The 55191-nt window shown below is 73.6% G+C and carries 55 protein-coding genes (2 of these 55 only partly in view); 34 read left to right on the top strand and 21 right to left on the bottom strand.

Going from position 1 to position 55191, the window contains the following annotated elements:
- A protein-coding gene (locus V6U89_RS12990; protein WP_334571202.1) for an NAD-dependent epimerase/dehydratase family protein crosses the window boundary here: on the top strand, window positions 1-128 show its 3' end. Its footprint begins 955 nt before the window's first position; only the last 128 of its 1083 coding nucleotides appear in the window; its start codon lies beyond the left edge, outside the window; its stop codon occupies window positions 126-128.
- Between the two features lie 90 nt (window positions 129-218).
- On the opposite strand, the gene V6U89_RS12985 is transcribed toward V6U89_RS12990, so the two are convergent.
- The 4 genes from V6U89_RS12985 to V6U89_RS12970 form a co-directional block, all read right to left on the bottom strand.
- A complete protein-coding gene (locus V6U89_RS12985) occupies window positions 219-1415 on the bottom strand; it encodes a hypothetical protein (RefSeq protein ID WP_334571201.1) in 1197 nt (398 codons plus the stop codon).
- Between the two features lie 283 nt (window positions 1416-1698).
- Complete coding sequence (locus V6U89_RS12980; RefSeq protein ID WP_334571200.1) at window positions 1699-2448, bottom strand: ZIP family metal transporter; 750 nt, start codon at window positions 2446-2448, stop codon at window positions 1699-1701.
- A gap of 226 nt (window positions 2449-2674) precedes the next feature.
- Window positions 2675-3859, bottom strand: a complete 1185-nt coding sequence (locus V6U89_RS12975; protein ID WP_334571199.1) for a GNAT family N-acetyltransferase — start codon at window positions 3857-3859, stop codon at window positions 2675-2677.
- A 50-nt stretch (window positions 3860-3909) separates the two neighbouring features.
- On the bottom strand, window positions 3910-4629 hold the full coding sequence (locus V6U89_RS12970; protein ID WP_334571198.1) for a PP2C family protein-serine/threonine phosphatase: 720 nt from the start codon (window positions 4627-4629) through the stop codon (window positions 3910-3912).
- Between the two features lie 63 nt (window positions 4630-4692).
- On the opposite strand from V6U89_RS12970, the gene V6U89_RS12965 reads away from it, so the two are divergent.
- Together V6U89_RS12965 and V6U89_RS12960 are read left to right on the top strand one after the other, a co-directional pair.
- A complete protein-coding gene (locus tag V6U89_RS12965) occupies window positions 4693-5721 on the top strand; it encodes a helix-turn-helix domain-containing protein (RefSeq protein ID WP_334571196.1) in 1029 nt (342 codons plus the stop codon).
- Between the two features lie 95 nt (window positions 5722-5816).
- Window positions 5817-7190, top strand: coding sequence for a benzoate/H(+) symporter BenE family transporter (locus tag V6U89_RS12960; RefSeq protein ID WP_334571195.1), 1374 nt, complete (start codon window positions 5817-5819; stop codon window positions 7188-7190).
- 259 nt (window positions 7191-7449) lie between these two features.
- On the opposite strand, the gene V6U89_RS12955 is transcribed toward V6U89_RS12960, so the two are convergent.
- The 4 genes from V6U89_RS12955 to V6U89_RS12940 form a co-directional block, all read right to left on the bottom strand.
- Window positions 7450-7824 carry a hypothetical protein gene (locus V6U89_RS12955; protein ID WP_179802673.1) on the bottom strand — a complete coding sequence of 125 codons (375 nt, stop codon included), beginning with the start codon at window positions 7822-7824 and terminating at the stop codon, window positions 7450-7452.
- A 29-nt stretch (window positions 7825-7853) separates the two neighbouring features.
- On the bottom strand, window positions 7854-8111 hold the full coding sequence (locus V6U89_RS12950) for a hypothetical protein (protein WP_334571193.1): 258 nt from the start codon (window positions 8109-8111) through the stop codon (window positions 7854-7856).
- A gap of 81 nt (window positions 8112-8192) precedes the next feature.
- Complete coding sequence (mscL, locus tag V6U89_RS12945) at window positions 8193-8666, bottom strand: large conductance mechanosensitive channel protein MscL (protein WP_334571192.1); 474 nt, start codon at window positions 8664-8666, stop codon at window positions 8193-8195.
- A 39-nt stretch (window positions 8667-8705) separates the two neighbouring features.
- Window positions 8706-9389, bottom strand: coding sequence for a FadR/GntR family transcriptional regulator (locus tag V6U89_RS12940; RefSeq protein WP_334571191.1), 684 nt, complete (start codon window positions 9387-9389; stop codon window positions 8706-8708).
- A 49-nt stretch (window positions 9390-9438) separates the two neighbouring features.
- On the opposite strand from V6U89_RS12940, the gene V6U89_RS12935 reads away from it, so the two are divergent.
- On the top strand, window positions 9439-10764 hold the full coding sequence (locus V6U89_RS12935; protein ID WP_334571190.1) for an MFS transporter: 1326 nt from the start codon (window positions 9439-9441) through the stop codon (window positions 10762-10764).
- Between the two features lie 10 nt (window positions 10765-10774).
- Here V6U89_RS12935 and V6U89_RS12930 read toward each other — a convergent pair whose 3' ends face one another.
- The gene (locus V6U89_RS12930) at window positions 10775-11131 is read right to left on the bottom strand and encodes an STAS domain-containing protein (protein WP_334571188.1); all 357 of its coding nucleotides are present in this window, start codon (window positions 11129-11131) and stop codon (window positions 10775-10777) included.
- Between the two features lie 159 nt (window positions 11132-11290).
- Here V6U89_RS12930 and V6U89_RS12925 point away from each other — a divergent pair, with 159 nt between their 5' ends.
- From V6U89_RS12925 to V6U89_RS12900, 6 genes are read left to right on the top strand one after another with little or no spacing between them, the layout of a single operon-like run.
- Entirely contained in the window at window positions 11291-12151 is an 861-nt protein-coding gene (locus V6U89_RS12925) for an STAS domain-containing protein (RefSeq protein WP_334571186.1), read from the top strand.
- Entirely contained in the window at window positions 12151-12573 is a 423-nt protein-coding gene (locus tag V6U89_RS12920; RefSeq protein ID WP_334571184.1) for an STAS domain-containing protein, read from the top strand. Before V6U89_RS12925 ends, V6U89_RS12920 begins: the two co-directional genes overlap by 1 nt.
- Complete coding sequence (locus tag V6U89_RS12915) at window positions 12570-12986, top strand: ATP-binding protein (protein WP_154940503.1); 417 nt, start codon at window positions 12570-12572, stop codon at window positions 12984-12986. The genes V6U89_RS12920 and V6U89_RS12915 overlap by 4 nt, the downstream gene beginning before the upstream one ends.
- Window positions 12983-13999, top strand: a complete 1017-nt coding sequence (locus tag V6U89_RS12910) for a SpoIIE family protein phosphatase (RefSeq protein WP_334571225.1) — start codon at window positions 12983-12985, stop codon at window positions 13997-13999. The genes V6U89_RS12915 and V6U89_RS12910 overlap by 4 nt, the downstream gene beginning before the upstream one ends.
- Window positions 13996-15348: a sensor histidine kinase gene (locus V6U89_RS12905; protein ID WP_334571182.1), complete on the top strand. Its 1353-nt coding sequence runs from the start codon at window positions 13996-13998 to the stop codon at window positions 15346-15348. The genes V6U89_RS12910 and V6U89_RS12905 overlap by 4 nt, the downstream gene beginning before the upstream one ends.
- 2 nt (window positions 15349-15350) lie before the next feature.
- A complete protein-coding gene (locus tag V6U89_RS12900) occupies window positions 15351-16892 on the top strand; it encodes a SpoIIE family protein phosphatase (RefSeq protein ID WP_334571181.1) in 1542 nt (513 codons plus the stop codon).
- A gap of 112 nt (window positions 16893-17004) precedes the next feature.
- On the opposite strand, the gene V6U89_RS12895 is transcribed toward V6U89_RS12900, so the two are convergent.
- Window positions 17005-17820, bottom strand: a complete 816-nt coding sequence (locus V6U89_RS12895; RefSeq protein WP_334571180.1) for an AraC family transcriptional regulator — start codon at window positions 17818-17820, stop codon at window positions 17005-17007.
- Between the two features lie 31 nt (window positions 17821-17851).
- On the opposite strand from V6U89_RS12895, the gene V6U89_RS12890 reads away from it, so the two are divergent.
- The 6 genes from V6U89_RS12890 (at window position 17852) to V6U89_RS12865 (ending at window position 23868) form a co-directional block, all read left to right on the top strand.
- Complete coding sequence (locus V6U89_RS12890) at window positions 17852-18418, top strand: TIGR03086 family metal-binding protein (RefSeq protein WP_334571179.1); 567 nt, start codon at window positions 17852-17854, stop codon at window positions 18416-18418.
- 52 nt (window positions 18419-18470) lie between these two features.
- Window positions 18471-19007, top strand: coding sequence for a PadR family transcriptional regulator (locus V6U89_RS12885; protein ID WP_334571178.1), 537 nt, complete (start codon window positions 18471-18473; stop codon window positions 19005-19007).
- Complete coding sequence (locus tag V6U89_RS12880; protein WP_334571177.1) at window positions 19004-19705, top strand: ABC transporter ATP-binding protein; 702 nt, start codon at window positions 19004-19006, stop codon at window positions 19703-19705. Before V6U89_RS12885 ends, V6U89_RS12880 begins: the two co-directional genes overlap by 4 nt.
- On the top strand, window positions 19702-21225 hold the full coding sequence (locus V6U89_RS12875; protein ID WP_334571175.1) for an FtsX-like permease family protein: 1524 nt from the start codon (window positions 19702-19704) through the stop codon (window positions 21223-21225). Before V6U89_RS12880 ends, V6U89_RS12875 begins: the two co-directional genes overlap by 4 nt.
- A 94-nt stretch (window positions 21226-21319) precedes the next feature.
- Window positions 21320-21739, top strand: coding sequence for a hypothetical protein (locus V6U89_RS12870; RefSeq protein WP_334571173.1), 420 nt, complete (start codon window positions 21320-21322; stop codon window positions 21737-21739).
- Window positions 21740-21741: 2 nt separating this feature from the next.
- Window positions 21742-23868: a bifunctional polysaccharide deacetylase/glycosyltransferase family 2 protein gene (locus tag V6U89_RS12865; protein ID WP_334571171.1), complete on the top strand. Its 2127-nt coding sequence runs from the start codon at window positions 21742-21744 to the stop codon at window positions 23866-23868.
- A 13-nt stretch (window positions 23869-23881) separates the two neighbouring features.
- On the opposite strand, the gene V6U89_RS12860 is transcribed toward V6U89_RS12865, so the two are convergent.
- Both V6U89_RS12860 and V6U89_RS12855 read right to left on the bottom strand, forming a co-directional pair.
- The gene (locus tag V6U89_RS12860; protein ID WP_334571170.1) at window positions 23882-24085 is read right to left on the bottom strand and encodes a hypothetical protein; all 204 of its coding nucleotides are present in this window, start codon (window positions 24083-24085) and stop codon (window positions 23882-23884) included.
- Window positions 24086-24095: 10 nt separating this feature from the next.
- Complete coding sequence (locus V6U89_RS12855) at window positions 24096-26192, bottom strand: S9 family peptidase (protein ID WP_334571169.1); 2097 nt, start codon at window positions 26190-26192, stop codon at window positions 24096-24098.
- A 92-nt stretch (window positions 26193-26284) separates the two neighbouring features.
- Between V6U89_RS12855 and V6U89_RS12850 the strand changes: the two genes are divergently transcribed.
- On the top strand, window positions 26285-27661 hold the full coding sequence (locus V6U89_RS12850) for an FAD-binding oxidoreductase (protein ID WP_334571167.1): 1377 nt from the start codon (window positions 26285-26287) through the stop codon (window positions 27659-27661).
- Between the two features lie 9 nt (window positions 27662-27670).
- Here V6U89_RS12850 and V6U89_RS12845 read toward each other — a convergent pair whose 3' ends face one another.
- Together V6U89_RS12845 and V6U89_RS12840 are read right to left on the bottom strand one after the other, a co-directional pair.
- Complete coding sequence (locus V6U89_RS12845; RefSeq protein ID WP_334571165.1) at window positions 27671-28102, bottom strand: hypothetical protein; 432 nt, start codon at window positions 28100-28102, stop codon at window positions 27671-27673.
- Window positions 28103-28175: 73 nt separating this feature from the next.
- A complete protein-coding gene (locus V6U89_RS12840; protein ID WP_334571164.1) occupies window positions 28176-30260 on the bottom strand; it encodes a SpoIIE family protein phosphatase in 2085 nt (694 codons plus the stop codon).
- 156 nt (window positions 30261-30416) lie between these two features.
- On the opposite strand from V6U89_RS12840, the gene V6U89_RS12835 reads away from it, so the two are divergent.
- Together V6U89_RS12835 and V6U89_RS12830 are read left to right on the top strand one after the other, a co-directional pair.
- Window positions 30417-34787, top strand: coding sequence for a HAMP domain-containing protein (locus V6U89_RS12835; RefSeq protein WP_334571163.1), 4371 nt, complete (start codon window positions 30417-30419; stop codon window positions 34785-34787).
- On the top strand, window positions 34784-35341 hold the full coding sequence (locus V6U89_RS12830; RefSeq protein WP_334571162.1) for a response regulator: 558 nt from the start codon (window positions 34784-34786) through the stop codon (window positions 35339-35341). The genes V6U89_RS12835 and V6U89_RS12830 overlap by 4 nt, the downstream gene beginning before the upstream one ends.
- A 77-nt stretch (window positions 35342-35418) precedes the next feature.
- Here V6U89_RS12830 and V6U89_RS12825 read toward each other — a convergent pair whose 3' ends face one another.
- Complete coding sequence (locus V6U89_RS12825; protein WP_334571161.1) at window positions 35419-35925, bottom strand: GbsR/MarR family transcriptional regulator; 507 nt, start codon at window positions 35923-35925, stop codon at window positions 35419-35421.
- 92 nt (window positions 35926-36017) lie between these two features.
- On the opposite strand from V6U89_RS12825, the gene V6U89_RS12820 reads away from it, so the two are divergent.
- Together V6U89_RS12820 and V6U89_RS12815 are read left to right on the top strand one after the other, a co-directional pair.
- Window positions 36018-36929, top strand: a complete 912-nt coding sequence (locus V6U89_RS12820) for an ABC transporter ATP-binding protein (protein WP_334571159.1) — start codon at window positions 36018-36020, stop codon at window positions 36927-36929.
- Window positions 36926-38518, top strand: coding sequence for an ABC transporter permease (locus tag V6U89_RS12815; protein ID WP_334571158.1), 1593 nt, complete (start codon window positions 36926-36928; stop codon window positions 38516-38518). The genes V6U89_RS12820 and V6U89_RS12815 overlap by 4 nt, the downstream gene beginning before the upstream one ends.
- Before the next feature lie 55 nt (window positions 38519-38573).
- On the opposite strand, the gene V6U89_RS12810 is transcribed toward V6U89_RS12815, so the two are convergent.
- Window positions 38574-38906: an STAS domain-containing protein gene (locus tag V6U89_RS12810; RefSeq protein WP_154940461.1), complete on the bottom strand. Its 333-nt coding sequence runs from the start codon at window positions 38904-38906 to the stop codon at window positions 38574-38576.
- A 141-nt stretch (window positions 38907-39047) separates the two neighbouring features.
- Here V6U89_RS12810 and hemL point away from each other — a divergent pair, with 141 nt between their 5' ends.
- Genes hemL through ccsB form a run of 6 tightly spaced genes read left to right on the top strand, consistent with a single transcriptional unit; the run spans window position 39048 to window position 45069 of the window.
- Window positions 39048-40385 (top strand): glutamate-1-semialdehyde 2,1-aminomutase, encoded by a 1338-nt coding sequence (gene hemL / locus V6U89_RS12805; protein WP_334571157.1) that lies wholly within the window; start codon window positions 39048-39050, stop codon window positions 40383-40385.
- A gap of 5 nt (window positions 40386-40390) precedes the next feature.
- Window positions 40391-41038 (top strand): histidine phosphatase family protein, encoded by a 648-nt coding sequence (locus tag V6U89_RS12800; RefSeq protein WP_334571156.1) that lies wholly within the window; start codon window positions 40391-40393, stop codon window positions 41036-41038.
- Window positions 41038-41610: a TlpA family protein disulfide reductase gene (locus tag V6U89_RS12795; protein ID WP_334571154.1), complete on the top strand. Its 573-nt coding sequence runs from the start codon at window positions 41038-41040 to the stop codon at window positions 41608-41610. Before V6U89_RS12800 ends, V6U89_RS12795 begins: the two co-directional genes overlap by 1 nt.
- Window positions 41610-42464, top strand: a complete 855-nt coding sequence (locus V6U89_RS12790; RefSeq protein WP_334571153.1) for a cytochrome c biogenesis CcdA family protein — start codon at window positions 41610-41612, stop codon at window positions 42462-42464. Before V6U89_RS12795 ends, V6U89_RS12790 begins: the two co-directional genes overlap by 1 nt.
- Window positions 42464-44092, top strand: a complete 1629-nt coding sequence (gene resB / locus V6U89_RS12785; RefSeq protein WP_334571151.1) for a cytochrome c biogenesis protein ResB — start codon at window positions 42464-42466, stop codon at window positions 44090-44092. Before V6U89_RS12790 ends, resB begins: the two co-directional genes overlap by 1 nt.
- On the top strand, window positions 44092-45069 hold the full coding sequence (gene ccsB, locus V6U89_RS12780; RefSeq protein WP_334571150.1) for a c-type cytochrome biogenesis protein CcsB: 978 nt from the start codon (window positions 44092-44094) through the stop codon (window positions 45067-45069). The genes resB and ccsB overlap by 1 nt, the downstream gene beginning before the upstream one ends.
- Window positions 45070-45219: 150 nt before the next feature.
- Here ccsB and V6U89_RS12775 read toward each other — a convergent pair whose 3' ends face one another.
- On the bottom strand, window positions 45220-45696 hold the full coding sequence (locus tag V6U89_RS12775) for a MarR family winged helix-turn-helix transcriptional regulator (RefSeq protein WP_334571149.1): 477 nt from the start codon (window positions 45694-45696) through the stop codon (window positions 45220-45222).
- 63 nt (window positions 45697-45759) lie between these two features.
- Between V6U89_RS12775 and V6U89_RS12770 the strand changes: the two genes are divergently transcribed.
- Window positions 45760-46314: a carboxymuconolactone decarboxylase family protein gene (locus tag V6U89_RS12770; RefSeq protein WP_334571147.1), complete on the top strand. Its 555-nt coding sequence runs from the start codon at window positions 45760-45762 to the stop codon at window positions 46312-46314.
- An 8-nt stretch (window positions 46315-46322) separates the two neighbouring features.
- Here the strand turns inward: V6U89_RS12770 and V6U89_RS12765 are convergent, their stop codons facing one another.
- Complete coding sequence (locus tag V6U89_RS12765; RefSeq protein ID WP_334571146.1) at window positions 46323-47195, bottom strand: alpha/beta fold hydrolase; 873 nt, start codon at window positions 47193-47195, stop codon at window positions 46323-46325.
- Window positions 47196-47363: 168 nt separating this feature from the next.
- On the opposite strand from V6U89_RS12765, the gene V6U89_RS12760 reads away from it, so the two are divergent.
- Both V6U89_RS12760 and mqnP read left to right on the top strand, forming a co-directional pair.
- Window positions 47364-48824 carry a menaquinone biosynthesis decarboxylase gene (locus V6U89_RS12760; RefSeq protein WP_334571144.1) on the top strand — a complete coding sequence of 487 codons (1461 nt, stop codon included), beginning with the start codon at window positions 47364-47366 and terminating at the stop codon, window positions 48822-48824.
- Window positions 48824-49735, top strand: a complete 912-nt coding sequence (mqnP, locus tag V6U89_RS12755; RefSeq protein WP_334571143.1) for a menaquinone biosynthesis prenyltransferase MqnP — start codon at window positions 48824-48826, stop codon at window positions 49733-49735. The genes V6U89_RS12760 and mqnP overlap by 1 nt, the downstream gene beginning before the upstream one ends.
- 103 nt (window positions 49736-49838) lie before the next feature.
- On the opposite strand, the gene V6U89_RS12750 is transcribed toward mqnP, so the two are convergent.
- Window positions 49839-50795, bottom strand: a complete 957-nt coding sequence (locus V6U89_RS12750; protein WP_334571141.1) for a terpene synthase family protein — start codon at window positions 50793-50795, stop codon at window positions 49839-49841.
- A 161-nt stretch (window positions 50796-50956) separates the two neighbouring features.
- On the opposite strand from V6U89_RS12750, the gene V6U89_RS12745 reads away from it, so the two are divergent.
- Complete coding sequence (locus V6U89_RS12745) at window positions 50957-51586, top strand: UbiX family flavin prenyltransferase (protein ID WP_334571140.1); 630 nt, start codon at window positions 50957-50959, stop codon at window positions 51584-51586.
- Between the two features lie 71 nt (window positions 51587-51657).
- On the opposite strand, the gene V6U89_RS12740 is transcribed toward V6U89_RS12745, so the two are convergent.
- Entirely contained in the window at window positions 51658-51924 is a 267-nt protein-coding gene (locus V6U89_RS12740) for a BldC family transcriptional regulator (protein ID WP_088959312.1), read from the bottom strand.
- A gap of 268 nt (window positions 51925-52192) precedes the next feature.
- Between V6U89_RS12740 and V6U89_RS12735 the strand changes: the two genes are divergently transcribed.
- From V6U89_RS12735 to V6U89_RS12725, 3 genes are read left to right on the top strand one after another with little or no spacing between them, the layout of a single operon-like run.
- Window positions 52193-52651 (top strand): Lrp/AsnC family transcriptional regulator, encoded by a 459-nt coding sequence (locus V6U89_RS12735; RefSeq protein ID WP_154940430.1) that lies wholly within the window; start codon window positions 52193-52195, stop codon window positions 52649-52651.
- 46 nt (window positions 52652-52697) lie between these two features.
- On the top strand, window positions 52698-53531 hold the full coding sequence (locus tag V6U89_RS12730; protein WP_334571139.1) for an SDR family NAD(P)-dependent oxidoreductase: 834 nt from the start codon (window positions 52698-52700) through the stop codon (window positions 53529-53531).
- Window positions 53532-53553: 22 nt separating this feature from the next.
- Complete coding sequence (locus tag V6U89_RS12725; protein ID WP_334571138.1) at window positions 53554-54645, top strand: PLP-dependent cysteine synthase family protein; 1092 nt, start codon at window positions 53554-53556, stop codon at window positions 54643-54645.
- Between the two features lie 9 nt (window positions 54646-54654).
- Here the strand turns inward: V6U89_RS12725 and V6U89_RS12720 are convergent, their stop codons facing one another.
- Window positions 54655-55191: the 3' portion of a putative glycolipid-binding domain-containing protein gene (locus tag V6U89_RS12720; protein WP_334571137.1), read on the bottom strand. 84 nt of this gene lie beyond the right edge of the window; the window shows 537 of its 621 coding nt (coding positions 85-621); the start codon falls outside the window, past its right edge; the stop codon is at window positions 54655-54657.

Here is a 55191-nt window from a genome sequence, read left to right as displayed (position 1 = left end):
ACCTCTTCGCCGGCATGGCCGCCCGCGCGGGCACCACCGCCCCACCCATGTCCACCGCCCCCGACCTGCCCGGCCGCCCCGCCGCCCTCCTCAAGGCCCGCACCCCCGGCCACGGCAACCCCTACTGACCGGTCCTCCCACCCCGCCGCCGTCGATCATGAAGTTGTTGTCACGGCACGCCGGTGCGGCGGGCAACAACTTCATGATCGACGGGTGGGTCAGCTCAGGCGGGAGGAGGTGATGGTGGGTGGGTGGGCGCCGAGGAAGAAGATGCCGGGCAGGCCCTGGGTCTCGAAGCCGTCGCTGGGGTTGCGGCGCAGGGTCGAGCGCTCGATCTTCAGGGTGCCGGTGCGGTCGTTGCTGACGAAGAAGATCGCGCCGCCGCCCTCGTTGGCGTGGTTGTTCTCGACGAGGGCACCGGCGATCCGCACAGTGAAGTCGTTGCCGTCGCAGTAGATCGCGCCACCGCTGCCGCCGCCGGAGGTGCCCGCCCGGGCCGGGTTGGCGCCGCTGCCGACCGCCTTGTTACCGGTGAAGACGCTGTTCAGCACCGTCCAGGAGACGCCGATGCTGCTCAGCGCCGCCCCGTTGGCGCAGACCCCGCCGGTGAAGGTGCTGCTCACCACGTACACCGGCTTGTTGTCGTACTGGCTGAGCACCCGCAGCGCCGCGCCGCCCAGGTCGGGGCCGGTCCGGTCGCAGCGGTTGCCGATAAAGCGTGAGTTGACCACCTTGACCCGGCCGCCGCGTACGAAGATCGCGCCGCCCCCACCGCCCTCGGTCCGCTCGCCGGTGGAGTTGCCGTCGGCGAAGGTCAGGTTCTGCACGGTGAGCTGCGGGTGGTCCTGGTTCTGACAGTGCGAGGTGGTGAAGCCCTGCGCAGCGTCGCAGGTGTTCAGGTAGAGGATGCGCCGCTCGCCCCCGCCGGAGAGGGTGACCTTGCCGCCGCCGTCGAGCACGATCCGCGCCCCGACCTTGTTACGGACCTTCGCGGTGGCCTTCATCCGGATCGTCACCGGGTCGGGGCCGCAGTCGAAGGTGATGATCCCGCCCGCCGCGACCGCCCGCACCACCGCGTCTGAGGTGCAGCTCGCCGGGGTACCCGTGCCGACCGTCCTGGTCGGACGACTGGTGTCGACCGCCCGCGCCTCGGCCGGGACCGTGGCGCCGCCGTTCGGGTTCCCCGCCCGCAGTGGCGAGCCGGCGGTCGTCGACGGCTTCGGGGACGCGCTCCTCCCCGGCCCGCCCAGGCCGCTGCGGCCCGCCGGTCCGCTCGACGGGCTCACCGTGGGGGCGGTCGACTCCACGGTGGACCTCGCAGTCGGAGCCGCGCCGTCCCCGCTTACGGCGCAGGCGGGCAGGGCGGCGGTGACGACACCGAGGGCGAGCAGGCAGACAAGGGATCTCACGCGCACCCGCCGATGCTAGAGGCGCGCGCAGTCTGCGGCGATTCCTCCGCCGAGGCTTAACCCACCGCTAAACCGAGCTGCGTCGGTCGATCCACGCGCCTCCCTGGCGGCGAGGCGGCCGGGCCGTCCCCGCTGCCCTCGCCACCATCGCCGCCGGGCACCGCAGTGGCGTGCCGCGTTGCCCGCGGGTTGATCCTCGCGCTTGCGGCGGGTCGCGATGTCCCGCCTCAGGAGAGGGGCGACCCGCCGCAACCGGAGTGGATCAGGCCTGCGAGTGGCCGGCGGGTGGTCAGGCGTGGGAGAGGGCGAAGGCGGTCAGGAAGCCGAGGACCGTGATCAGGCCGACCAGCAGGTGGGCGTCCTCGAACGCCTCCGGCACCATGGTGTCGGTGATCATCGCGAGGATGGCGCCGCCGGCGAGCGCGGAGATGGTGGCCAGCACCTCCGGCGGCGCCCCGCCCAGCAGCGTGTAGCCGGCGAGCGCCGCCACGCCGCTGACCAGCGCGATCATCGTCCAGAGCAGGAAGACGAACCGCCGGGAGCGGCCGGCCTGGCGCATACCGGCTGCGCTGGACAGCCCCTCCGGTACGTTGCTCAGGAAGACCGCCACCACCGTGACCAGGCTGACCGGGCCGCCAGCGAGCAGGCTCGCGCCGATCACCACCGACTCGGGTACGCCGTCCAGCAGCGCGCCCACCGCGATCGCCGACCCGGAGCCGGGCTGTTCCTGCTCGCTGGGCTGCTCGTCGCCGGAGCGCTTGCGGTGCCGGGCGCCGCGCCGGGCCAGCAGCAGGTTCGCCCCGGTGTACGCCAGCGCCCCGCCGGCCGCCCCGATCGTGGTCGCCAGCAGTCCACCCTGCTCGTGCGACTCGGCGATCAGCTCGAAGGAGACGGCGGAGAGCAGCACGCCCGCACCGAACGCCATGACCGAGGCGATCACCTTGCGGGGCACCCGGGCGAAGAACCCGACGACGGCCCCGATCAGCAGTGCCGAACCGGCCAGCAGACCCCAGGCCCCCGCTTGCAACCACTCCGGCATCTGGCGGACGGTACCCGACTCCCCGAACCCGAAAACCGCTTCCCGCCCGGACGTCACCGCCCTCACGGAGCCCACCCGCGAACCCCCGCACGACCCGCGCCAACCCGCCCAGACGCGCGCACTTTCTCGGAAAGAGTGGCCTCCGGCCGCGAAATGGGCCCGCTTTCTCTGAATCTGCGCGCAGCTTGACGCCCGGGGTGGGCGGGGGCGGGGGGGTGGTGGGGGGTTAGAAGTCGGCGAAGAGGTAGGGGAGGGCGCGGGGGAAGAGGCGGCGGAGTTCGGCGGCGGCGTCCGGGGCGATCGAGCCCAGCCCTCGGACGGCTACCTCGGCCGGGTCGAGGACGCCGTAGGCGAGGGCGGAGAGCCCGGCGGCGGTGAGGGTCGCCGACGGCGCCGGGCCGCCGGTGGCCAGCTCCAGGTGGCCGGTGGTGCCGTCGAGCAGGTGGGTGCCGGCCAGCCAGCGGTCGCCGACCAGCTCGACCCGGACCCGGCCCGGGCCGGCGGGGAGGCCGGCGAGCGCGTCCAGCGACAGCAGTCGGGCCATCGGGGCGGGTGAGCCCGGGCGGGAGACCCGCGCCTCGACGTGTACGGCCAGGTCGGTCAGCCAGAGTTCGGGCAGCTCGTCGGCAGGGATCTGGAGAGTGATCCGGTCGACCTGGTCGACGTGCCGGGCGAGGAACTGCAACAGCAGTGCCCGGGCGTACGGGTCGGTCACGAGTAGGTCGTCGCCGTGCAGCTCGCCGCCGTGGTCGTCGATGCGGTAGGTGAGCGCGCCCATCGTCGTACCGTCGATCCGGGCCGTGACCAGCCAGCGGTCGTCGCGGTCGCGCAGCCCGACGGCGCGGAACTCCGGGAAGATCGCGAAGCCGTGCCGCTCCCGTACGCAGCGTTCGGTGAACGCCCGGTATCCGGCGTAGCCGGCGCCGATCCGCTCCCAGGTCACCTCGCCGGGCAGCTCGGCCCGGAGCAGCGGATCCAGGTCGGCGGGGGAGAACCGGGCGGTCCGCGCCCGGGGCAGCCCGACGTAGCCGAAGCGCTCGTAGAAGCCGGCCCGGAACGGGTACAGCGCGGTCAGCGGGTGCCCCTCGTCGCGCATCTCGTCGAGGAGCTGGTGCAGCAGCGCCCGGACGTGCCCCCGCCGGCGGGCCAGCGGGTGGGTGGCCACCCCGGCCACGCCGGCCATCGGCAGCACCCGCCCGCGCAGGTTCTGCCGCATCGGGATGGCGCTCGCCGCCGCCTGCGTCTCCCCGCCCTCGTCGACGACGAGCGTCCGGTTGCCCTTGTTGTACGGCAGGTACCGGTGGAACGCCTCCACCCGTTCGCTGCTCAGCGGGGACGCCTCGAAGGCGTACGCCTGGAGCGGGAAGCTGGTGGTCAGGCGTTCCTCGGCGGCCAGACGACGGATGAGCATCCGTCCATCCCAACCCGGCCGGCGGTCCGCCGCAACCCGATTGGTCCGGTTCAGCCCTCCGTCAGGTCGGAGACGACCACGGTGACGTTGTCCGGCGCGCCGGCCTGGTGGGCGAGCTTGACCAGCTGTTCGCCGCAGAGTTGGCGGTCGCCGTACGTGGTCAGCGCGGCGTGGATCGCGGCGTCCTCCACGTAGTCGGAGAGGCCGTCGCTGCACAGCAGCAACCGGTCGCCGACGAACATGGTCAGCACCCCGATCGCCGGTGGGGCGTCCGCGCCCTGCACGGCGCGGGTCACCAGGGACCGCTGCGGGTGGTGCCGCGCCTGGTCGGGGGAGAGCGCGCCCTGGTCGACCAGCGCCTGCACGAAGGTGTCGTCCCGGGTGAGCTGGGTCAGGTCGCCGTCGCGCAGCAGGTAGCAGCGGGAGTCGCCGACCTGGGCGAGGACCAGGATGTCGCCGGCGAGGAGGCCGGCGGTCAGCGTCGTACCCATGCCGTCGCGGGTCGGATCGGCGGCGATGGCGGCGCGGATGCGCTGGTTGGCGGTGGCGACCACGGCGCGCAGCGCCTCGGCGGCCTCGTCGGCGACGGTCGGCGGGACCAGCTCGTCCAGGATGCGGATGACGATCTCGCTCGCCACCTCACCGGCGGGGAGCCCACCCATGCCGTCCGCGACCGCCACCAGGCGGTCACCGGCGAGGGCGGAGTCCTCGTTGTTGGTGCGGACCAGGCCGACGTCGTTGAGGATGGCCGAGCGGAGGATCAGCGTCATGCCCCAAGCTTGCCAAGAACACCCTTGATCCGTCTCTACGCACTAGTGCGTAGGGTGGCAGAAATGATGCCGGTGTCCATGGTCGGACGCGCCGGCGAGCGTGCCGAGCTCGACCGGGCGTGGTCCACCGTGGTCGACGCGGGCCGTCCGTCGCCCGCCGTCACGGTGATCACCGGGGCGGCCGGGGTGGGCAAGAGTCTGCTGGTCGCGGCGGCCGTGGAGGGCTTCTCGCCCCGCCCGGCGGTGGTCCTGTCCGGCGCCGCGCGGCTGCACGACCCCGCCCCGTACGACTGGTTGGCGGCGGTGCTCAGCGGCCGCGACACCAGCGGTCTCGATCTCCCGCCGGATGCGCTGGCCTGGCTCGCCCAGCAGCCCACCGCGCCGCGCGAGCGCTACGCCCCCGGCACCCTGCTGCGGCTGGCCGTGCGGACCGTCCGGCGGCTGGTCGGCGCCGGCCCGGCCGTGCTGGTGGTGGAGGACCTGCACGCCCTCGACCCGGCCAGCCTCAACCTGGTCGGCGAGCTGGCCACCGCCGGTGACCTGCCGGCCCTGCTGGTGGTGGCGAGCCGGCCGCCGGCCGACGCGGTCGCGCCGGACCTCGCCGTCCGCGTCCTGTCCCGGCTCTGCGGGGTACGCGGCGCCGTGCGCCAGCACCTCGGCCCGCTCGGGGTGGCCGAGGTGGCCGAGGTGCTGGCCCAGGTGTACGACGGCACCCGCCCCGCCGACCGGATCGCCACCGCCGTCTGGCGGCGCACCGGCGGCAACCCGTTCGCGCTCACCGAGCTGCTCGCCGCGCACGCCGGCCGGGGCCTCGAGGCGTTGGCCGAGCGGCCGCTGCCGGAGCACCTGCGGCCGCCGGCGCCCCGCCCGGCCGCCCCGCCCGACGCCGAGCTGACCGGCCGGGAGGTGGAGGTGCTCGGCTGCCTGGTCGCCGGGATGTCCAACAAGCAGGCGGCCCGCGCCCTCGGCATCTCGGTCCGCACGGTCACCGTGCACGTGTCGAATCTGCTGCGCAAGACGGGCTCGGCGTCACGCACGGAGGCGGCGCTGTGGGCGGTACGGCACCGCGTCCCGACCCGCCCGCTGGGCTGAGCGGTCCGCTCCCGCCTCGTAGGCGGGCACGGTGGACGGGCGGGAGCCCGCTGATGGCCGCCGCTAGGGTGGCCGCGACGACGGGGGGTGCGGGGATGGCGGGACGGCTGCAACCGGTGCTGGCCGGCGTGGTGACCGCCCTGGTCGGCTTCGCCAGCTCGTTCACGGTGGTGCTGGCGGGGCTGCGGGCGGTCGGGGCGGACGAGGCCCAGGCCGCCTCCGGGCTGCTCGCGGTCAGCGTGGCGTCCGGGCTCTGCGCCCTCTGGCTGGGGCTGCGGCACCGGATGCCGATCGCGATCGCCTGGTCCACCCCCGGCGCGGCGCTGCTGGTCGCCACCGGCCCGGTCCCCGGCGGCTGGCCCGCGGCGGTCGGCGCGTTCCTGCTCTGCGGGGTGCTCATCGTGGCCGCCGGTCTCTTTCCCGTGCTCGGTCGGGCGGTCGCCGCGATCCCGGGCCCGGTGGCGGCGGCGATGCTGGCCGGAGTGCTGCTGCCGCTCTGCACCGCCCCGGTGCGGGCGCTGGTCGAGGTGCCCCGGCTGGCCGTACCGGTGATCGTCACCTGGCTGGTGCTGCACCGGTTCGCCCGGCGCTGGGCCGTGCCGGCGGCGCTGGTGGTGGCCGCGGTGACGATCGCGCTCACCTCGCCGGCCGGGGGCATCGGCGGGTTCCGGCCGGTGGTCGAGCTGACCGCGCCGGCGTTCACCGTGCCCGCGCTGGTCGGGCTGGCGCTGCCGCTCTTCCTGGTCACCATGGCCGCCCAGAACGTCCCCGGTACGGCGGTGTTGCGCGGCTACGGCTACCAGCCGCCGCTGAACGCGGCGCTGCGGGTGACCGGGCTGGCCAGCGCGCTCGGCGCGGCCCTCGGCGGGCACGCGGTGAACCTCGCGGCGATCAGCGCCGCCCTGGCGGCCGGACCGGACGCCCACCCGGACCCGGAGCGGCGCTGGATCGCCTCGGTCACCGCCGGCCTGGGGCTGGCGCTGCTCGGGCTGGGAGCGGGGGTGGCGACCGCGCTGGTGCTGCTCTCCCCGCCGGTGCTGATCGAGGCGGTGGCCGGGCTGGCGCTGCTCGGCGCGCTGGCCGCGGCGGTCGCCGCGGCGGTCGCCGAGCCGGAGAGCCGGGAGGCGGCGGTGGTGACCTTCGTCGTCACCGCGTCGGGGGTGAGCCTGCTCGGGGTGGCCGGCGCGTTCTGGGGCCTGCTCGCCGGCTGGCTGATGCTGCTGCTCTTCCGCCGGCGTGCCGCGTCGCCGCCGGCCGGCCCGTCCACCCCGGCCACGGTGCCGGCACCCTCCCGCGCGGCTGCTCGGCTCGGTGCTGCCGCACGAACTCGGCCACGCGCTGAGAACGGATCGGGTGAGGTCAGCCAGGCCGGCTCGGCCCAGACCGGATCGGGTCAGTTCGGGTCGGACGGGAGCGGGTCGGATCCGGCCGCGCCGGCCGAGGCCGGCGGCGAGGTCACGAGGCGTTGACCGTCACGTCCACCGCCAGCACCCGCAACCGCGCCGGAGATGCTGGTGTGTCGGGCGGGGCGGCCTCGGGTGCCGGGTGCCTACCGAACTCGCTGTCGATCTGATGACGTAGACGACTCACCGGGTGTTGGGTGCCGGAGACCGGCCTTGAGTCGTTCGCGTCATCAGGTCGACAGCGCGTCGACCACACCTGTGGTGGCGGACGCGAGCCCGAGGCCCGGTCGGTCGGCACGTCCCCGCCGTCGCCGCGAGTGGGCGGTCACTCCTCCGGGGGGAGGTCGCCGACGCCGACGCCGAGGCGTACCTGGCCGTCGGTGACGGCGGCGATCTGGTCGGCCAGCACGTAGACCGCGCCGGTGCGGGCCAGCTCGGTGGAGACCTTGAGGTAGCCGGTACGCAGCAGCCGGGCGGCGAGGTCGGCGGGCACGTCCGGCTCCTCCACCGCGGCCGACTCGATCAGCTCGTCGAGGCTGCCGCCCGGGTCGGCGGTCGGCGCCTGCACGGTCACCGCGTTCGGGTCACCCCGCTGCACGAGGTCGACGGTGCCGACCTCGACGCCGGCCGTGTCGATGACCCGCATGCCTGTGGTGACCCGGGAGATGGCCGCCTGCTGCTCGGTGCCCTGCTGCTTCATTCCCGGGCGGTTCCCGGGCCGGCGCGCCGCTAAACGCCGCCGCTCGGCGGGGCCCAGGCGCTCGGCGGGCGCGGGGAGAGCTCCCGCCAGCCGTCGGTCCCCTCCAGCAGGGCCCGGACGGTCTCCTCGGCCTCCTCCGCGCTGCCGTACTCGTAGAACTGGGAGACACCCTCCGCGCCGCCGGCCCGCTGCTCGACGTGCCAGCGGTCGGCGTCCACCCGGAGGAAGACGTCCCGCCGGGCCAGTCGCCCCCATTTGCCGTTCCACCAGTGCTTGCGCTGTTCCATGGCCGGACTCTATCGAACATGTGTGCGACACGGGGCGGCCCCTGTGGGATTCCCACAGGGGCCGATGTGCATGCGGTCGCGTCAGCGCGGCGTGGGCGGCTCCGTACGTCGACCGAGCACGTCGTCGAGCGCGCCCCGCTGCTGCGCCGGGGTGGTGTGCCCGCCGGCGACCAGGGCGTCCCGGATCTCGGTCAGCAGCTTGACCTCCTCGCTGGGCGCCTTCGGCGGCGGCTCCTCGCCCCGCCGACGCCGCTCGGCGAGCCGATTCATCGGGAAGACGACCAGGAAGTAGAGCGCCGCCGCGGTGAGCAGGAAGGTGATCAGGGCGTTGACGAAGGCCACCCAGTCGAACGGGATCTCCCGAAAGGTCGGGGTGGACCCGGTCAGGCCGTTCTTGCTGCCCGTGAGCAGCGCGATGAACACCCGGACCAGTGGTTCCAGGAACGACTTGGTCAGCTGCGTGACCACGCCCGTGAACGCGGCACCGATGACGACACCGACCGCGAGGTCGACGACGTTGCCGCGCATGATGAAGTCTTTGAAGCCCTTGAGCATCCGCACTCCCGTGCTGTCCGATTCTGCGTCCGGGACAACCTATGCCCCGGAGGGCGGTTCCAGAAAAGCACCGGCCTCGATCGCCGCGCGGCCCGGATCGCCGTCGGAGATGGCGGCGACGAGTCGACCGTGGTCGACGTACCGCTCGGGCTCCAGCGCGTCCCCCATGGCGTGGGCGACCGTGCTGCGCAGCGCCGTGCCGACCGAGGCGTAGAGCTCGGCGAGCATGCCGTTGTGGGCGGCGGCCACCACCGCGGTGTGCAGCGCCGCGTCGGCCTCCACAAACTCCGCCACCCGGCCCGAGCGCCAGGCGGCCTCGCGGGTGGCGAGCGCCCCGTCGAGCGCCGCCAGGTCTTCGGGGGTACGCCGCAGCGCGGCCAGCCGGGCGGCCTCCACCTCGAAGGCGCGCCGGACCTCGATCACCTCGGCCATCCGGTCGTCGGTGAGCCGGCGGGCCACCACCGGGGCCAGTTCGTCCGTGGAGACCACGTACGTCCCGGAACCCTGCCGGCACTCCAGCACTCCCGCGTGCACCAGTGCGCGGACCGCCTCGCGGACGGTGTTCCGCCCCACCCCGAGCGCGGCGACCAGCTGCGGTTCGGTCGGGATCCGCCCGCCGACCGGCCACTCGCCGCCGAGGATCCGCTCCCTGAGCTGCTCGATCGTCTGGCGTACCCGGTGGCCGCGCGGGGGCACGGCGACGGAATCGACGGTGGGTGTCACCGGTTACACCTGCTGCCGAAATTCATCCCATGATTGTAGGTTCGAGGTCATGACCCCGCCACCCACCTGCACCGAGGCCGAGGCGCCCGCCGCCGACCGGTCCGTCGCCGACCCGGGCGCGCCCACCGTCGACGTGTCGCCGGGGCCCGCGCCGGCCGCCGTCGCGCCCTCGGCCGGCCGGCCCTCGGCAGCCCGCGGCGGTGCGCTGGTGCTGGTCGGGATGCTCCTGGTCGCGCTCAACCTCCGCGCCGCGGTGACCAGCCTGGGTGCCCTCCTCGACGAGGTACGCACCGGACTCGCGCTCTCCGGCACGATGGCCGGTTTCGTCACCACCCTGCCGACGATCGCCTTCGCCGGGCTCGGCGCGCTCACCCCGTGGCTGGTCCGCCGCTACCCGCCGGCCCGGGTGCTGGTGGTGGCGATGCTCGCCCTCACCGTGGGGCAGGTGCTCCGGGTGGTCACCGACTCCGCGCTGGTCTTCGTGCTCACCAGCGCGCTCGCGCTGGCCGGCATCGCGGTGGCGAACATCCTGCTGCCGATGCTGGTCAAGCAGCACTTCCCGCACCGCACCGGGCTGGTCACCGGGGCGTACACGATGGCGCTGACGGTGGGCACGACGGTGGCCGCCGCCTCCGCGGTGCCCGTCGCGCACGCCTTCGGCTCCTGGCGGGCCGGGCTCGGCGTCTGGGCCGGGCTGGCTGCGGTGGCCGTACTCCCGTGGGTGCCGCTGGCGCTGCGGGCCCGCGCCGCCCGGCGGGCCGCGGCCCCGACGGCGGCCCCCGCCCCGCGGGTGCGGATCCGGCCGGAACGCACCCGGCTCGGCTGGGCCATGGCGGTCTACTTCGGCGCGCAGTCGCTCAGCGGATACGCGATCATGGGCTGGCTGGCCCAGCTCTTCCGCGACGCCGGCTACCGCCCCGAGGCCGCCGGACTGCTGCTGGCCGGGGTGACCGCGCTCGGCGTGCCGGTCGCGCTGGGAATGCCGACCCTGGCCGGCCGGCTGCGGACGCTACGACCGCTGGTGCTGGCGCTGACCGCCTTCTCCGCGGCCGCGTACCTCGGTCTGGCCGTGGCGCCGCACGGCCTCGCGCCGCTCTGGGTCCTGCTGCTCGCCCTGGGTCAGGGCGCGTTCCCGCTGATCCTGACCACCATCGGCCTGCGCGCCCGGACCGCCGAGGGCACGGTGGCGCTGTCCGCCTTCGCGCAGAGCACCGGGTACGTGATCGCGGCCCTCGGGCCGCTGCTGGTCGGCATCCTCTACGAGGCGACCGGGGGTTGGACGGCCCCGCTCGGGTTCCTGGTCGCCGCGCTGGTCGTGCAGACGACCGCGGGCATGGTGATCGCTCGTCCCCGCTTCATCGAGGACGAGCGCTGAGGGGAATCGGTCAGGAGGAGGCCGGTGTCGGATCGCCCGTCACGGCCTGCTCGACCGTGGGGTACGTGTGCAGCACCTCGACCAGACCGCTGACCTCGAGGATGCGCAGCACGCCGCGCTGCGGGGCGGCCAGCCGGACCTCGCCGCCGGCCTCGTCGCAGCTGTTCTTCGCGCGCACGAAGACCGACAGGCCGGTCGAGTCGCAGAACGACACGTCGGCCAGGTCGAACACGAGACGGCTGCGGCCCTTGTCGAGCAGGTCGGTGATCTGGTCCTGCAGCTGCGGTGCGGTCGCCATGTCGAGCTCGCCCGCGACCGAGACGACGACCACGTCGCCGCGCTGTTCCGTGTGCACCGTCAAGGACATTCGGACCTCCTGTTATCGGTGGAACGGTATCCCACGAAGGCGGGAACACGCAGAACGGGAGCGGGATCAGGTGTGCCTGATCATTTCTTTGCCTCGTGGCAAGTACCGCGCCGGTCGGCGGTGATAGAGTCCGGCCGGCCCAGCTCAGAGGAGGTAACCATGGCGATGACCAGGGAAGAGGGTGACCGGCTCGCCGGCCTGCTTACTGAGCATGCCGAGCGGATCGTCCAGCGCTGGACCGAGCTGGTCGCGACCTCGTTGCGTGGCCGGCTCAGCCAGGCGGAACTGCGCCTTCAGGTGCAGGAGCTGCACCGTAGCATGATCAATGCGGGTGCCCGAGGGCTCGCGGACATCTCCTCCGAGTCGGCCGCCGAACTGCGGGCCGTGCTCGGTGAGCTGTCGCGCAACCGGGCCCGGCAGGGCTTCTCCGCCACCGAGACCGCGGTCAGCATCTACGCGCTCAAAGAGGTGCTGGTCGAGCTGGCCGACGGCGCCGACGGCAAGCTGTCGCTGCGCGACGTCCTCGCCTTCAACGACGTGGTCGACCAGATGGGCCTGTCCACCTTCGAGACGTACGTGCAGGCCCGCGAGGGCCTGATCGCCGACCAGGCCGAGCAGCTGCTCGAACTCTCCACCCCGGTGGTCAAGATCTGGGACGGCGTGGTCGCCGTGCCGCTGGTCGGCACGCTCGACTCGGCGCGCGCCCAGGTGGTGATGGAGCGGCTGCTGCAGACCCTGGTCGACACCGGCTCGCCGTACGCGATCATCGACATCACCGGTGTGCCGGCCGTCGACACGCAGGTCGCCCAGCACATCCTCAAGACGGTGGTGGCCGCCCGGCTGATGGGCGCCGACTGCATCATCTCCGGCATCCGGCCACAGATCGCCCAGACCATCGTCGCGCTCGGCATCGAGTTCGGGGACATCGCCACCAAGGCCAGCCTCGCCGACGCGCTGCGGCACGTGCTACGGCTCACCGGCGTCGAGACGGCTCGCCGCCACCCGCGCCGGGAGGCGTGATGGAGCGGGTGCCGATCCTGAAGATCGGCGACATCCTGCTGGTCTCCATCCAGATCGACATGTCCGATCAGACGGCCGTCGCCCTCCAGGAGGACCTGGCCGAGCGGATCGTGGCCACCGGCACGCACGGCGTGATCATCGACATCACGGCGCTGGACATCGTCGACTCCTTCGTCGGGCGGATGCTCTCCACCATCGCCTCGATCTCCAAGGTGCTCGACGCCGAGACGGTGGTCGTCGGGATGCGGCCCGCGGTCGCCATCACGCTGGTCGAACTGGGCCTGTCGCTGCACGGCATCCGGACCGCGCTGAACGTCGAGCGCGGCATGGAGCTGATCGCGGCGAGCCGGGCGGACGACGACCTCGGGTTCGACGACGATCCGGAGGACGTGGAGTCAGGAACGGCGGCGACATCACCATGACCGCGGGCGTCGACCTGGGCCCGAAGGAACAGGCGATCGGCAGCGACGAGGACGTCGTCCGCGTCCGGCAGCTGGTGCGTACCGTCGCGGTGGCCGCCAAGCTCTCCCTGGTCGACCAGACGAAGCTCGTCACCGCGGCCAGCGAGCTGGCCCGCAACACGCTGATCTACGGTGGGGGCGGCGGTGCCGAGGTGACGGTGGTCGAGGACGGCCGGCGCCGGGGCGTACGGGTGGTCTTCGCCGACACCGGCCCCGGCATCCCCGACCTCGACCTCGCGCTGACCGACGGCTACACCACCGGCGGCGGCCTCGGGCTGGGCCTCAGCGGGGCCCGACGCCTGGTCGACGACTTCGACATCCAGACCGTCGTCGGCGAGGGCACCCGGATCACCGTCACCAAGTGGTCCCGGTGATCACCCACGCTGTTCCCGACCCCGGCAGCTGGTTCCGGGTCGAGAACAGCAGCGCCGCCAGCTCCGTGCGGCGGGCCGCCGAACGCCTCGGTGAGCAGCTCGGCCTGCACCCCGACCGGGTCGCCGAGCTCGCCATCGTCGCCGCCGAGCTGACCAGCAACCTGGTCAAGCACGCCGAGGAAGGACTGCTGCTGCTGCGGCCGGTCCGCGACGGCGACCACGCCGGCGTGGAGCTGGTCGCGATCGACTCCGGCCCCGGCATGACGGACCTGACCGTCTCCTCCCGGGACGGCCACTCCACCACCGGCACCCTCGGCATCGGCCTCGGCGCGATCAGCCGCCAGGCCAGCTGGTACGACGCCTGGTCCTGGCCCGGCAAGGGCACCGTCCTCGCCGTGCAGGTCTGGCCGAAGGCCGCGCCGCTGCGTCCCGACTGGGCGGCCGGGCTGACCCGGCCGATCAGCGGGGAGCAGGTCAGCGGCGACGGGCACGCCGTACGGGTGGCCGAGGGTCGGTACCAGGTGCTGGTCTGCGACGGCCTCGGGCACGGGGCGCTGGCGGGCGCGGCCGCCGACGCCGCGGTGGCCGCCTTCCGTACCGCGCCGGCCGCCCCGCCCGCAACCGTGGTGCAGCACCTCCACCGCGCGATGACACACACCCGGGGCGCGGCCCTGGCCGTGGCCGAGCTGGACCCGTCGGCCGGCGTGCTCCGGTACGCCGGGCTCGGCAACATCACCGGCGTCGTGCTCGGGGCCGCCGACGAGCGGCGGGGCCTGGTCTCGCTGCCCGGCATCGCCGGGCATCAGCGACCGTCCGTCCGGGAGTACGACTACGCCTTCCCGCCGGAGGCGACCCTGGTCATGCACAGCGACGGCGTGGTCGACCGGTGGCGGATCGGCGACTACCCCGGGCTGACCGGGCGATCTCCGCTGGTGCTCGCCGCGACCCTGCTGCGGGACGCCGGCGTCCGCCGCGACGACGCCTGCGTCCTGGCGGCGAGGACACCGGCATGAGCGCCGGCGAGCCGCTGCTGCTGATGGCGCTGCGGGTGGAGCAGGACATCTTCCTCGTCCGCCAACGCGGCCGGGAGGTCGCCGCCGCCGTCGGTCTGGAGCACCAGGACCAGGTCCGGCTCGCCACCGCGCTCAGTGAGGTCGCCCGTGACCTGTTGCGTACCGTCGGCGGCGCGGACGTCGCCTTCCACGTGGTGCACGGTCGGGACGGTCGAAGCGCGCTGCGCGTCGACCTCACCCCGGCCAGCCCTCTGCCCGGCGGCCGGTACGAGCCGCAGTCGGGCGCGGTGGCGCGTTTGGTGGACACCCTGGGGGTGACCAGCGAGGAGGGGGATACGGTCGTGAGGATGTCCCGACGTGTCCCGGCCGCCGCCCAGGCGCTGACCGAGGCGCGGCTGGCCGAGCTGCGCGCCGAGCTCGGGCACAGCGCGCCCGGCAGTGCCCTGGACGAGCTCGCCACCCAGAACGAGCAGCTCATCGCCGCCCTGGACGAGGTCCGCAGCCAGCGCGACGAGCTGGCGGTGCTCAACGCCGAGCTGGAGGAGACCAACCGGGGCGTGATGGCGCTCTACACCCAGCTCTCCGAGGAGCTGGAGGAGACCAACCGCGGCGTGGTGGCGCTCTACGCCGAGCTGGACGAGAAGTCGGCGCAGCTGCGGACGGCGAGCGAGTCGAAGAGCCGCTTCCTGGCCAACGTCAGCCACGAGCTGCGCGCCCCGGTGACCGCGATCATCGGGTTGGGGCGGCTGCTCACCGACACCGCCTCCGACCCGCTCACCCCCGAGCAGTCCGAGCAGGTGGAGCTGATCCGGGCCTCGGCGGCCGACCTGCTCTCCCTGGTCAACGCCCTGCTGGATCTGGCCAAGGCGGAGTCCGGGCGGATCGAGCCGGAGTGGGCCGACGTCGACCTGCGGGCGGTCTTCGGCCAGTTGCGCGGCACCCTGCGGGCGCTGACCAACCGGTCGGCCGTCGAGCTGGTGGTGGAGGAGCCGCAGGCGCCGGCCGTGCTCCGCTCGGACGAGGTGCTGCTCTCCCAGGTGCTGCGCAACCTGCTGCACAACGCGCTCAAGTTCACCGAGCGCGGCGAGGTACGGATGACCGCGCAGCGGGACGACGAGCGGTGGCGCCTGTCGGTCTCCGACACCGGCGTCGGCATCCCCCCCGAGCTGCACGAACGGATCTTCGAGGAGTTCTACCAGGTGCCGGGGGCCAGCCGGGTCGGCGGCACCGGCCTCGGCCTGCCGTACGCGCGGCGGTTGGTGACCCTGCTCGGTGGGACGCTGGAGCTGACCAGCGAGCCCGGCCGGGGCAGCACCTTCACCGTCGTCCTACCGGCGAGCGGGGCCTGACGATGGTCGGCGACCAGGCGACGGTGCTGGTGGTCGACGACAGTCGCACCAAGCGATACCTGCTGGTCAGCTGGCTGACCCGAGCCGGCTTCGCGGTCCGTGAGGCGGAGACCGGCACCGAGGCGCTGGAACGGGTCGCGACGGACCCGATCGACCTGGTGGTGCTCGACGTACGGCTGCCCGACATGAGCGGCTTCGACGTCTGCGAGCGGATCAAGGCGGACCACCCGGCGCTGCCGGTGATCCACGTGTCCGCGCACGCGGTCGACGTGGTGGACCGGGCGCAGGGGCTGACCCGGGGCGCGGACGCCTACCTGGCCGAGCCGATCGAGCCGGAGGAACTGGTCGCCACCGCCCACGCGGTGCTGCGCTACTACCAGGCGCGGCAGCGCGCGGAGCTGCTCGCCGAGCGACTCACCGGGCTGGCCGACACCACCGTCGCGGTGCACGCCGCCCCGAACTTCGCCCGCCTGCTGGAGGCGGCGGCCGCGGGCGCGGCCGACATCTTCAAGAGCCCGGCGGCGGTGATCGCCGAGACCTTCGACGGCGACTGCCTGGCCGGGATCGCCGCCGGGCCGGGCGCGAAGCCGACGATCGTGCCCTGGGTGGTGGACGACACCGGCGTGCCGACCGGGTCCACCGTGCGGGTGAACGATCCGGCCGAGTGGGGCCTGGTGCCCTGGCCGGCGGGGGACACGGTGACCGTGGCCGCCGCCCGGCTGCGCGAGGACCGCGCTCCGCTCTACGTGGTGGTGCCGACCGCGACCCAGACCGCGCGCACGCCGGTGCTGGTGCAGCTCTCCCAGGCGGTCGCCGCGGCGGTGGAGGCGCAGCGGTCGTTCGACGAGGAGCACCGGATCGCCGTCACCCTGCAACGGAGCCTGCTGCCCCGGCGGCTGCCCGAGGTCGCCGGACTGGACCTGGCCGTCCGGTACGAGCCGGCCAGCGCGCAGACCGAGGTGGGCGGCGACTTCTACGAGCTGGTGATGCTCGACGGCCACCTGTTGGTGGCGATCGGTGACGTGGCCGGCCACTCGCTGCACGCCGCCACGGTGATGGCCGAGCTGCGGCACGCCGTCCGGGCGTACGCGGTGGAGGGGCATCAGCCGGGGGTGATCCTGGACCGGCTCAACGAGCTGATGCGGACGCTGCTCCGCAACGAGCTGGCCACCCTCTGCATCCTGCTGCTGCACCCGCCCAGCGGTCGGATCCGGCTGGCCAGCGCCGGGCACCTGCCGGCGTTGGTGAGCGTCGACGGTCGGGTGGACTTCGTCCAGCAGTCGGCGCCCCTGCTGGGCGTACGGGCCGAGCGCCCCGACGACCTGGAGTTCGTCCTGCCGGCCGGCGCGACGCTGGTGCTCTACACCGACGGCCTGATCGAGCGTCGGGACGCCACCATCGACGAGGGCCTGGCCGCGCTGGCCGCGTGTGCCGCCCGGGTGGACGACGACCTCGACCGGTTCTGTCACCGCCTGCTGGTCGAGCTGGCCCCGCCGGAGATCCAGGACGACGTCGCCGTGGTGGCCGTCCGCCGCCGCCGCTGACCGCACGGCTCGTCCCGGCACGCAGGTTGGCCTGTGGGGGTGCGGGTGCAGTGACGGTGGGTGAGGTGTGGTGTGGCTGCGGGGTCGGGTCTCCGGCGGGGGTGCGGTCGGGTCAGCGCAGGGAGCGGACGTAGGCCGTGGGGGAGACGCCGGTGACGGCGGTGAAGTCGCGGACCAGATGGGCCTGGTCGCTGTAGCCGAGGTCGGCGGCGAGCGCGGACCAGTCGGGCGGCCCCTCGGCGGCCCGCTCGATCGCCTCCTGGAGTCGGTAGCGGCGGATCACCCACTTCGGACCGACCCCGACGTGGTCCAGGAAGAGGCGCTGCAGCCGTCGGGTGGAGATGCCGTGCCGGCGCGCGAGGTCGTCCACCCGCAGCACACCGCGGTCGGTGCGGATCGCCTCGGCCAGCGTCATCGCCTCGGTCGCCGCCGGGTCCGGCTCCGGCGCCCAGGCGGTCAGGAAGGCGTCCAGCGCGCGGCGGCGCTCGGTGTCCGTACCCGCGCAGTGGCCCTTGTCTGCCGGGGAGGCGGCGGCGGCCCGGGCGGCGTCGGGGACCTCGGCGAGCGGGCGGCGCTCGCCGGTCAGTTCGGCGACCGGGCGTCGCCAGAACGGCCGGAAGCCGCCCGGGCGGAACTGGATCCCGCTGACCCGGCCGGTGCCGGTCAGCGTGATCGAGAAGAGCCGTTGCCCGACGCCGGCGATCTCGGCGGTCTCCGGGCCGCCCTCGGACTGCTGGAAGACGACGTTGACCGCCGGGTGCGGCACCAGCTGCTGGGCGAACGGCGCGCTCAGCGCCCAGTCGATCAGCCAGTAGTGCTCGACCCAGCGGCGCAGCGCCGGGCCCGGCAGGTGTCGGCGGAACCGCACCTCCCGGCGCAGCCGTTCCGGGTCGAGGATGCCCCGGTTGTCCCCGCGTGGCTGTCGCATTCGTTCAAGACCGCCTTCGTACGCTGGCCCTATGGGAACGAAGACTAGCGATCTGCTGGCCGCCGCCGCACCGCGAACCGTGGCGGTGGTCCGGGCGATCACCGACGATCAGCTGGACCTGCCCACGCCGTGCCCGGACTACACCGTGCGGGACCTGGCCAACCACCTGTACGACGTGGTGGTCAACTTCCAGACGCTCGCCCGGCGGCGCGAGGTGGACTGGTCGGCGAAGACGGACCACCTGACCGAGGGGTGGCGGGACCGGTTCGCCGACGAGACCGCCCGGCTGGTCGAGGCGTGGGCCGACCCGGCCGCCGAGGAGGGCGCCTCGCCCGGCATGGGGCTGCCCCAGGAGACGGTCGGCCTGATGGGGATCATCGACCTGGCCGTGCACGGTTGGGACCTGGCCCGGGCCACCGGTCAGCCGTACCAGCCGGCGCCCGAGGTCACCGCCGCCGGTCACCGGTTCCTGGACGAGATGGGCCCGATGGGCCGCCAGATGGGCGCCTTCGGTCCGGAGGTGGCGACCGGCCCGGACTGCACCGAGCTGGACCGCCTGCTCGGCCGCGCCGGCCGTGACCCGGCCTGGAGCCGCTGAACCGCATCGACGACGCTTGACATCAGCTATTCACTGAGTGAATAGTGGCCCGGTGTCCACGTCGCACGTCCTGCTGGGGCTGCTCGCCGCCGGGAACCGGCACGGGTACGAGCTGAAGCGTGCCCACGACGCCCGGCTGCCCCGGGCCAAGCCGCTGGCGTTCGGGCAGGTCTACGCGACCCTCGGCCGGCTGGCGCGCGACGGTCTGGTCGTCGCCACCGGGCAGGAGCGCGAGGCCGGCCCGGACCGCACGTCCTACCAGCTCACCGGCCAGGGCCGCGAGGCGCTGGACCGGTGGCTCGGCGCGGTCGAGCCCCCCGCGCCGTACGTCACCAGCACGCTCTTCGCCAAGGTGGTGGTGGCGCTGCTGGTCGCCGACGTGAGCGCCGCCCGGTCGTACCTGGTCGCGCAGGGGCGGGCGCACACCGACCGGCTGCGCGAACTCACCGCCGTCAAGACGGCGCCCGCGGCCACCCTCGACGACGTGGTCTCGGCCGACTACGCCATCGCCCACCTCGACGCCGACCTGAGGTGGCTGCGGACCACCCTGGACCGGGTCGCCGACTGGCACCGGGAGGTGCACTCGTGACGCAACTCCAGGCTCGCGGCGTGGTGAAGGCGTACGGGCCGACACCCGCCCTGCGCGGCGTCACCCTCGACGTCGCCGAGGGCGAGATCGTCGCCGTCACCGGCCCCAGCGGCTGCGGCAAGTCGACCCTGCTGCACTGCCTGGCCGGGATCCTCCGCCCGGACGCGGGCCAGGTCGTCTGGCGCGGCGAGCGGATCGACACCTGGTCGGAGGCGGACCGGTCCCGGCTGCGGCGCACCGAGTTCGGGGTGCTCTTCCAGTTCGGCCAGCTCGTCGCCGAGCTGACCGCGGCGGAGAACGTCGCCCTCCCGCTGCTTCTCGCCGGCACGGGGCGGCGAGAGGCGCGGGTGGCGGCGCTCGGCTGGCTGGACCGGCTCGGCGTGGCCGAGGTGGCCGACGTCCGGCCCGGCGAGATGTCCGGCGGGCAGCAGCAGCGGTGCGCCACCGCCCGGGCCCTGGTCACCGAGCCCCGGGTGCTCTTCGCCGACGAGCCGACCGGCGCGCTGGACACGCTCAGCGGCGAGCAGGTGCTCACCCAGCTGGTCCGGCTCGCCCGGCAGCAGCGCACCAGCGTCGTGCTCGTCACCCACGAGCCGCGGATCGCCGCGTACGCCGACCGGGAGGTGATGCTCCGCGACGGGGCGGTCGACGCCAGCGGGCTCGGGCTGGACCTGCCGTTCGCCGGCGGCGCCCGGTGAGGCCCGCCGTCCTGCTCCGGCTCGCCCTGGCCGGCAACCGCACCGACACCGCCCGGGTGGCGCTGACCGCGCTCAGCGCCGCCCTGGCCACCCTCGCCGGCCTGGCCGCGCTCACCGTGCTCGCCATCCCCACCCCGCGCTGCTGCGACGGCCGCAACCTCTCCGAGCAGTACGGCAACGCCCTGCTCCGCGAGCCCGGCCTGCGCGGCGGCACCGCGATCGCGCTGCTTCTGCTCACCGTCCCGGTGCTGGCGCTGGCCGGGCAGTGCGCCCGGCTCGGGGCGCCCGCCCGGGACCGGCGGCTCGCCGCCCTGCGCCTGGCCGGGGCCACGCCCGGCCAGGTGACCCGGCTCGCGGTGCTGGAGACCGGCCTGGCCAGCCTCCTCGGGACCCTCCTCGGGCTGGTCGTCTTCCTCGTCGGCCGGCGGCTGCTGGACGAGCCGGACGCGCGGGGGCAGCTCGCGCTCCCCACCGACGTCCTCCCGGCCACCGGAGTGATCGTGGCGGTGGTGCTCGGGCTGCCGCTGGCGGCGGCGCTGGTCGGCGCGGTGCTGCTGCGCCGGGTCACCGCCACCCCGTTCGGCGTGGTGCGCAAGGTCCGCCGGGAACGCGCGCCCGGGCCGTGGGCCGGCCTGCTGATCGTCGCCGGCCTCGCCGCCTTCGCCGCCCTGGACCCGGTGCTCGACTGGTATCAGGACCAGCACCGGGAACCCCCGCTGCTGCTACCGCCGCTGCTGCTGCTCGGGGGCGGGCTCGCCGCGCTGACCGGGGTGGTGGTCGGCACGGGCTGGCTGTCGTACACCTCCGGTCGGCTGCTGCACCGGTACGCCCGGCGTCCGGCCGCGCTGCTGGCGTCCCGGCGGTTGACCAGCGACCCGTGGGCCGGCAGCCGTACCTTCGCCGCCCTGCTGGCCGCGGTGATCGTGGGTGGTGGCGCGGCCGGGATGCGGGCCTCGTTCGAGGCTCACGCCGAGGTCGAACGGCTCACCGGCCAGGACCGTGGCGGCACCGACGGCTTCTACCTGCGCACGATGGACCTGGTCGACCTGACGGTCGGCGTGGCCATGGCGATCGCCGCCGGTGGCCTGATCGTCGCCCTGGTCGAGGGGATCGTCGCCCGACGGCGGGCGTACGCGGCGCTGGTCGCCACCGGGGTGCCCCGGGGGACGCTGGCCCGGTCGATCGCCTGGCAGGCGCTGGCCCCGGCGGTGCCGGCGGTGGGTCTCGCGCTCACCGTGGGCCTGCTGCTCGGTCGGGGCGTCGCCGGTCGCGGGGTGACCGGCGGCGGCTACACCACCGAGTACTGCGCCGGCACCGAATCGCTCTGCGCGGACCCGGCGACCCGCGCGCAGTACCTGCGGACCGAATGGGTGCCCGAGGTGACGGTGACGCCCGGCGTACCGCTGGGGCAGTTGGCCCTGGTCGGCGGCGGTGCGCTGGTCGCGGTGCTGGTGACGGTCGCGGTCGGCCTGCTCTTCCTACGGGCCAGCAGCGCGGTCGAGGAGTTGCGCACGGCCTGAGGGGTGTAACACCGGGTACGGCCACGGCGCTTGTGACTCCGGAAGCCCGCCAGCGGGGGTGGAACCGCAGGCGGCGGGGCAGGGAGATCACCAGATGCACAACCAGCCGGGCGGTGCGCCGCCGGTGTTCGTCGACCGGACCGGAAAGCGGCGCCGGCTCATGACGATCGCCGGCACCGCGATGGGGCTCGGCCTGCTCACCAGCATCGGGCTGATCCTGGCCGGGCTCTTCGGCGACAGCACCGTCCCGCTGCCGGGCTGGACCGACCCCCGAGCGCGGCCACCGATCGAGGCGGGCGTGGACACCCCGGAGGAGCTGGGTCAGCCGGGCAGCCCGGCCTCGTCGCGACCGTCGCCGGTGACCAGCACCGCCGCGCCGACGCCCACCCGGACGGCCGGTCCGCCCGTCGCCACGACCGCACGCCCGGGGCCCCAGTCGTCCGCCAGCGTGCCCGGCCAGGGCGACGTGCGGCGTACCGGCAAGCCCAGCCGCTCGCCCGGCAAGCCGCACTGACCGTGGCGCGTCACGTCGCCCGCCGCGACCCGCGGGCCCACTGGGTGCTGCTCCTGCTCGGCCTGTTCCTGCTGCTCGCCGCGCTGACCGTCAACGGGCTGGTCACCGGGCTCGCCGGCGGCTCCGGACCGTCCGCCGCCCCGGACGTGCCCGGGCCGAGGGCGGTCACCGACGGCGGGCCGGTGCTGCGGCTGGACCAGCCCGAACCGGTCAGCCGGCGGATGCCGGACCGCACGGTGGCGCTCACCTTCGACGACGGGCCGGACCCGCGATGGACGCCTGAGCTGCTCGACGTGCTGCGCCGGCACAAGGCACACGCCACCTTCTTCGTGGTCGGCTCCCGGGTCAACGCGCACCCCGAGCTGGTCCGGCGGATCCTCGACGAGGGGCACGAACTCGGCTCGCACACCTACACCCACGCCGACCTCGCCACGGTCTCCGGCTGGCGGGCCGACCTGGAGCTGTCGCTGACCCGCAAGGCGATCGCCGCGGCCACCGGCCGGGAGGTCACCCTGCTCCGGCCCCCCTTCTCGTCCACTACCGGGTCGCTGACCGCCGCCGGGTACGACGCGCTGCGCGCCGCCGCCGGCAGCGGGCATGTGGCCGTGCTCGCCGACCTGGACCCCAAGGACTGGCAGCGCCCCGGCGTACCGGCGATCGTCCGGGCCGCGACCCCGCAGCCGGGGCGGGGCGCGGTGGTGCTCATGCACGACGGCGGCGGTGACCGCGGCCAGACCGTCGCGGCCGTGGACCAGCTGCTCACCCGGCTGTCGAAGCAGGGCTACCGGTTCACCACCGTCTCGGCGGGCGTCGACGCGCCGCCGTCGACCGTCCCGGCCGGCGTCGGCACCCGGCTGAGCGGCCACGCGCTGCGCTGGACCCAGACCGGGGCCGAGTGGGCGGCAACCGCGATGAACGTCCTGCTCGCCGTCGCACTGGTGCTCGGCGTCGCCCGGCTCGCCGTGCAGGTGGCCTGCGCCCAGCTGCACGTCCGCCGGGTACGCCGCCCCCGGCACCCCCGGCCGCCGGTCACCGCGCCGGTCTCGGTGATCGTGCCCGCGTACAACGAGGCGGCGAACATCGCGGCGACGGTGCGGTCGCTGGTGGCCAGCGCCTACCCGGCGCTGGAGGTGATCGTGGTGGACGACGGCTCCAGCGACGGCACCGCCGACATCGTCGAGCGGATGGGCCTGCGCGGGGTGCGGGTCATCCGGCAGGCCAACGCCGGCAAGCCGGCCGCGCTGAACACCGGCATCCGGGCCGCCCGGGCGGACCTGCTGGTGCTGGTCGACGGGGACACCGTCTTCCAGCCGGACACCGTGCACCGGCTGGTGCAGGGCTTCGCCGACCCCACCGTCGGGGCGATCTCCGGCAACACCAAGGTCGCCAACCGGCGTCGGCTGCTGGGCCGCTGGCAGCACCTGGAGTACGTGATCGGCTTCAACCTCGATCGCCGGATGTACGACGTGCTGGAGTGCATGCCGACCATCCCCGGCGCGATCGGCGCGTTCCGCCGCGAGGTGCTGCTCGCCGTCGGCGGTGTCCCCTCGGACACCCTCGCCGAGGACACCGACCTGACCATGCAGGTGCTCCGGGCCGGCTGGCGGGTGGTGTACGAGGAGGCGGCGATCGCCTGGACCGAGGCCCCCTCGTCGCTGCGCCAGCTCTGGCGGCAGCGCTACCGCTGGTGCTACGGCACGATGCAGGCGATGTGGAAGCACCGGCACGCCCTGCGCGAGGCGGGGGCCGGGGGCAAGCTGGGCCGGCGGGGCCTGCCGTACCTGACGGTGTTCCAGATCGTGCTGCCGCTGGCCGCCCCGGCGGTCGACGTGTTCGCCGTCTACGGCCTGTTCTTCCTGCCCTGGTCGACGCTGGTGCTGGCCTGGGTGGGGCTGCTCCTGCTGCAGGGGCTGACCGCCGCGTACGCGCTGCGCCTGGACCGGGAGGGCTTCGGCCCACTGTGGGCGTTGCCGTTGCAGCAGCTGGTCTACCGGCAGGTGATGTACCTGGTGGTGGTGCAGTCGGCGGTCACCGCGGTGATCGGCAACCGGCTGCGCTGGCAGCGGATGGTCCGCACCGGCGAGGCGGCGGCGCTGGTCGGCGTGGCCCCGCCCGGCCGCTCCCGCTGACGGGGCGGTGCGGTCAGCGGGAGCCGAGGAGGCCGGCGGACCAGGAGAGGACCAGCCCGACCACCGCCGAGCAGCAGCAGATCAGCAGGGTGGCGGCGACCACGCCGACGATCAGCCAGGCCGGCCCGCGCCGGGCCGCGCCCGGTTCCGCTCCCGGCGCCGGTACGTTCGGGCCGGGCGGCTCCTCGTCCGCTCGGCCCTCGTCGTGACTGGTCAAGCCGGCGGCCTCAGGCGCGGCCGAGCTTGTCGAGGATCCAGGCGTTGATGAACGCCTCCTCGCGCCAGGAGTCGTACCGGCCGCTCGGGCCGCCGTGCCCGGCGCCCATCTCGGTCTTGAGCAGGTAGTCGCCCTGCGGGGCGAGCGCCCGCAGCCGGGCGATCCACTTCGCCGGCTCGTGGTAGAGCACCCGGGTGTCGTTGAGGCTGGTCACCGCGAGGATGGCCGGGTAGTCGACGGCCGCCACGTTCTCGTACGGCGTGTACGACTTCATGTACGCGTACACCTCCGGGTCGGCGAGCGGGTTGCCCCACTCCTCCCACTCGGTGACGGTCAGCGGCAGCGACGGGTCGAGGATCGAGGTGAGGGCGTCCACGAAGGGCACCTGCGCCACGATCCCGGCGAACGCGTCCGGGGCCAGGTTGGCCACCGCGCCCATCAGCAGCCCGCCGGCCGAGGCGCCCCGGGCGACCAGCCGGTCGCTTGCCGTCCAGCCGGCCTTGACCAGGTGGCGGGCGCAGGCCACGAAGTCGGTGAAGGTGTTCTTCTTGGCCAGCAGCTTGCCCTCGTCGTACCAGCGCCGGCCCAGTTCACCGCCGCCGCGGATGTGCGCCACGGCGAAGACGACGCCCCGGTCGAGCAGCGAGAGCCGGGCGATGGAGAACCACGGGTCCATGCTGGCCTCGTACGAGCCGTACCCGTAGATCACGCAGGGGGCCGAGCCGTCCTTGGGCGTGCCGGCGCGGCAGACCAGCGAGATCGGCACCCGGGTGCCGTCGTCGGCCAGCGCCCAGTCGCGGTGCTGTTCGTAGTCGGCCGGGTCGTACGCCCGCCCGTCCGGCCCCGGCCGCACCGGCTTGCGCCGCCGCAGCACCATCTGCCGGGTGACGAGGTCGTAGTCGTACACCGAGTCCGGGGTGACCAGGGAGGTGTAGCGCAGCCGGATCTCCCGGGTGCGGTACTCCGGGTTGGCGTCCAGGCCGACGCTGTAGATCGGCTCCGGGAAGTCGATGTCGTGCGGGTCGCCGTCGCCGACCGGGATGACCCGCAGGCCGGTGAGGCCGTTGCTGCGCAGCGAGACGACCAGGTGGTCGGAGAACGCGTCGACCGACTCCAGTCGGGTGCCGGGGGAGTGCTCGATCAGCGGCACCCAGTCGCCCGGCGCGTCCGCCGAGGTGTACGCCAGCGCGAAGTCCTCCGCGCCGTCGTTGTGCAGGATCAGGAAACGGTGCCCGTGGTGCTCGACCGTGTACTCGATCCCCTGCCGGCGCGGGGCGATCACCGCCGGCTCGCCGGTGGGGTTGCCGGCCGGGACGACCCGGACCTCGCTGGTCACCTTGCTGTGGATGTCGATGAGCACGAAGCGCTCGGAGCGGGTCAGGTCGACGCCGACCCAGAACCGCTCGTCGTCCTCCTGGTGGACCACCACGTCCTCGCTCGACGGGGTGCCGACGGCGTGCCGCCACACCCGGTTGGGCCGCCACGCCTCGTCCACGGTGACGTAGAAGAGCACCGAGGCGTCCGCCGACCAGGCGGTGCCGTAGAAGGTGCCGGGCACCTCGTCGGCGAGCAGCTCGCCGGTGCTCAGGTCCTTGATCCGCAGGGTGAACCGCTCGTCGCCGGCGAAGTCCGTCGAGTACGCCAGCCAGCGCCCGTCCGGGCTGACGTCGAACGCGCCGAGGGCGAAGAAGTCGTGCCCCTCGGCGATCAGGTTGCCGTCGAGCAGCACCTCCTCACCGTCGAGCGGGGCGCCGTCCGCGCTGACCGGGGGGACGGTCTCGCCGTCGCGGACCGCCCGGCGGCAGTGCACGCCGTACTGCTGGCCCTCGACCGTGCGGGTGTAGTACCAGTAGCCGCCCTTGCGGCTGGGCACCGACAGATCGGTCTCCTGGGTGCGCCGGCGGGTCTCCTCGAACAGCTCCGCGCGCAGCCCCTCCAGGTGCACCGTGCGGGCCTCGGTGTACGCGTTCTCGGCGGTCAGGTGGGCGATCGTCGCCGGGTCGTCCTTGGCGGCGAGCCAGGCGTACTCGTCGATGACGGTGTCGCCGTGGTGGGTGCGCTCGGCGGGCACCCGGTTCGCGACGGGCGCGGAGGTCTTCTTGGTCACGGGCGTCACGTTACCGGCCGGGCAACGCCCGCGACCCGGCCTCTTCGCCCGACCCGCCGCCAGGTCTTTCGAACATGTGTACGATGACCGGCATGGCGGCAGCAGCACGATCCACCGGCGCAATGGAGATCACCCGACGGCTCACCGCGATCTGCGGTCCCTCCTTCGCCCGCTTCGCCGGGGCGGCCGACGAGGTCGCCGGGCGGGCCGCCCGCTGGGTGGCGGTGCCCGGCGGCGCCGAGGCCGCCGCCGAGGTGCTGCGGCTGGCCGCCCGGCACGACCTGAGCGTGGTGCCGCGGGGCGCCGGCACGAAGATCGACTGGGGTGCGGCGCCGGCGCGGGTCGACGTCATGCTCGACACCGGCCGGCTCGCCGGCCTCGGCCACCAGCCGGTCGGCTCGCCGGTGGCCGAGATCGGCGCCGGCACCCCGCTGCGCGCGGTGCAGTCCATCCTGGAGCGCACCGGCCGGCGGCTGCCGCTGGATCCGTCCTCGCCCGGCGCCACCCTCGGCGGGGTGCTCGCCGCCGACGAGGCCGGCCCGCTGCGCCACCGGTACGGCACCGCCTGCGAGCAACTGGTCGGCCTGCGCTGGCTGGACGCCGACGGCGAGCTGGTCAGCGCGGGCGCGGCCGAGCCGCCGGCCGGGCCGGCGCCGGTCGGGCTCGACGTGGGCCGGCTGCTCTGCGGCTCGCAGGGCGGGCTCGGGGTGCTGGTCTCGGCCACGCTGCGGGTGCAGGCCGTGCCGGCCAGCCGGGTCTGGGTGACCCGGCCGGTGTGGACGCCGCTGGAGGTGCACGACCTCGTGTGCGCGGTGCTCGCCGCCCGCCTCGCCCCGGCCGCCGTCGAGCTCGACCTGCCCGCCGCCGGGTCCCGGTCGCACCGGCCGGTGCACCCGTCGCTCGCGGCGGCCCGCGCCAACCACCCCTCGATGGCCGGGCGGCAGGGCGAGCAGCCGGCGGCGCGCGGCGGCGCCGGCACCCTGGCGGTCCTGCTGGAGGGGGGTCCGGCCGACGTGACCGAGCGGGCCGAGCGGCTGGTGGCGCTCTTCGAGGGCCAGGCGAGCGTGCTCGACGCGGCCCCGTCGTGGTGGCGGCGCTACCCGTTCGGGCCGGGCGACACCGCGTTGCGCATCGAGGTGCCGATCACCGACCTGCACGCCGCGGTCTACGCGCTGCGGGACGCGGCCGGCGCTCCGGTCCCGGTGCGCGGCTCCGCCGGCCTGGGCGTGGTGCACGCGGCCCTGCCCGGGGCGCTGCCCGGCGAGCGGGTCGCCTCGATCCTCGCCGCCGTCCGCGGGGTGCTGCTCGCCCGGCGGGGGCGGTGCGTGGTGGTCAACGCGCCCGAGCCCGTCCGGCAGGCCGTCGACGTGTGGGGCGAGGCGGCGGTGATCCCCCGGCTCCGGGCGGCGAAGGACCATCTCGACCCGCACCGCCGGCTCGCCCCGGGCCGCCTGCCCGGCGGGCTGTAGCGCCGGCGGTCAGTCCAGCCACCAGCGCTGCATGTCGTGCAGCGCCGGGGTGAAACGCAGCACCGTCAGCGTGAGCGTGGTGAGGGTCGCGGCGAGCAGCAGGGCCCGGGCGCGCGGCGGCAGCCGGTCCCGCTCCCGCGCCAGCACCGCCGCGGTGTAGAGGGCCAGCGCCGGCCCGAGCACGACTCCCGCGAAGTACAGCAGGGACACGGCCAGGTAGAGCCAGGCGAACGGGTTCGCCCCGCTCATTCCGAACGGCACCATGTCCTTCGGGTCGTACTGGCCGGTGACCATGTCCGCCGGGCCCACCCCGGCACTGGCCATCCGACCCAGGTAGGCCGCCACCAGCACGACGAGCGCGCCGGCGAGCACGAGGTGCCCGGTGAGGATGACGCCGACCCGCGGGCGGCGTTCCTCGCTGACACCCGCGACATCCGACATGCGGTCACGGTACTCGCATCGACGTACGTGCGATGTCCCGCGCCGTTGATCTACACGGCCCGGCGGTCAGGGCTCAGAGGGCGTCGTTGCGGAGCACCAGGATGGCGATGTCGTCCCGGGGCGTCTCCACCGAGAAGTTGATCGCGGTGGCGCGCAGCCGGGCGGCGACCACGTCGGCCGAGTACCCGGCCAGCGGGGCGGCCGCGTCCCGCAGCCGGTCGACGCCGAACAGTTCCCGGCCGCGCCGCCGCTCGGTCACCCCGTCGGTGTAGAACACCAGCGAGTCGCCGGCCGCGAGGGGGATCTCCGCCGTCGGCGTGGTGATCGCGTCGATCAGGCCCAGCGCGGTGCCGCCGGTGCCGACGAAGGAGGCGCCCCCGGTGCCGCGCAGCAGCACCGGGCGGTCGTGGCCGGCCAGGTGCAGCGAGACGTCGAGCTGCCCGTACCGGCCCGGCCCGACGGCGGCGAGCGCGAGGGTGCAGTAGCGACCGCCGCCGCGCTCCACCAGCGTCTCGTTCAGCCGGGCCAGCACCTCGGGCAGCGGCTTGCCGTCGCCGACCAGCACCCGGATCACGTCCCGGACCAGCCCGGTGACCGCCGCCGCCTGCACGCCCTTGCCGGAGACGTCGCCGATCACCACCAGCCAGCGCCCGTCGGGCAGCGGCAGCACGTCGTAGAAGTCGCCGCCGACCTCGGCGTCGTCGCCGGTCGGGACGTACTCGGCGGCGAAGCCGATCCCCTCGACCACCGGCAGCACCGGCGGGAGCAGCGACTGCTGCAGCGTCTGGGCCACCCGGCGCCGCTCGGCGTGGATCCGGGCGTTCTCGATGGCGAGGGCGGCTCGGCGGGCCACGTCCTCCAGCACGGCGATCTCGTCGGGGTCGTGCCGGTGCCGCAGGTGCCGGCCCACCGCCAGGGTGCCCAGCCGCTGGCCGCGGGCGATCAACGGCACGGCGAAGCCCTCCATCGGGGGGCCGAGCGGCACCTGCGCGGCGCTGCGGGACGCCTCCCGCAGCCGGGCCTGGACCGACTCCGGGCCGATCTCCTGGAGCACCTTGTGCAGCTGGGGCAGCATCGCCTCGTCGGCGTGGCTGGAGGCGGCCAGCCGCAGCCGGCCCCACTCGTCGGTGGTGTGTACGGCGCACCACTGACCGAGCCGGGGCACCACCAGCTGCGGGATCAGCGCCATGGTCAGCTCGACGTCCAGCGACTGGGCGAGCAGCTCGCTCGCCTCGGCGAGGAAGGTCAGCCACGCCTGCCGGCGGATGTCCGTCCGGCGCAGCCGGTCGTTCTCCAGGTGCAGCGACAGCCGTTCGGCGGCGAGCACGGCGAGCGGTCGCGCGTACGCCGAGGGGGCCGCGTCCAGCTCCAGCTCCCCGGCGTACGGGCGGTGCACCGCCAATGGCACCTGGAGCAGCTCGTTGCCCGGGCGGGGCTGGCGGCCGTACCGGGCCAGCGGCTGGGTGCCCTGCCCGTCGCCCCGGTCCAGCCGGATCACGCCGCCGGCCGCGCCCACCATCTCGGCGACCCGGGTGAGCAGGTCGGCGGCGAAGTCGGGCAGCGGGTCGTCGGCGTTCGGGTCGGGGCTGGTCTGGGTCAGCTCGCTCATCGCGGCGGCGCTCGGCGCGGAACTCGCCGCCACGGTGCCCTCCCCGCCGTTCGCGGGGACGTGCTCCAGCGCCACCGGGCCGGCCGGGGCGGCGCCGGGGCGGTCCAGCCGGAACCAGACCCCCTTGCCGGTGGGCAGGTACGTCGTCCCCCAGCGGCTGGCGAAGTGGTCGACGAGCAGCAGCCCCCGGCCCCGCTCGGAGACCTCGTCGATGTTCTCGGTGTCGCTGCGGATGCCGACCACCAGCTCGTCCACCGGGCCGGTGGCGAAGTCGGAGACGGTCACGGTGAGCCCGACCGGGTCGGTGACGACCTCGATGTCCAGTTCGGTGCGGGCGTGCTCCACCGCGTTGGTGGAGAGTTCGGTGGTCAGCAGCAGCGCCTCGTTGAGCAGGTCGTCGAGGTCGGCCTCGGCCAGCACCGAGCGGACCAGCGCCCGGGCGGCGGCGGGCGTACGCCGGTCGGCGGGCAGCCGGACGCGCCGGACGTGCTCGTCCCGGCCCCCGTCCGACGCGGGCCCCGTCTCCGCTGACACCCTCGTATCCTCCATCGCTCCCGGCCGGGTGCCAAGCCGGACGGCGCGACACGGACGTCGCCACACCGGGCGCCCGGCGCACTTCACGTCCGTGGCATCGACACCCGCGCAGGCACAATGATGGGATGTCGGCGTGTCGGCAAGCGCCGGTGGCCCCGAGCTGAGCGAGGAATGATGAGCGCGAAACAGTCGGTGACCGCGGATCCGTCCGCTTCCGAGCACGCGGCGCTTCTCGTCGAGCTGGCGGAGGCGCTGCGCCGGGTGCGGGGCGGCGACTTCAAGGTCCGGCTGCCCCGGCGGGCGGGTGCGGCCGGTGAGGTCGCGGACGCCTTCAACGACGTGGTGTCGATCCAGGAGCGGCAGCACCTGGACCTGCGCCGGATCAGCCGGATCGTCGGCCGGGACGGCCGGCTCACCGAACGCCTCGACGAGGAGGGGTTCGACGGTTCCTGGGCGGAGGGGCAGCGGGCGATCAACTCGCTGATCGACGACCTGGGCCGGCCGACCACCGAGATCGCCCGGGTGATCGTGGCGGTGGCCGACGGCGACCTCTCCCAGCACATGGCGCTGGAGATCGACGGTCGCCCGCTGCGCGGTGAGTACCTGCGCATCGGCCGCACGGTCAACACGATGGTCGACCAGCTCTCGTCCTTCTCCAACGAGGTGACCCGGGTGGCCCGCGAGGTGGGCACCGAGGGCAAGCTCGGCGGCCAGGCCGACGTCCGGGGCGTGGCCGGCACCTGGAAGGACCTCACCGACTCGGTGAACACCATGGCGTCGAACCTGACCGGCCAGGTGCGGTCGATCTCCCAGGTGGCGACGGCGGTGGCCAAGGGCGACCTGTCCCAGAAGATCACCGTCGGGGCGCGCGGCGAGGTGGCCGAGCTGGCCGACACGATGAACTCCCTCACCGACACCCTGCGGCTCTTCGCCGAGCAGGTCACCCGGGTGGCCCGCGAGGTGGGCACCGAGGGCAATCTCGGCGGTCAGGCGGAGGTGCCGAACGTCGCCGGCACCTGGAAGGACCTGACCGACAGCGTCAACTCGATGGCGTCGAACCTGACCGCCCAGGTGCGCAACATCGCCCAGGTTTCCACGGCGGTGGCCCGGGGTGACCTGTCGCAGAAGATCACCGTGGCAGCGCAGGGCGAGATCTTGGAGCTGAAGGACACCGTCAACACGATGGTGGACCAGCTGTCGTCGTTCGCCGACGAGGTGACCCGGGTGGCCCGCGAGGTGGGCATCGAGGGCAAACTGGGTGGCCAGGCCCAGGTGCGTGGGGTCTCCGGCACCTGGCGGGACCTCACCGAGAACGTCAACCAGCTCGCCGGCAACCTGACCAGCCAGGTCCGCAACATCTCGCAGGTCTCCACGGCGGTCGCGAAGGGTGACCTGAGCCAGAAGATCACCGTCGACGCGCAGGGCGAGATCCTGGAGCTGAAGAACACCGTAAACACGATGGTGGACCAGCTCTCCTCGTTCGCCGACGAGGTGACCCGGGTGGCCCGCGAGGTGGGTACCGAGGGCAAGCTGGGTGGTCAGGCCCAGGTCAAGGGCGTCTCGGGTACGTGGCGGGACCTGACCGACAACGTGAACTCGATGGCGTCGAACCTGACGTCGCAGGTGCGCAACATCGCCTCGGTCACCACGGCGGTGGCGAAGGGTGACCTGTCGCAGAAGATCACGGTGGACGCCCGGGGCGAGATCCTGGAGCTGAAGTCGACGGTGAACACGATGGTCGACCAGCTGTCGTCGTTCGCCGACGAGGTGACCCGGGTGGCCCGCGAGGTGGGTACCGAGGGCAAACTGGGTGGCCAGGCCCAGGTTCGCGGCGTGGCCGGCACCTGGCGGGACCTGACCGACAACGTGAACTCGATGGCGTCGAACCTGACCGCCCAGGTGCGCAACATCGCCCAGGTCTCCACCGCCGTCGCCAAGGGTGACCTGTCGCAGAAGATCACCGTCGACGCGCAGGGCGAGATCCTGGAGCTGAAGTCGACGGTGAACACGATGGTCGACCAGCTGTCGTCGTTCGCCGACGAGGTGACCCGGGTGGCCCGCGAGGTGGGTACCGAGGGCAAGCTGGGTGGTCAGGCCCAGGTCAAGGGCGTCTCGGGTACGTGGCGGGACCTGACCGACAACGTGAACTCGATGGCGTCGAACCTGACGTCGCAGGTGCGCAACATCGCCTCGGTCACCACGGCGGTGGCGAAGGGTGACCTGTCGCAGAAGATCACGGTGGACGCGCAGGGCGAGATCCTGGAGCTGAAGTCCACGGTGAACACGATGGTGGACCAGCTCTCCTCGTTCGCCGACGAGGTGACCCGGGTCGCCCGCGAGGTCGGCATCGAGGGCAAGCTCGGCGGTCAGGCCCAGGTGAAGGGCGTCTCCGGCACCTGGCGCGACCTGACCGAGAACGTCAACCAGCTCGCCTCGACGCTCACCACTCAGCTGCGGGCGATCGCCCAGGTGTCCACCTCGGTGACCCGCGGCGACCTGACCCAGCGGATCGCGGTCAAGGCGCAGGGCGAGGTCGCCGAGCTGAAGGACAACATCAACCAGATGATCGTCACCCTCCGGGAGACGACCAAGAAGAACGCCGAGCAGGGCTGGCTCGACTCCAACCTGGCCCGGATCGGTGGCCTGCTCCAGGGACAGCGGGACCTCGGCGAGGTCTGCCGCATGATCATGATGGAGGTGACCCCGCTGGTCGACGCGCAACTGGGCGCGTTCTTCCTGGCGGACACCTCCGACGGCGTGATGCGGCTACGGCTGACCGCCTCGTACGGCTACGTGGCGCGCGGCCACGACGTGACCTTCGGCCCCGGGGAGGGGCTGGTCGGCCAGGCGGCGTTGTCCCGCCGCACGATCCGGGTCAACGCGCTGCCCGACGGGCGGCTCACCCTGCGCTCCGGGTTGGCCGAGACGCCCCCGGCCGATCTGGTCGTGCTCCCGGTCCTCTTCGAGGGCGAGCTGCTCGGCGTGATCGAGTTCGCCAGCGTGGCCCGCTTCTCCGACCTGCACCTGGCCTTCCTGGAGCGGCTGGTGCTGACCACCGGCATCGCGGTCAACACCATCCAGGCCAACCGGCGGACCGAGGAGCTGCTGGCGCAGTCGCAGCGACTGGCCCTGGAGCTGCAGGACCAGTCGGCCGAGTTGCAGCGCACCAACGCCGAGCTGGAGGACAAGGCCAAGCTGCTCTCCGAGCAGAAGGGCAACATCGAGACCAAGAACCGGGAGATCGAGCTGGCCCGGCTCGGCCTGGAGGAGAAGGCGCAGCAGCTCACCCGGGCCTCGGCGTACAAGTCGGAGTTCCTGGCCAACATGAGCCACGAGCTGCGGACGCCGCTGAACTCGCTGCTGCTGCTGGCCCGGCTGCTGGCCGAGAACTCGGAGCAGAACCTCAGCCGCAAGCAGATCGAGTTCGCCCGCACTATCCACAGCGCCGGCTCCGACCTGCTCTCCCTGATCGACGACATCCTGGACCTGTCCAAGATCGAGGCCGGCCGGATGGACGTCCAGCCGACCGAGATCCGGTTCGACGAGATCCGCGGGTACGTCGAGCAGGCGTTCGCCCCGCAGGCCGAGGAGAAGGGCCTGGACTTCCAGGTACGGGTGGCCAAGGAGCTGCCGCCGGCGCTGGTCACCGACGCCCAGCGGTTGCAGCAGGTCCTGCGCAACCTGCTCTCCAACGCGATCAAGTTCACCGACAACGGCGCGGTGACGTTGCGGATCGCGCCGGCGCCGGAGAACGCGGTCTTCGACGTGCCGGCGCTCACCAACGCCCGGCAGGTGATCGCGTTCACCGTGATCGACACCGGCATCGGGGTCTCGGACGACAAGCTGTCGCTGATCTTCGAGGCGTTCCAGCAGGCCGACGGCACCACCAGCCGCCGCTACGGCGGCACGGGGCTGGGGCTGTCGATCAGCCGCGACCTGGCCCGCCTGCTGGGCGGCACGATCACCGTCACCTCGGCGCCCGGTCAGGGCTCGACGTTCACCCTCTTCGTACCCGACGTGCTGGCGCCGGACGCGGTGGTGGCGCCGCAGGCCCCGTCGCCGCAGCGCGCGGGCCTGCCCTCGTCGTTGCTGATGCCGCCGATGGAGCTGCTGCCCCAGCCGGCGGAGGCCCCGGCCACCCGGCAGCTCGACGGCGCCACGGTGCTGATCGTCGACGACGACGTACGGAACGTGTTCGCGCTGACCTCCGCGTTGGAGTTGCACGGCATGGCCGTGTTGTACTCGGACAACGGGGCGGACGGTGTTCGCCTGCTGGCCGAGCATCCGGAGGTGGACATCGTGTTGATGGATGCGATGATGCCGGATCAGGACGGATACGAGACCACCCGGCAGATCCGCCGCAACCACCGCTTCGCGGACCTGCCGATCGTCTTCCTGACGGCGAAGGCGATGCCGGGGGACCGGGAGTCGGCACTGGCGGCCGGGGGTAGTGACTACATCACCAAACCGGTCGACCTGGACGAGTTGATCGAGCGGATGGCGTCGTGGATCAGCGGCAGCCGAGGCGAGGAGAGTTCGTGACGCAGACAGCCAAGGCGCTGCTGGTGGACGACCGGCGGGAGAACCTGATGGCCCTGGAGGCCATTCTCCAGGGCCTCCCGGTGCAGTCGGTCGCCGTGGAGAGCGGTGAGGCGGCGCTGAAGCAGTTGCTGGTGGACGACTTCGCGGTGATCCTGCTGGACGCGCAGATGCCGGACATGGACGGGTTCGAGACCGCCAGCCACATCAAGCGGCGCGAGCGGACCCGGCACGTGCCGATCATCTTCCTCACCGCCGCCGACAAGGACGCGCAGCTCGCCCTGCGCGGCTACGCGGTTGGCGCGGTCGACTACCTCACCAAGCCCTTCGACCCGTGGGTGCTTCGGGCCAAGGTGTCGGTCTTCGTGGAGCTGTGGGTGAAGACCCGGCAGCTCGCCGCGCAGTCCGACCTGGTGCGGGAGCGGGACGCCCAGTGGCGGGTGCTCACCGACGCGGTGGACGAGGCGTCCTCGCTGCTGCGCGCCAACGACGACCTGGGAACCCGCGACCGCGCGGTGGAGATCCTGGAACAGGCCCGCTGGGGCAACACCGCCTGACCCCCGAAGATCCGCGCACTTTCTCGGAAAGAGTGGCCATTCCCGCGCGAATGGCCACTCTTTCTCGGTATGTGCGGTCAGTTGGGGCGCGGGGGGTGGCCGGTGGCGGCGCGGCGGGCGCGCCAGCGTTCGCCGAGGGAGTCGATCTCCTCCTGGACGAAGACGAAGAAGTCGCGCATCTCGGCGACCCGCTCGCCGCCCGGGGTGCCCGGGCCGTGCAGGGCGTCGACCCCGGCGGTCGCGACGTCGATGAAGTTCTTGTAGATGCCGGTCTTGGTGATGGTGGCCTCGTACCAGGGGTTGTCCGGCACCCGGTAGCGGTCCCGCCGGGAGCGGGGCACCGGCTCCCGCAGCAGCATGCCGAACTGGGTGAGGTAGCGGACGGCGCCGGAGACGGCCGCCGCGCTCACCCCCAGCCGCTCGCCGATCTCGCCGGCGGTCAGTGGGTCGTCGGCGCTCATCACCGTGAACAACACCCGGGCGGCCATCCGGGGGAACCCCACCTCGGCGAAGGCCATCGCCATCCGTTCGACGAAGAGGTGGACCTCCTCGGCGTCCGGGGCGGCACGGCGGTCGTCGGTCATCGGTGGGCGCTCCTCACTACGGGTGGGACATCGACTATGCCTCAGGTCTCACAGTCTTCACGAATTTGTGAAACGAGTGTAGCTTCTGATGTATGGAAACTCCCATCGCGGTGACCGGCCTGGTCAAGACCTACGGTCGGATCCGGGCGCTCGACGGCCTCGACCTCAGCGTCCGCGCCGGAGAGGTGCACGGCTTCCTCGGGCCCAACGGCTCCGGCAAGTCCACCACCATCCGGGTGCTGCTCGGCCTCCTGCGGGCGGACGCGGGGGCCGTCCGACTCCTCGGCGGCGACCCGTGGCGCGACGCGGTCGCGCTGCACCGCCGGCTGGCGTACGTCCCCGGCGACGTGACCCTCTGGCCCAACCTCTCCGGCGGCGAGGTGATCGATCTGCTCGGCCGGATGCGCGGCGGGCTCGACCCGAAGCGCCGCGCCGAGCTGCTGGAGTCCTTCGAGCTGGACCCGCGCAAGAAGGGCCGGGCCTACTCCAAGGGCAACCGGCAGAAGGTCGGCCTGGTCGCCGCGCTGGCCTCCGACGTCGAGCTGCTCATCCTCGACGAGCCGACCTCCGGGCTGGACCCGCTGATGGAGGAGGTCTTCCAGCAGTGGGTGCGCCGGGCCAAGCGGGACGGCCGGACGGTGCTGCTCTCCAGCCACATCCTCGCCGAGGTGGAGGCGCTCTGCGACCGGGTCACCATCATCCGCAACGGGCGGAACGTGGAGACCGGGACGCTGACCGAGCTGCGCCACCTGCACCGCACCGCCATCGACGCCGAGATCTCCGCCCCGCTGGACGGCCTGGCGGACCTCCCCGGCGTGCACGACCTGCGGGTGGAGGGCAGCCGGGTGCGCTTCGACGTGGACAACCGGGCCTTGGACGCCGCGCTGCGCCGGCTGGCTGAGCTGGGCGTACGGAGCCTGGTCAGCCAGCCGCCGACGCTGGAGGAGCTGTTCCTGCGGCACTACGGGACGACGGCCGACGAGTCGGCCGGGGCGAACCGATGAGCACCCTGACCGGCACCCGGCACCTCATCCGGCTGATCCTGCGCCGGGACCGCGTCCTCCTGCCGCTCTGGGTGCTGGTGCTGGCGGTGCTGCCGATGACGTACGCGACGAGCTTCTTCGAGCTCTTCCCGTCCGCCGCCGACCGGGCCGCGTACGCCACCGGCACCGCGACGAACCCCTCGATCGTCGCCCTGCTCGGCCCGGTGTACGGCGACAGCGTCGGCGCGCTCACCGCCCAGCGGGGCGGCTTCCTCACCCTGATCGTCGGGCTGGTCAGCCTGCTCACCGTCATTCGGCACACCCGCACCGAGGAGGAGGCCGGCCGCCGCGAACTGCTCGGCGCCACCGTGCTCGGCCGGTACGCCGGCCTGACCGCCGCGCTGACCGTCAGCTACGCGGCGAACCTGCTGCTCGGCCTGCTCACCGCGGCCGGCCTGGCCGCCACCGGGCTGCCGGCGGCCGGCTCGCTCGGCTACGGGCTGTCGACCGCGCTGGTCGGGGTCGTCTTCGCCACCGTGGGTGGGCTCGCCGCTCAGCTCACCGAGACGGCCGGCGGCGCGCGGGGGATCGCCGTCGGGGTGCTCGGCCTGGCCTTCGCGCTCCGGCTCGCCGGTGACACCGTGGAGCGGGACTGGCCGAGCTGGCTCTCGCCCCTGGGCTGGGCCCCGCGCATCCGGGCGTACGAGGGCGAGCGCTGGTGGGTGCTGGCGCTGCCCGTCGCGCTGACCGTGCTGCTCGGCGCGCTCGCGTACCCGCTGTCGGTGCGCCGCGACCTGGGCGCCGGGCTGCTGCCGCCCCGGCTCGGGCCGGCGCACGCCGGACGTGGGTTGTCCGGGCCGTTCGGGCTGGCCTGGCGACTGCACCGGGGCGCGCTGCTCGGCTGGTCGGTCGGTTTCGGGTTGCTCGGGCTGATCCTCGGTGGCGCGGCGGAAGCGGCCGGCAGGTCGGTCGAGGGCAACGCCCAGCTGGAGGAGATCATGGCCCGGTTGGGTGGTTCGTCCGCGCTCGCCGAGGCGTACCTGGGCAGCACACTCGCCTTCGTCGGCCTGGCCGCCGCCGGCTACGGCATCGCGGCGGCGCTGCGGATGCGGACCGAGGAGGCGGCCGGACGGGCGGAGCCGCTGCTGGCCACCGGGGTGCACCGGTCCCGCTGGCTCGCCTCGCACCTGTTCTTCGCCCTGGTCGGGCCGGTGGTGGTGCTGGCCGTCGCCGGGCTCGCCACCGGGCTCACCTACGGGCTGAGCGTGGGTGACGTGCCGGGCCAGCTGCCTCGGATGCTCGGCGCGGGCCTGGCGCAGGTGCCGGCGGCCTGGGTGCTGGCCGGCCTGGCGGTGCTGCTCTACGGACTGCTGCCCCGGTTCGCCCCGGTGGCCTGGGGGGTGCTCGTGGTCTGCGTGCTGCTCGGTCAGCTCGGCGCGGTGCTGGAGCTGAGCCAGTGGCTGCTGGACGTCTCCCCGTTCACCCACACCCCGCAGGTGCTCGGCGGCTCGTGGACCGCCACCCCGCTGCTGGCCCTCACCGCCCTGGCCGTCCTGCTGACCGGGACGGGCCTGACCGGCTTCCGCCGCCGCGACGTCCCCACCGTCTGATCCGGCCGTGAGGTGGGCGGCGGTTGAGCCGTCCACCGCACGGTCGCGGCGTCGGTCAGGGGGCGGTCTCGTTGCGGATCATCAGGGCGGAGCGCAGCCCGGTGATGTCCAGGACGCGGAGCAGGAAGTCACCGACGTTGCTGAGTACCAGCAGGGTCCGTGCGTGGCTGGCCTTGCGGCTGAGCACGACCAGGGTGCCGAGTCCCTGGGAGTCGCAGAACGTGACGCCGCCCAGGTCGAGCACGATCCGCGGCGGAGGGTCGGCGAGCACCTCGTTGACGACGGTCGACAGCTGGCCGGCCGTGAGCATGTCGATCTCACCGGCCAGGCGAAGCACCACTTCATCGCCCGTCCGGTGTACCGTGATGGACAGTTCGGCACGATCCACCCGGTCAGCCTATCGCGATCTCGACGCCCCGGCCCGGTGAGACCTCTTCGGCCGCCGGGCGCGCGCAGCGGGGTGAGTCTGGTAACCCCGCCCCGGGGTGGCTGCCGATTGGCCGTTCGGCGCTGACACAATGGCGACATCGTGACCGACATATTTTCCGCCGGATCCGGCCGCTACCCGGCCGACGCGCCGGCCTCCGAGGCCCTGTTCGACCGCGCCAAGGCCATCGTGCCGGGCGGGGTGAACTCGCCCGTACGCGCCTTCCGGGCCGTCGGTGGCACCCCGCGCTTCATGGTCCGGGGGGAGGGCCCCTGGCTCTACGACGCCGACGGCCGGCGCTACGTCGACCTGGTCTGCTCCTGGGGCCCGCTGATCCTCGGTCACGCCCACCCCGAGGTGGTCGAGGCCATCCGGGAGGCCGCCGGCAAGGGCACCAGCTTCGGCACGCCGACGCCCGGCGAGGTCGAGTTGGCCGCGGAGATCGTCGACCGCACCCCGGTCGAGCAGGTCCGCCTGGTCAACTCCGGCACCGAGGCCACCATGTCGGCGATCCGGCTGGCCCGGGGCTTCACCGGCCGTTCGAAGATCATCAAGTTCTCCGGCTGCTACCACGGTCACTCCGACGGGCTGCTCGCCGCCGCCGGCTCCGGCGTGGCCACCCTCGGCCTGCCCGACTCGCCCGGCGTCACCGGCGCGGCGGCGGGCGACACCATCGTGCTGCCGTACAACGACATCACGGCGGTGGAGAAGGTCTTCGCCGACGAGGGCCGGCACATCGCCGCGGTGATCACCGAGGCCGCCGCTGGCAACATGGGCGTGGTCGCCCCGCGCGACGGCTTCAACCAGCGGCTCGCCGCGATCGCCCACGCCGAGGGCGCGCTGCTCATCGTCGACGAGGTGATGACCGGGTTCCGGGTCTCCCGCGCCGGCTGGCACGGGCTCGATCCGTCCGACGCCGACCTGTGGACGTACGGGAAGGTGATGGGCGGCGGACTGCCCGCCGCCGCGTTCGGTGGGCGCACCGAGATCATGGACCGACTGGCCCCCGCCGGCCCGGTCTACCAGGCCGGCACGCTCTCCGGTAACCCGCTGGCCTGCGCCGCCGGCCTGGCCACCCTGCGGCTCGCCGACGACGCGCTCTACCGCCGGCTCGACCAGACCGCCGCCGCCGTGGGCCGGCTCGCCGCCGACGCGCTGGCCGCCGCCGGGGTCCCGCACCGTCTGTCGTCCGCGGGCAACATGTTCTCGATCTTCTTCACCGACGCCGAGGTGCGCGACTACGACAGCGCCCGCACCCAGCAGGTGCCCGCCTTCAAGGCGTTCTTCCACGCGATGCTCGCCGCCGGCGTCTACCTGCCGCCGAGCGCGTTCGAGTCGTGGTTCGTCTCGGCGGCGATCGACGACGCCGCACTGGAGCAGATCGCGGCCGCGCTGCCGACGGCGGCGAACGCGGCGGCAGCGGCGGGCCACGGGGGGTAGGGAACGTGAGCGCAACGGTTGTCCACGTGCTGCGGCACGGCGAGGTGCACAACCCGGACCAGATCCTGTACGGGCGGCTGCCCGGCTTCCGCCTGTCGGAGTTGGGCATCCAGATGGCGAAGGCGGCGGCGCAGGCGCTCGCCGAGCGGGAGATCGTGCACGTGGTGGCGAGCCCGCTGGAGCGCGCCCAGCAGACCGCAGAGCCGATCGCCGCCCAGTTCGGGCTCCCGGTCGGGGTCGACGAGCGGCTGATCGAGAGCGCCAACTGGTTCGAGGGCAAGAAGGTCTCGCCGGGCGACGGCTCGTTCCGCGACCCGCGCAACTGGTGGGTGCTACGCGACCCGGTCACCCCCTCCTGGGGCGAGGCGTACCGGGTCATCGCCGAGCGGATGTTCGCCGCGCTGCACGCCGCCCGGGTCGCCGCCGAGGGGCGCGAGGCCGTCCTGGTCTCCCACCAGCTGCCGATCTGGACGCTGCGCCGCCACGTCGAGCGCAAGCGGCTCTGGCACGACCCGCGCCGCCGGCAGTGCGGCCTGGCCAGCCTCACCTCGTTCCACTTCGACGGCGCGAAGGTCACCGGGATCGGCTACAGCGAGCCCGCCGCGCACCTGATCGCGATGTCGACGACAGCCCGGACGGCCAAGGGGGCCTGATGCGTTCCCGGAGGCCGATCGCCGTCCTGCTCGCCGCCGTCACCGCCGGGGCGGCGCTGGTCGGCTGCTCCGCCGAGAACGGGGAGAGCCGCTGCGCCAACGACGGCGGCATCGTCGCGTGCGCGCCGGACCAGCGCTCGGCCGCCCCGAAGATCGCCGGTGAGCTGCTCAGCGGCGGCCGGTACGACGTCGCCGAGGCCCGTGGCCAGGTGGTGGTGCTCAACTTCTGGGGCTCGTGGTGCGCGCCCTGTCGGGCCGAGGCCGACGACCTGGAGGCCACCTACCAGGCCACGAAGGCCGCCGGGGTGACCTTCCTCGGCATCAACGTGCAGGACAGCCGGGACAAGGCGGTCGCCTTCGAGGAGGGCCGGGTCACCTACCCGAGCCTGTTCGACCCGGCGAGCCGGCTGGCGCTCGCCCTGGAGATCCCGCCGAACACCGTCCCGGCCACCGTCGTGCTCGACCGAGACGGCCGGGTCGCCACCGTGATCCGGGCGGCCGTCAAGCAGGACGGCCTGCAACCGATCGTCGAGCGGATCGCGGCCGAGCAGCCGGCCGCCGGTTCCCGCTGATGGGCGAGACGTTCCGCCAGGTCGCCGAGTCGGGTCCGCTGCTGCTGGCGATCGGGGCGGCGGCGCTCGCCGGGCTGGTCAGCTTCCTGTCCCCGTGCGTGCTGCCGCTGATGCCCGGCTACCTGTCGTACGTGACCGGGCTCGCCGGCGCCGACCTGGAGGGGAAGGCGCGCGCCGAGGAGCCCTTGGCCGGCGGCGCGGCCCCCGGTGCCGCGGGCGCGGCCGGCGGCGGGGTGGCCGTCGCGACGCCCGTGACCGCCCGGCCGGCGGCCGCGGTGAAGGGGCGGGTACTCGCCGGGACGCTGCTCTTCATCGCCGGCTTCACCGTCGTCTTCACCGCCACCGCGATCCTCTTCGCCAGCTTCGGCCGGGTCTTCTTCGACCACGAGCGGACGCTGGAGATCGTCATCGGCGCGCTGGTGGTGCTGCTCGGGCTGAGCTACCTGGGCGTGGTGCCCGGCATGCAGCGCGAGTTCCGCATCCATCGGCTGCCCGCCGCCGGGCTGCTCGGGGCCCCGGTCCTCGGCGCGGTCTTCGCGCTGAGCTGGCTGCCCTGCACCGGCCCGACGCTGGGCGCAGTGCTCGGCATGGCCACGGCGGCCGGCAAGACCGACCGGGCCGTGGTGCTGGCCGTGGCCTACTGCCTCGGCCTGGGGATACCGTTCGTCGTCTTCGGGCTGGGCTTCCACCGCCTGCTCGGGGTCTTCCGCGCCGTGCGGCGCAACAGCCGCTGGGTCACCCGCATCGGTGGCGTCCTGCTGATTCTGATCGGCCTGGCGCTGGTCACCGGCGGTTGGCAGAACTTCGTGATCTGGTTGCAGACGACCGTGGGCGTGGGCGAGGTGAGCATCTGATGACGACCGTGGAGGACCGGCCGGCCACCCCACCGGCCGAGGCGCCCCGGCGGCGGCCCAACCCGGCGCTGGCCCTGCTGCGCAACTCGTGGCGGCAGCTCACCAGCATGCGTACCGCCCTGGTGCTGCTCTTCCTGCTCGCGGTCGCCGCCATCCCCGGCTCGGTGCTGCCGCAGCGCGGCGTCAACCCGGAGAAGGTGAACGAGTACTTCCGGGCGCACCCGGAGCTGGCCCCGCACCTCGACCGGATCGGCGCCTTCGAGGTCTTCGGCTCGGTCTGGTTCTCCGCGATCTACCTGCTGCTGTTCACCTCGCTGGTCGGCTGCATCCTGCCCCGGATGCGCGACCACCTGCGCGCGCTGCGCTCCCGGCCGCCGGCCGCGCCGAAGCGGCTGGAGCGGCTGCCGCAGCACGTGGTGCTGCCGGCGCACGCGCCCACCGACCCGGCGGCGATCGCCGCCGTGCTGCGCCGGCGCCGCTGGCGGGTCGAGGTACGCGGCAACGAGGTCTCCGCCGAGAAGGGCTACCTCAAGGAGACCGGCAACCTGCTCTTCCACACCTCGCTGGTCGCCGTGCTGATCGGCGTCGCGCTCGGTTCCTGGTACGGCTGGCACGGCAACAAGCTGCTGGTCGCCGGCGAGGAGAACGCCTTCTGCAACACCCGCCAGCAGTACGCGGAGTCGTCGCTCGGCCCGCGGGTGGACAGTGCCGACCTGCCGCCGTTCTGCCTCACCCTCGACGACTTCGAGGCGAAGTACTTCCCGAACGGGCAGCCGGCGCGCTACCGGGCCACGGTGACCGTGGACGGGGTGCCCGGCGAGCCGACCCGGACCGCCCAGTTCTCGGTCAACTCGCCGCTACGGCTGGACTCGGCCAACGTCTACCTGCTCGGCCACGGGTACGCCCCGATCCTGAAGTACACCGACCGGTACGGGCGCAGCCAGACGAGCACCACCCCCTTCCTGACGACTGGCGACGCCAACGTCACCGAGGAGGGTGTCGCGGTCTTCCCGGACGCCAACGTCGACCCGAAGACCGGCAAGCGGGCTCCGGACCAGCAGGTCGCGTTCGACGGGATCTACATGCCCACCGCCCCGGACGAGGGGCCGTTCAACCGCTCGGTCTGGCCGGAGGAGCGGAACCCGGCGGCGCTGCTGATCGCCTACCGGGGCAACCTCGGACTGGACGCCGGCATCCCGGGATCGGTCTACCAGCTCGACCAGCGACAGATCGACAACGGCAAGCTCACGCAGGTCGGCGAGAAGAAGCTGGCCGTCGGCGAGAAGTGGACCCTGGACGACGGCAGCACGCTGGAGTTCGTCGGCACCGAGCCGTACATCACGGTCTCCGTCCGGTACGCCCCCGGGCAGACGCTGATGCTCGGCGCCTGCGTGGTGCTGCTGGGCGGGCTGATGGGTTCGCTCTTCGCCCGGCGCCGGCGGGTGTGGTTCCGGGTGACCCCCGCCGACCCCGACAGTGGATCTCCGACGAGCGGTAGTAGCTTGGTGGAGGCCGGTGGGCTGCCGCGCACCGAGCATCCAGGGTTCGCCGACGAGTTCGCGCAGCTGGTGGCCGCGGTCAGCGGCGACGAGCGGCCCGACGGGCGGGCGCGAGAAGGAGTCGAGTGATGTCCGCAGTCTCCGACCAGCTGGTGACGTTCGCGATCCTGGCGTACCTGGTCGCGATGATCAGCCACGCCGTCGAGTACGCGCTGGGCAACGTCCGCGCGGTGTCGGCCGCCCCCGCCCGTGAGCTGGTCGGCGCCGGGGTGGGCGCCACCGGCGGCCCGGTCGACGCCCCCGCCGCCCCGGTGGCCGCCGAGACCCGGCGGAGCCGGTCGGCGCAGCGGGCCCGGCTGGCCGGGCGGGTCGCCGCCGGGCTCACCGTGCTGGCCGCCGCGCTGCACCTCGGGGCGCTGGTCACCCGGGGCATCGCCGCCGAGCGGATGCCCTGGGGCAACATGTACGAGTTCGTGCTGACGGTCACCTGGATCGGCACGGCCGCCTGGCTGGCGGTGCTCGTCAAGCGCCCCGCGCTGCGCCGGCTGGGACTCTTCCTCACCCTGGTGATGGTGCTGCTGCTCGCCTTCGCCGAGCTGAAGCTCTACGTCCAGGTGGTGCCGCTGATGCCGGCGCTGCAGTCGTACTGGTTCATCGTCCACGTGTCGACGATCGTGTTCAGCTCGGGCATCTTCCTGCTGGGCGTGGTGCCGGCGGTGGCGTTCCTGATCCGCAACGGGTACGAGCAGGGCAAGCGGAGCTTCCCGTACACGCTGGCCCGGCGGCTGCCCGCGGCGGCCGGCCTGGAGCGGCTGACCTTCGCGCTGCACGCCTTCTCGTTCCCGGTCTTCACCTTCGCGGTGATCGCCGGCGCGATCTGGGCCGAGGCGGCCTGGGGCCGGGCCTGGGGCTGGGACCCGAAGGAGACCTGGGCGTTCATCTCCTGGGTGGTCTACGCCGGCTACCTGCACGCCCGGGCGACCCCGAGCGTGAAGCGCAACGTGGCCACCTGGATCGCCGTGCTCGGCTTCCTGACCATGCTGATGAACCTGTTCGGGGTGAACTTCTTCTTCACCGGCCTGCACTCCTACGCCGGGGTGGAGTGACCCGGCCGGTCCACGCCGAGCGCGACCTGGTTGGCGACCTCCGGCACGTCGGCCAGCTGACGGAGGCCGATTCAATGATCGTCTGCGGTTTGCCGGCGCGACACGCCGAGTGAGGCGTCGGAGAACCGCAGACGATCACGGGTGGACGGGTCAGCCGCCGAACCAGCCGGGTACGTCGAGGCGGAAGAAGTTGGGCTGGGCGATCGCGCGCAGGTCGTCCTCCATCGCGCTGACCCGCTCCTCACCGAGGGTGGCGGCCCAGCGCTCGCGCAGCGCGTCGAAGACGACCGCCGAGCGGCGCAGCCCGTCGGCCCCCCGCTCGGTCATCCGGACCAGCTTGCGCCGGGCGTCGGCGGGGTCGTCGGCGCGTTCCAGGTAGCCGAGGGCGACCAGCCGGTCGACGGTCTTGCCGGCCGCCTGCTTCGAGACGCCGAGGCGCTGGCCCAGCTCGCCGGCGGTGGTGCCGTCGACGCCGACGGCCTGGAGGACGAAGCCGTGCAGCGGCCGCAGGTCCGGGTGTCCCTGCCTGGCCAGCTCGGCGTGCAGGTCGTCGATGAGGGTACGGAAGCCGGCCAGCAGCAGCAGGGGCAGCACGAAGCCGGGACGCTCCGACTCAGGCGTTGTCATGTTCGACAACCTCGTTTACTATTTGGTCAACCACGTTGACTATCGTACCCGAGGGGTTCCGCCATGTCCGTCTTCACCGCCCACACTGCCGAGACCGCGCCCGCCGCCGCCCGCCCCACCATGGTCGGCGTGCAGCGCAGGCTCGGTCACCTCCCCGAGGCCGTCGCCCGGATGGCCGAGTCGCCCGAGCTGCTCAAGGGCTTCCTCACCGCCAACGCCACCTTCGAGGCCACCGACCTCGACCCGGTCGAGCGCGAGGTCGTGGTGCTGACCGTCGCCACCCGCAACGAGTGCCACCTCTGCGTGGCGATGCACACCGCCACCCTCACCCGGCACGGCGTCGACCCGGCGCTGGCCGCCGCGCTGCGGGCCGGCGCGCCGCTGGCCGAGGCGAGGCTGGAGGCGCTGCGCCGGTTCACCGTCGCCGTCCTCGATCACCGGGGCGCGGTGCCCCAGGGCGAGCTGGACGCGTTCCTCGCCGCCGGCTGGCGTCCCCGGCACGCCCTCGACGTGGTGCTCGGCGTCGGCACGTACACGATCTCCACCTTCGCCAACCGGCTCACCGACGCCCCGCTCGACCCCGCCCTGGCCAATTACGCCTGGGAGCCGGCCGCCTGACCGTGGGCTCAGTCCCGCAGGAACGGCAGCACCAGAGCAGCCAGCTCCGCCGGTCGCTCCTCGAAGAGCCAGTGGCCGCAGTCCTCGACCACCTCGCCGGTGACTGTGCCGGCGTACCGGCGGACCTGGTCGGCCACCTGCTCGCCGAGGCTGGCCCGGGCGCCGACGGCGAGCACCGGCATGGGCAGCTTCGTCGCCCGGTACGCCGCGTTGTCCGCGATGTCCTGCCCGAACGCACGGAAGTACGCAAAGCTGGCCCGCAGGTGGGCCGGTTCGCGCAGGTGCCCGGCGTACTCCTCGATGTCCTCCGGCCCGAGGCTGCCCTTGTTCACCATGATCGAATCGGTGAAGCGGTCCACCCAGAGGGCCTCGCGGCCGGCGACCAGCTGCTCCGGCAGCCCGTTCGTGACGTTGAAGAAGCCGAAGTTCCACACCCCCGGCCCGGCGGTGCTGAGCGCGGGGAACGCGTAGATGCTCTCGTCCGGGATCGGCGCCTCGGTCAGCACCAGCCGGGACACCTCGTCGGGATGGGCCGCGGCGTAGGCGTAGGCGACCATGCTGCCCAGGTCGTGGCCGACCAGCCGGACGTCGCCGGTCAGGCCGAGCCCCATCAGCAGCCTGTGCAGGTCGGCGGCGAGAGTCTTCTTGTCGTACCCGTCGAGCGGGGCGTCACTGTCGCCGAAGCCGCGCAGATCGGGCGCAACCACCTCGTAGGAGCGCTTCAGCTCGGGCAGCAGGCGACGCCACATGCGCCAGCACTGCGGATAGCCGTGCAGCAGCACCAGGGTGGGTCCGCTGCCGCCGCGCACGTAGTTCATCGTCACGTCGCCGACCTGCGCCCGCTGCTCGGTGAATCCCGCCGGAACCCGTCCGTCGCCCATTCTCGCTCCCCGCCTCGACCGGCGGCTCGACTACCCGGCCGGCCGCCGACCATGCCGGCGGAACGCCTCGGCGTGGGCCCTCCGCCGGGTGGAGCCGTGGGGAGACGCACACCGCCCGGGGGAGACCCGGCGTGGGCGGGGCGTCCCGGGGTGCGGGAGACTGGCGGCATGGCGGCTCGTGGCTTCCCGTACACCGATCTCAAGGACTTCCTCGCGGCGCTGGAGCGCGCGGGTGAGCTGCGGCGGGTGAGCGTCCCGGTCGACCCCACGCTGGAGATCAGCGAGGTGGTCACCCGGACCGTCCGCGCGGGCGGTCCGGCGCTGCTCTTCGAGCGGCCCACCCGGGGCGAGATGCCGCTGGCGATCAACCTCTTCGGCACCGAGAAGCGGATGGCGATGGCGCTCGGCGTCGAGTCGCTGGACGAGGTCGGCGACCGGATCGGCGCGCTGGTCAAGCCGGAGCTGCCGGTCGGCTGGTCGGGCATCCGCGAGGGCCTGGGCAAGGTCCTGCAGCTCAAGTCGGTGCCGCCGCGCAAGGTGAAGACCGCGCCCTGTCAGCAGGTGGTCTACCGCGGCGACGACGTCGACCTGAACCGGCTGCCCGGCCTGCAGGTCTGGCCCGGCGACGGCGGGATCTTCCACAACTACGGGCTGACCCACACCAAGCACCCGGAGACCGGCAAGCGCAACCTCGGGCTCTACCGACTCCAGCAGCACAGCCGCAACACGCTGGGCATGCACTGGCAGATCCACAAGGACTCCACCGCGCACCACGCCGTCGCCGAGCGGCTCGGGCAGCGGCTGCCGGTGGCCGTCGCCATTGGCTGCGACCCGGTGGTCAGCTACGCGGCGAGCGCGCCGCTCCCCGGCGACATCGACGAGTACCTGTTCGCCGGCTTCCTGCGCGGCGAGCGGGTCGAGATGGTCGACTGCCTCACCGTGCCGTTGCAGGTGCCCGCGCACGCACAGATCGTGCTGGAGGGCTACCTGGAGCCCGGCGAGCGGCTGCCCGAGGGGCCGTTCGGCGACCACACCGGCTTCTACACCCCGGTCGAGCCGTTTCCGGTGCTGCACATCGAGGCGATGACCATGCAGCGCGACCCGGTCTACCACTCGATCGTCACCTCCAAGCCGCCGCAGGAGGACCACGGCCTGGGCAAGGCCACCGAGCGGATCTTCCAGCCGCTGCTCAAGCTGCTGATCCCCGACATCGTCGACTACGACCTGCCGGCCGCCGGGGTGTTCCACAACTGCGCGATCGTGTCGATCCGCAAGCGCTACCCGAAGCACGCGCAGAAGGTGATGAACGCGATCTGGGGCGCGCACCTGATGTCGCTGACCAAGCTGATCGTGATCGTCGACGAGGACTGCGACGTGCACGACTACAACGAGGTCGCCTTCCGCGCCTTCGGCAACGTCGACTACGCCCGGGACCTGCTGCTCACCGAGGGCCCGGTGGACCACCTCGACCACTCGTCGTACCAGCAGTTCTGGGGCGGCAAGGCCGGCGTCGACGCGACCCGCAAGCTGCCCGCCGAGGGCTACACCCGGGGCTGGCCGGAGGAGATGACCATGTCGCCGGAGGTCGCCTCCCTGGTCGACAAGCGCTGGAAGGAGTACGGGATCTGATGACGGCCGTGCTGGAGCCCGTCGAACGCCCGGGCCGGGTGAAGTCCTTCCTCAAGCTGGTCGCGATCGAGCACTCCGTCTTCGCGCTGCCCTTCGCGTACCTGTCGGCGCTGACCGCGATGCGGGTCGACGGCGGGCGGGTGCGCTGGCTCGACCTGCTGCTGATCACCGTGGCGATGGTCGGGGCGCGGACGTTCGCGATGGCCGCCAACCGCATCCTCGACCGGCGGATCGACGCCCGGAACCCGCGTACCGCGAACCGGGAGCTGGTCACCGGGGCGGTGAGCGTGCGCACGGCCTGGACCGGCGCGGCCGTCGCGCTGGTGGTCTTCCTGGCCGTCGCCGCGCTGCTCAACCCGCTCTGCCTGGTGCTCGCGCCGCTGGCGGTGATCCCGCTGGTCGTCTACCCCTACGGCAAGCGGTTCACCAACTGGCCGCACGCCATCCTGGCGATCGCCCAGGCGGTCGGCCCGGTCGGCGCCTGGCTCGCGGTCACCGGCACCCTGGACGGCTCCTGGCCGGCCTGGCTGCTCGGCGCGGCGGTGGGGCTCTGGATCGGCGGCTTCGACCTGATCTACGCCTGCCAGGACTCCGAGATCGACCGGGAGATCGGCGTGCACAGCGTGCCCGCCCGGTACGGGCGGCGCTTCGCGCTGCACGCCTCCACCGTCGCGCACGTGGTCACCTTCGCGCTGTTCATCTGGTTCGGCGCGCTGGTCGGCTTCGGCTGGCTGTGGTGGATCGGCCTGGCTTTCACCGCCCTCGCCTTCGGCTACCAGCACGTGGTGGTCAGCCCCACCGACCTGAGCAAGGTCAACCGGGCGTTCTTCACCGCGAACGGCTTCGTCGGCATCGCCCTCTTCCTCTTCGCCCTGCTCGACCTCACCATCCGCCTCCACCTCCACCCCTGACCGACCCCACCCCGGCCAAGATTTCGCGCAGTTTCGCGGAAAGAGTGGCCATTCCACGCGCCGAGGCCACTCTTTCGGTGTAAGTGCGGCCACAAAAGCGGGGTCAGGGGGTGGGGTAGCGGGCGCTCTCCAGGGTCCAGTCGACGGTGCCGCGGACGGCGTTGGCGACGCCGTCGAGGTGGGTGGTGACGGCCGGGTCGAGGGCGGGGCCGAACGACGGCACGTCGGCGCGGAGCGCGACGAAGCGGTCCATCGCCGCCCGCCAGCGCTCGGCGGTCAGCTCCACGGCGGTGTCCAGCGGCACCCCGCGCTCGCCGGCCACCGCGAGCACCAGGTTGTGCCCGCCCGAGGTGGCCCGGTCCCGCTCCAGCGAGGCGAGGTCGTTGTACCAGGAGAGCAGGTCGTTGCCGAGCTCGCCGATCCGGCGCAGCGCCGGGTGGTGGTAGACCGGGTCGGGCAACGGCCGCCCGGTGGCGAACTCGATCAGCGGGTACGAGACGTACGCCGCCGACGTCGCCCGGCGCAGCTGGACGTACTCGGCCACCGAGGGGCGCCGCCCGAGGTCCTTGGCGACCGACTCCCGCCAGGTGCCGTCCAGGTGGTCGGCGACCGCGTCGGCGAACCGCAGCCGCCAGCGGGCCGGCATCCGGCGCCGGGGCACCCGCCAGGCGTCGACCAGCAGCCGGCGCAGCGGCCCGCCGAACCCCGGGTGCCGCCGGCGTGGGCCGTCCCGCAGCAGGCTCACCGCCCCGGCCCGCACCGCCCTGATCTGCTCCGGCGCGAGCCGGTCCGGCCCGTCGCACGCGTCGTCGACCAGGAAGAACCAGGTGAACAGGGCGGCCAGGGTACGCAGGTCCGGCTCGGTGGCGTCCGGGTAGAGCCGGCCCGCGTACCGGGCGAAGCCGGCCCGGTCCAGCCGCTCCCGGGCGCTGGCGTCCAGCGGTACGCCCAGTCGGCGCAGCCGGTCCAGCAGCCACTCCTGCACCGGGTCCGCGTACGGCGAGAGCCGGGGCGGGATCGGGCACCCGGCCCGCAGCGACCGGAGCACCTCCTCGACCATGGCTCGATCCCTTCCCGTGCGGCGTGGGCGCCGACGGCAGCATGGCAGGTCCGCCGCGCTCCCGCCGTCCCGGCGCACAGCGGGGTGCCCCGGCGACACGCAGCGCAGCGGTCGGGGGGCCGCCCGGCGGAGCGCGGCGGCGACCAGGCAGGCTGGACGACATGCGCGAACCATGGGTGGTCGGGGTCTCCGGCGCGTCCGGCACCCCGTACGCGGCGGCGGTCGTCAACGGGCTGCTCGACGCCGGCGAGCCGGTGGACCTGATCGTCTCCCGGGCCGCCCGGCTGACCGTGCTCGACGAGACCGGCCGCCCGTTCCGGGACGGCCACTGGGCCGAGGACCTGGCCGCCTGGCTGGGTCGGGACCTCGCCGACGCCGACGTGCGGCACTGGCCGGCCGGCGACATCGCCGCCGGCCCCAGCAGCGGCTCCTACCGGGTACGCGGGATGGCGGTGGTGCCGGCGAGCACGGCGGCCTGCGCCGGCATCGCCATCGGGCTCTCCAAGGACCTGTTGCAGCGCGCGGCCGAGGTCAACCTCAAGGAGCGCCGGCCGGTGGTGGTGGTGCCCCGGGAGACGCCGGTGACCCGCAGCCACCTGGAACACCTGATCGCGTTGCACGACGCCGGGGCGGTGGTGCTGCCGGCCAGTCCGGGCTTCTACGGCTCCGGGGCCTCGGCCACCGCACAGCAGCTGGTCGACTTCGTGGCCGGCAAGGTGCTGGACGCGCTCGGCGTGTCGCACACGTTGTTCCGGCGGTGGTCGGGGCAGTTGGCCGCCGACCGGTCGTAGCGAAGCGGAACCTCGCCTCAGACGGGCGCGGACCGGACCTGTCGGCCGGCCCGCGATCCGTCTCGCACCATTCAGTACATCCCGGCGTTGGCCGGCCCCGGTCCGGTCGAGGCGGCGGGGCCGACATTGCGCGGCTTGCCGATGTCCTCCCCCTCGTCCAGCATGCCCTCCCCTTCCAGCAGGGCCCGCACCTCGGATTCCCGAAACCGGCGATGCCCGCCTGGAGTCCGGATGCTGCCGATCCGGCCGGCCGCCGCCCATCGCGTCACAGTCTTCGGGTCAACCCGAAACAACGCGGCAACCTCACCCGGTGTCAGCAGGCGATCTCCAGTGTCCACAGCCCCCTCCTCGCGTCGACGAAGCCCCCGGCTGAACACACTGCCCCCGGCTGGTGCGAGCCCAGAGCCGTCATGAGGGACGTATGGCAATTACAGCACCAGCGACCTGGCCTGTCCGCCAAACGCGAAAAACGCACTGAGTGGGAAGTTAGGAAATATTACCCGGGTCAGGCCTCCATCACACTGAGTCCGTAAATAGTTACGTGTTGTCATGTTCAACGGGTGCCGGCCGTCCGACGTTACGCCCGGACAGCTAGGGTCACCTTCCGTGGACGCCATCGACCTGAGCCTCGTCGACCTGCTGCGCGGCAACGCCCGACTGTCGTACGCCGAACTCGCCCGGCAGGTCGGCCTCTCCGCCCCCGCCGTGCACGAGCGGGTCGGCAAGCTGGAATCCGGTGGCGTGATCCGGGCGTACCGGGCGGAGGTGGAGCCGGAGGCGGTCGGGCTCGGCGTGACCGCGCTGATCGGCATCGTCGAGGACTCCGGCGGGGACACCGACGACGTGCTGGAGGCGTTCCGCCAGATGCCCGAGATCGAGTCCTGCTACTTCATGGCCGGCGTCGAGTCCTTCCTGCTGAAGGCGCGGGTCGGCACGATCGCCGAGCTGGAGGCGCTGATCGTGCGGCTCAACCGCACCCCGGGCGTGGCGTCCACCCGCACCGGCATCGCCCTGTCGACCAAGTGGGAGAACCGCCCGCAGCCGCTCGGGTCGCCCGGGAGCTGACCGTCCGGCTCTGGCGTCGCCCGCCCGGCGGCGATACCTTGCGCCGATGACGACCCCCGTACGCGGCGCCGCCGTGGTCACCGGTGCGGCCGGCGGGCTGGGCCGGGCCATCGCCGCCGCGCTGCACGCCGACGGCTGGGCCGTCCTCCTGACCGACCTGGACGCCGACGCGGCCGCCACCGCCGCCGCGCCGCTCGGTGGCTGGTCCCGGGCGCTGGACGTGCGCGACGAGGCGGCCTGCGCCGAGGTCGCCGCCGAGGCGGCTGGCGGGACGGCCGGCGGGCTCGGGCTCTGGGTCAACAACGCCGGCATCCTGGTCACCGGGCCGTCCTGGGAGCACGACGCGGCGACCCGGCGTCGGGTGGTCGAGGTGAACGCGCTCGGCGCGATGACCGGCACCCTGGCCGCGCTGGCCGTGATGCGCGCGCAGGGGCGCGGGCACGTGCTCAACGTCGTCTCCCTCGCCGGGCTGATCGCCGCGCCCGGCGAGACCGTCTACGCGGCCAGCAAGCACGCCCTGCTGGCGTTCAGCCTCGGCACCCTGGCCGACCTGCGGATGGCCGGCCTGACCGACGTACACGTGTCGTGCCTGTGCCCGGACGGGATCTGGACGCCGATGCTGCACGACCGGCTCGACGACCCGGGCGCGCTGGCCTCCTTCACCGGGGCGATGCTCACCCCGCAGCGGGTCGCGGCGCGGGCCGCCCGGCTGGCCCGCCACCCTCGCCCGGTGGTCAGCCTGCCGCGCTGGCGCGGCGCACAGGTACGGCTGCTGGACGCGCTGCCGCGGCTGGCGCTCGCGCTGACCCCGGTGGTCCGGGCCGTCGGCCGGGCCGGGCAGCGCCGCCAGCGGCACCGGGTCGGGCCGGACGGGAGCTGAGCTCACTTGTAACGTTGCCGGCGTGACTCATCTCGACCGGTGTGACGAGGCCAGCCGGACCTGGGTGACCGAGGCGATCGCCACGGTCGAGGCGGACGCGAACCGCTCCGCCGACACCCACCTGCTGCCCTTCCCGCTGCCCCGGGCCTGGGGGATCGACCTCTACCTCAAGGACGAGTCGGTCCACCCCACCGGCTCGCTCAAGCACCGGCTGGCCCGCTCGCTCTTCCTCTACGGGCTCTGCAACGGCTGGATCGGCCCGGAGACCACCATCATCGAGGCGTCCTCCGGCTCCACCGCGGTCTCCGAGGCGTACTTCGCCCGGATGCTGGAGCTGCCGTTCGTGGCGGTGATGCCCGCCTCCACCTCACCCGAGAAGATCGCCCAGATCGAGTTCCACGGCGGGCGCTGCCACCTGGTGGAGGACCCGGCCAAGGTGGTGATCGAGGCGCGCTGGCTGGCCGAGGACAGCGGCGGGCACTACATGGACCAGTTCACCTACGCCGAGCGGGCCACCGACTGGCGGGGCAACAACAACATCGCCGAGTCGATCTACGCGCAGCTCTCGCTGGAGCGGCACCCGATCCCGGCCTGGATCGTGGTGGGCGCCGGCACCGGCGGCACCAGCGCCACCATCGGCCGGTACGCCCGTTACCGGCGGCTGTGCACCAAGCTCTGCGTGGTCGACCCCGAGAACTCGGCGTTCTACCCGGCCTGGCAGGCCGCCGACTGGTCGGTACGCACCGGTCGCGGCTCCCGGATCGAGGGGATCGGCCGGCCGACCGTCGAGGCGTCCTTCCTGCCCTCGGTGGTGGACCGGATGACCCAGGTCCCGGACGCCGCCTCGCTGGCCGCCATGCGCGCCGGCTCGGCCGTGCTCGGCCGCCGGGTCGGCGGCTCCACCGGCACCAACCTCTGGGGCGCCTTCGGGCTGATCGCCGAGATGCTCGCCGCCGGGCGGACCGGTTCGGTGGTCACCCTGATCTGCGACGCCGGCGGAAGGTACGCCCACACCTACTACGACGACCACTGGGTGGCCGCGCAGGGGCTGGACCTGGCCCCGCACCTGGCCACGATCGAACGGTTCCTCGACAGCGGCGCCTGGCCGGCCTGACCGGCCGGCTCAGCGGGCGTCGACCCGCTCGGCCAGCCCGGGATAGTGCCGCACCAGGCCGTCGGCGTCGAGGGTCAGCTCGGCCCGGAAGCCGTCGCTGGCGAACCGGACCCGTCCCGGCCCGAGCGGGGTGTAGACCTGCTCGGCGGGGACCACCTCCAGGCTCGGCGCCAGCACCCACGCCACGGTGACCGTGTGCGGGAGGTCCGGCGTCGCCCCGGTCAGCCCCAGCCGCCGGACCGGCAGGGCGTTGAAGAGCGGCGACCCGCTCAGGTCGACGTCGAGGGCGTCGTACAGCCGGTCCGGGTCGTCGGCGCCCGGCAGCCCGGCCGGCGGCTGCCCGGCGGCCCGCAGTGCCGCGTCGAGGTCGCCCTGCTCGGCGGTGGTCACCCGCCAGCCGTCCGCGCCGCGCTCCAGCCGCACCCGCCGCGACCAGCCCGCCCCCTCGGCCGTCACCTCCAGCGACCTGGTGGCGCCGTCCGCGTCGGCGGCCAGCTGGTAGCGGCACGTCCAGGGGATCGGGTCCACGGCAACCTGGGTGCCGTG

Source organism: Micromonospora sp. CPCC 206171 (assembly GCF_036906755.1).
In the GTDB taxonomy this organism is placed as follows: domain Bacteria; phylum Actinomycetota; class Actinomycetes; order Mycobacteriales; family Micromonosporaceae; genus Micromonospora; species Micromonospora purpureochromogenes.
Note: the sequence above shows the minus strand (reverse complement) of the source record. Positions and strands in the feature narration are given on the sequence as shown.

Bases quoted from the DNA above. Each gene is read 5' to 3' on its own strand.
- V6U89_RS12745 (WP_334571140.1), top strand. From the start codon at position 50,957: ATGCGCGAACCATGGGTGGTCGGGGTCTCCGGCGCGTCCGGCACCCCG.
- V6U89_RS12750 (WP_334571141.1), bottom strand. From the start codon at position 50,795: ATGGTCGAGGAGGTGCTCCGGTCGCTGCGGGCCGGGTGCCCGATCCCG.
- V6U89_RS12870 (WP_334571173.1), top strand. From the start codon at position 21,320: ATGCACAACCAGCCGGGCGGTGCGCCGCCGGTGTTCGTCGACCGGACC.
- V6U89_RS12840 (WP_334571164.1), bottom strand. From the start codon at position 30,260: ATGGAGGATACGAGGGTGTCAGCGGAGACGGGGCCCGCGTCGGACGGG.
- V6U89_RS12890 (WP_334571179.1), top strand. From the start codon at position 17,852: ATGGGAACGAAGACTAGCGATCTGCTGGCCGCCGCCGCACCGCGAACC.
- V6U89_RS12850 (WP_334571167.1), top strand. From the start codon at position 26,285: ATGGCGGCAGCAGCACGATCCACCGGCGCAATGGAGATCACCCGACGG.
- V6U89_RS12920 (WP_334571184.1), top strand. From the start codon at position 12,151: ATGGAGCGGGTGCCGATCCTGAAGATCGGCGACATCCTGCTGGTCTCC.
- mscL (WP_334571192.1), bottom strand. From the start codon at position 8,666: ATGCTCAAGGGCTTCAAAGACTTCATCATGCGCGGCAACGTCGTCGAC.
- V6U89_RS12845 (WP_334571165.1), bottom strand. From the start codon at position 28,102: ATGTCGGATGTCGCGGGTGTCAGCGAGGAACGCCGCCCGCGGGTCGGC.
- V6U89_RS12775 (WP_334571149.1), bottom strand. From the start codon at position 45,696: ATGACAACGCCTGAGTCGGAGCGTCCCGGCTTCGTGCTGCCCCTGCTG.
- V6U89_RS12965 (WP_334571196.1), top strand. From the start codon at position 4,693: ATGATGCCGGTGTCCATGGTCGGACGCGCCGGCGAGCGTGCCGAGCTC.
- V6U89_RS12730 (WP_334571139.1), top strand. From the start codon at position 52,698: ATGACGACCCCCGTACGCGGCGCCGCCGTGGTCACCGGTGCGGCCGGC.
- V6U89_RS12835 (WP_334571163.1), top strand. From the start codon at position 30,417: ATGATGAGCGCGAAACAGTCGGTGACCGCGGATCCGTCCGCTTCCGAG.
- V6U89_RS12895 (WP_334571180.1), bottom strand. From the start codon at position 17,820: ATGCGACAGCCACGCGGGGACAACCGGGGCATCCTCGACCCGGAACGG.
- V6U89_RS12795 (WP_334571154.1), top strand. From the start codon at position 41,038: ATGCGTTCCCGGAGGCCGATCGCCGTCCTGCTCGCCGCCGTCACCGCC.
- V6U89_RS12760 (WP_334571144.1), top strand. From the start codon at position 47,364: ATGGCGGCTCGTGGCTTCCCGTACACCGATCTCAAGGACTTCCTCGCG.
- V6U89_RS12955 (WP_179802673.1), bottom strand. From the start codon at position 7,824: ATGAAGCAGCAGGGCACCGAGCAGCAGGCGGCCATCTCCCGGGTCACC.
- ccsB (WP_334571150.1), top strand. From the start codon at position 44,092: ATGTCCGCAGTCTCCGACCAGCTGGTGACGTTCGCGATCCTGGCGTAC.
- V6U89_RS12935 (WP_334571190.1), top strand. From the start codon at position 9,439: ATGACCCCGCCACCCACCTGCACCGAGGCCGAGGCGCCCGCCGCCGAC.
- V6U89_RS12970 (WP_334571198.1), bottom strand. From the start codon at position 4,629: ATGACGCTGATCCTCCGCTCGGCCATCCTCAACGACGTCGGCCTGGTC.
- V6U89_RS12900 (WP_334571181.1), top strand. From the start codon at position 15,351: ATGGTCGGCGACCAGGCGACGGTGCTGGTGGTCGACGACAGTCGCACC.
- V6U89_RS12960 (WP_334571195.1), top strand. From the start codon at position 5,817: ATGGCGGGACGGCTGCAACCGGTGCTGGCCGGCGTGGTGACCGCCCTG.
- V6U89_RS12790 (WP_334571153.1), top strand. From the start codon at position 41,610: ATGGGCGAGACGTTCCGCCAGGTCGCCGAGTCGGGTCCGCTGCTGCTG.
- mqnP (WP_334571143.1), top strand. From the start codon at position 48,824: ATGACGGCCGTGCTGGAGCCCGTCGAACGCCCGGGCCGGGTGAAGTCC.
- V6U89_RS12915 (WP_154940503.1), top strand. From the start codon at position 12,570: ATGACCGCGGGCGTCGACCTGGGCCCGAAGGAACAGGCGATCGGCAGC.
- V6U89_RS12925 (WP_334571186.1), top strand. From the start codon at position 11,291: ATGGCGATGACCAGGGAAGAGGGTGACCGGCTCGCCGGCCTGCTTACT.
- V6U89_RS12820 (WP_334571159.1), top strand. From the start codon at position 36,018: ATGGAAACTCCCATCGCGGTGACCGGCCTGGTCAAGACCTACGGTCGG.
- V6U89_RS12825 (WP_334571161.1), bottom strand. From the start codon at position 35,925: ATGACCGACGACCGCCGTGCCGCCCCGGACGCCGAGGAGGTCCACCTC.
- V6U89_RS12905 (WP_334571182.1), top strand. From the start codon at position 13,996: ATGAGCGCCGGCGAGCCGCTGCTGCTGATGGCGCTGCGGGTGGAGCAG.
- resB (WP_334571151.1), top strand. From the start codon at position 42,464: ATGACGACCGTGGAGGACCGGCCGGCCACCCCACCGGCCGAGGCGCCC.
- V6U89_RS12950 (WP_334571193.1), bottom strand. From the start codon at position 8,111: ATGGAACAGCGCAAGCACTGGTGGAACGGCAAATGGGGGCGACTGGCC.
- V6U89_RS12815 (WP_334571158.1), top strand. From the start codon at position 36,926: ATGAGCACCCTGACCGGCACCCGGCACCTCATCCGGCTGATCCTGCGC.
- V6U89_RS12930 (WP_334571188.1), bottom strand. From the start codon at position 11,131: ATGTCCTTGACGGTGCACACGGAACAGCGCGGCGACGTGGTCGTCGTC.
- V6U89_RS12975 (WP_334571199.1), bottom strand. From the start codon at position 3,859: ATGCTCATCCGTCGTCTGGCCGCCGAGGAACGCCTGACCACCAGCTTC.
- V6U89_RS12980 (WP_334571200.1), bottom strand. From the start codon at position 2,448: ATGCCGGAGTGGTTGCAAGCGGGGGCCTGGGGTCTGCTGGCCGGTTCG.
- V6U89_RS12770 (WP_334571147.1), top strand. From the start codon at position 45,760: ATGTCCGTCTTCACCGCCCACACTGCCGAGACCGCGCCCGCCGCCGCC.
- V6U89_RS12765 (WP_334571146.1), bottom strand. From the start codon at position 47,195: ATGGGCGACGGACGGGTTCCGGCGGGATTCACCGAGCAGCGGGCGCAG.